Source organism: Frankia nepalensis, from assembly GCF_016786325.1.
GTDB classification, from domain to species: Bacteria; Actinomycetota; Actinomycetes; order Frankiales; family Frankiaceae; genus Pseudofrankia; species Pseudofrankia nepalensis.
Genome location: NZ_JADWYU010000155.1, coordinates 1 through 41,826 on the forward strand (window position 1 = coordinate 1; position 41,826 = coordinate 41,826).

Annotated in this window: 37 protein-coding genes; 11 read left to right on the forward strand and 26 right to left on the reverse strand. The window is 73.4% G+C overall.

Features of this window, described 5'->3' with window-relative positions:
• Nucleotides 1-105: 105 nt before the first annotated feature.
• Both I6A81_RS24310 and I6A81_RS24315 read right to left on the reverse strand, forming a co-directional pair.
• Nucleotides 106-1,401 carry an ABC transporter substrate-binding protein gene (locus tag I6A81_RS24310; protein ID WP_203004361.1) on the reverse strand — a complete coding sequence of 432 codons (1,296 nt, stop codon included), beginning with the start codon at nt 1,399-1,401 and terminating at the stop codon, nt 106-108.
• Nucleotides 1,402-1,626: 225 nt separating this feature from the next.
• Nucleotides 1,627-2,598 (reverse strand): alpha/beta hydrolase, encoded by a 972-nt coding sequence (locus tag I6A81_RS24315; RefSeq protein ID WP_203004359.1) that lies wholly within the window; start codon nt 2,596-2,598, stop codon nt 1,627-1,629.
• Between the two features lie 271 nt (nt 2,599-2,869).
• Here I6A81_RS24315 and I6A81_RS24320 point away from each other — a divergent pair, with 271 nt between their 5' ends.
• Together I6A81_RS24320 and I6A81_RS24325 are read left to right on the forward strand one after the other, a co-directional pair.
• Complete coding sequence (locus tag I6A81_RS24320; RefSeq protein WP_203004357.1) at nt 2,870-4,093, forward strand: PucR family transcriptional regulator; 1,224 nt, start codon at nt 2,870-2,872, stop codon at nt 4,091-4,093.
• Between the two features lie 174 nt (nt 4,094-4,267).
• The gene (locus I6A81_RS24325; protein WP_203004355.1) at nt 4,268-4,849 is read left to right on the forward strand and encodes a YceI family protein; all 582 of its coding nucleotides are present in this window, start codon (nt 4,268-4,270) and stop codon (nt 4,847-4,849) included.
• Between the two features lie 201 nt (nt 4,850-5,050).
• Here the strand turns inward: I6A81_RS24325 and I6A81_RS24330 are convergent, their stop codons facing one another.
• The 15 genes from I6A81_RS24330 to hemE form a co-directional block, all read right to left on the reverse strand.
• Nucleotides 5,051-5,464 (reverse strand): hypothetical protein, encoded by a 414-nt coding sequence (locus tag I6A81_RS24330; protein WP_203004353.1) that lies wholly within the window; start codon nt 5,462-5,464, stop codon nt 5,051-5,053.
• Nucleotides 5,465-5,467: 3 nt separating this feature from the next.
• Complete coding sequence (locus I6A81_RS24335) at nt 5,468-5,779, reverse strand: hypothetical protein (RefSeq protein WP_203004352.1); 312 nt, start codon at nt 5,777-5,779, stop codon at nt 5,468-5,470.
• A gap of 1 nt (nt 5,780) precedes the next feature.
• Nucleotides 5,781-6,059 carry a hypothetical protein gene (locus I6A81_RS24340; RefSeq protein ID WP_203004351.1) on the reverse strand — a complete coding sequence of 93 codons (279 nt, stop codon included), beginning with the start codon at nt 6,057-6,059 and terminating at the stop codon, nt 5,781-5,783.
• 115 nt (nt 6,060-6,174) lie between these two features.
• Complete coding sequence (locus I6A81_RS24345) at nt 6,175-6,402, reverse strand: hypothetical protein (RefSeq protein ID WP_203004350.1); 228 nt, start codon at nt 6,400-6,402, stop codon at nt 6,175-6,177.
• A 33-nt stretch (nt 6,403-6,435) separates the two neighbouring features.
• Nucleotides 6,436-6,690, reverse strand: a complete 255-nt coding sequence (locus tag I6A81_RS24350; RefSeq protein ID WP_203004349.1) for a hypothetical protein — start codon at nt 6,688-6,690, stop codon at nt 6,436-6,438.
• A gap of 73 nt (nt 6,691-6,763) precedes the next feature.
• Nucleotides 6,764-7,351 carry an SRPBCC family protein gene (locus I6A81_RS24355; protein ID WP_407661359.1) on the reverse strand — a complete coding sequence of 196 codons (588 nt, stop codon included), beginning with the start codon at nt 7,349-7,351 and terminating at the stop codon, nt 6,764-6,766.
• Nucleotides 7,351-8,406 (reverse strand): XdhC family protein, encoded by a 1,056-nt coding sequence (locus I6A81_RS24360; RefSeq protein ID WP_203004347.1) that lies wholly within the window; start codon nt 8,404-8,406, stop codon nt 7,351-7,353. Before I6A81_RS24360 ends, I6A81_RS24355 begins: the two co-directional genes overlap by 1 nt.
• Nucleotides 8,406-10,790: an aerobic carbon-monoxide dehydrogenase large subunit gene (locus I6A81_RS24365; protein WP_203004346.1), complete on the reverse strand. Its 2,385-nt coding sequence runs from the start codon at nt 10,788-10,790 to the stop codon at nt 8,406-8,408. Before I6A81_RS24365 ends, I6A81_RS24360 begins: the two co-directional genes overlap by 1 nt.
• A 133-nt stretch (nt 10,791-10,923) precedes the next feature.
• Nucleotides 10,924-11,472 carry a (2Fe-2S)-binding protein gene (locus I6A81_RS24370; protein WP_203004345.1) on the reverse strand — a complete coding sequence of 183 codons (549 nt, stop codon included), beginning with the start codon at nt 11,470-11,472 and terminating at the stop codon, nt 10,924-10,926.
• Between the two features lie 3 nt (nt 11,473-11,475).
• Nucleotides 11,476-12,351, reverse strand: a complete 876-nt coding sequence (locus I6A81_RS24375) for an FAD binding domain-containing protein (RefSeq protein ID WP_203004344.1) — start codon at nt 12,349-12,351, stop codon at nt 11,476-11,478.
• A 1-nt stretch (nt 12,352) separates the two neighbouring features.
• Nucleotides 12,353-12,682, reverse strand: a complete 330-nt coding sequence (locus I6A81_RS24380; RefSeq protein ID WP_203004343.1) for a hypothetical protein — start codon at nt 12,680-12,682, stop codon at nt 12,353-12,355.
• A 295-nt stretch (nt 12,683-12,977) separates the two neighbouring features.
• On the reverse strand, nt 12,978-14,681 hold the full coding sequence (locus I6A81_RS24385) for a sugar transferase (protein ID WP_238438336.1): 1,704 nt from the start codon (nt 14,679-14,681) through the stop codon (nt 12,978-12,980).
• A 723-nt stretch (nt 14,682-15,404) separates the two neighbouring features.
• A complete protein-coding gene (gene hemQ / locus I6A81_RS24390; protein ID WP_238430652.1) occupies nt 15,405-16,160 on the reverse strand; it encodes a hydrogen peroxide-dependent heme synthase in 756 nt (251 codons plus the stop codon).
• Nucleotides 16,161-16,164: 4 nt separating this feature from the next.
• Nucleotides 16,165-17,652: a protoporphyrinogen oxidase gene (gene hemG, locus I6A81_RS24395; RefSeq protein WP_203006620.1), complete on the reverse strand. Its 1,488-nt coding sequence runs from the start codon at nt 17,650-17,652 to the stop codon at nt 16,165-16,167.
• A gap of 106 nt (nt 17,653-17,758) precedes the next feature.
• Nucleotides 17,759-18,892, reverse strand: coding sequence for a uroporphyrinogen decarboxylase (gene hemE / locus I6A81_RS24400; RefSeq protein ID WP_203006619.1), 1,134 nt, complete (start codon nt 18,890-18,892; stop codon nt 17,759-17,761).
• 637 nt (nt 18,893-19,529) lie between these two features.
• On the opposite strand from hemE, the gene I6A81_RS24405 reads away from it, so the two are divergent.
• The 5 genes from I6A81_RS24405 (at nt 19,530) to I6A81_RS24425 (ending at nt 23,675) form a co-directional block, all read left to right on the forward strand.
• Nucleotides 19,530-19,886 carry a hypothetical protein gene (locus I6A81_RS24405; protein WP_203006618.1) on the forward strand — a complete coding sequence of 119 codons (357 nt, stop codon included), beginning with the start codon at nt 19,530-19,532 and terminating at the stop codon, nt 19,884-19,886.
• Nucleotides 19,887-20,047: 161 nt separating this feature from the next.
• The gene (locus tag I6A81_RS24410) at nt 20,048-20,737 is read left to right on the forward strand and encodes a DUF3000 domain-containing protein (protein WP_203006617.1); all 690 of its coding nucleotides are present in this window, start codon (nt 20,048-20,050) and stop codon (nt 20,735-20,737) included.
• Between the two features lie 268 nt (nt 20,738-21,005).
• Nucleotides 21,006-22,229 (forward strand): ribonuclease D, encoded by a 1,224-nt coding sequence (locus tag I6A81_RS24415; RefSeq protein ID WP_407661363.1) that lies wholly within the window; start codon nt 21,006-21,008, stop codon nt 22,227-22,229.
• Nucleotides 22,230-22,369: 140 nt separating this feature from the next.
• Entirely contained in the window at nt 22,370-23,383 is a 1,014-nt protein-coding gene (locus tag I6A81_RS24420) for a S1C family serine protease (RefSeq protein WP_238430651.1), read from the forward strand.
• 151 nt (nt 23,384-23,534) lie between these two features.
• Nucleotides 23,535-23,675 (forward strand): hypothetical protein, encoded by a 141-nt coding sequence (locus tag I6A81_RS24425; RefSeq protein WP_203006615.1) that lies wholly within the window; start codon nt 23,535-23,537, stop codon nt 23,673-23,675.
• A gap of 106 nt (nt 23,676-23,781) precedes the next feature.
• Here I6A81_RS24425 and I6A81_RS24430 read toward each other — a convergent pair whose 3' ends face one another.
• From I6A81_RS24430 to I6A81_RS24450, 5 genes are all read right to left on the reverse strand, one after another.
• Complete coding sequence (locus I6A81_RS24430; RefSeq protein WP_203006614.1) at nt 23,782-26,007, reverse strand: 3-hydroxyacyl-CoA dehydrogenase NAD-binding domain-containing protein; 2,226 nt, start codon at nt 26,005-26,007, stop codon at nt 23,782-23,784.
• A 432-nt stretch (nt 26,008-26,439) separates the two neighbouring features.
• Nucleotides 26,440-27,642, reverse strand: a complete 1,203-nt coding sequence (locus tag I6A81_RS24435; protein WP_203006613.1) for a thiolase family protein — start codon at nt 27,640-27,642, stop codon at nt 26,440-26,442.
• Nucleotides 27,643-27,863: 221 nt separating this feature from the next.
• Complete coding sequence (locus tag I6A81_RS24440) at nt 27,864-28,490, reverse strand: hypothetical protein (protein WP_203006612.1); 627 nt, start codon at nt 28,488-28,490, stop codon at nt 27,864-27,866.
• 156 nt (nt 28,491-28,646) lie between these two features.
• Entirely contained in the window at nt 28,647-29,459 is an 813-nt protein-coding gene (locus I6A81_RS24445; RefSeq protein WP_203010314.1) for a hypothetical protein, read from the reverse strand.
• Between the two features lie 395 nt (nt 29,460-29,854).
• Nucleotides 29,855-30,964, reverse strand: coding sequence for a lysylphosphatidylglycerol synthase transmembrane domain-containing protein (locus tag I6A81_RS24450; protein WP_203006873.1), 1,110 nt, complete (start codon nt 30,962-30,964; stop codon nt 29,855-29,857).
• Between the two features lie 214 nt (nt 30,965-31,178).
• On the opposite strand from I6A81_RS24450, the gene I6A81_RS24455 reads away from it, so the two are divergent.
• The gene (locus tag I6A81_RS24455; RefSeq protein WP_203006872.1) at nt 31,179-31,610 is read left to right on the forward strand and encodes an RrF2 family transcriptional regulator; all 432 of its coding nucleotides are present in this window, start codon (nt 31,179-31,181) and stop codon (nt 31,608-31,610) included.
• 196 nt (nt 31,611-31,806) lie between these two features.
• Nucleotides 31,807-33,015, forward strand: a complete 1,209-nt coding sequence (locus tag I6A81_RS24460) for a globin domain-containing protein (protein WP_203006871.1) — start codon at nt 31,807-31,809, stop codon at nt 33,013-33,015.
• Between the two features lie 92 nt (nt 33,016-33,107).
• On the opposite strand, the gene dxs is transcribed toward I6A81_RS24460, so the two are convergent.
• The 3 genes from dxs to I6A81_RS24475 all read right to left on the reverse strand — a co-directional run bounded on the left by dxs (nt 33,108) and on the right by I6A81_RS24475 (nt 39,010).
• Nucleotides 33,108-35,093 carry a 1-deoxy-D-xylulose-5-phosphate synthase gene (dxs, locus tag I6A81_RS24465; RefSeq protein ID WP_203006870.1) on the reverse strand — a complete coding sequence of 662 codons (1,986 nt, stop codon included), beginning with the start codon at nt 35,091-35,093 and terminating at the stop codon, nt 33,108-33,110.
• A gap of 494 nt (nt 35,094-35,587) precedes the next feature.
• The gene (locus I6A81_RS24470) at nt 35,588-36,937 is read right to left on the reverse strand and encodes a class I SAM-dependent RNA methyltransferase (protein ID WP_203006869.1); all 1,350 of its coding nucleotides are present in this window, start codon (nt 36,935-36,937) and stop codon (nt 35,588-35,590) included.
• 6 nt (nt 36,938-36,943) lie between these two features.
• Entirely contained in the window at nt 36,944-39,010 is a 2,067-nt protein-coding gene (locus I6A81_RS24475; RefSeq protein ID WP_203006868.1) for an APC family permease, read from the reverse strand.
• Nucleotides 39,011-39,345: 335 nt separating this feature from the next.
• Here I6A81_RS24475 and I6A81_RS24480 point away from each other — a divergent pair, with 335 nt between their 5' ends.
• Nucleotides 39,346-40,011: a potassium channel family protein gene (locus I6A81_RS24480; protein WP_203006867.1), complete on the forward strand. Its 666-nt coding sequence runs from the start codon at nt 39,346-39,348 to the stop codon at nt 40,009-40,011.
• 18 nt (nt 40,012-40,029) lie between these two features.
• Nucleotides 40,030-40,719 carry a potassium channel family protein gene (locus I6A81_RS24485; protein ID WP_203006866.1) on the forward strand — a complete coding sequence of 230 codons (690 nt, stop codon included), beginning with the start codon at nt 40,030-40,032 and terminating at the stop codon, nt 40,717-40,719.
• A 106-nt stretch (nt 40,720-40,825) separates the two neighbouring features.
• Here I6A81_RS24485 and I6A81_RS24490 read toward each other — a convergent pair whose 3' ends face one another.
• On the reverse strand, nt 40,826-41,596 hold the full coding sequence (locus tag I6A81_RS24490) for a DUF3159 domain-containing protein (RefSeq protein WP_203006865.1): 771 nt from the start codon (nt 41,594-41,596) through the stop codon (nt 40,826-40,828).
• Nucleotides 41,597-41,826 lie beyond the last annotated feature (230 nt).

Here is a 41,826-nt window from a genome sequence, read left to right on the forward strand (position 1 = left end):
CCGGGTGCGACCGCGGCGGGTGCGCCGGGGTGGGGGCGCTCGACCCGCGGACGCGGGCGGCTGGCCCGAGGACCTGGCCAGCCGCCGGGTCGGTCGTGGACTCGTTCAGTCCCCGATCGGGGTGGAGCCCAGCACCTCGAACTCCGTGGGCTGGCCCTTGTCGTCCAGTGTCGCCGACAGGCCGCCCCGCACGCAGACCGCGGGATTCTCCGGGTCGGCCTTACCGTTGCACCGGAACTTCATACCGGCGGCGCCCGGCAGCTCCTTTTCCGGCATCGCCTTGATGGTCGCGATGATGGTCTCCGGAGTGATGTCCCCGGAAATATCCTCGAGGGCCGCCGCTAGGCCGGCGAGTGTCATGTACATGCCCCTGCCGATGACCGCGCCAGCGGCGTCGATACCGTCGCTGTAGGTTTCGAGCACCGCGTCGTAGAGCACCGTGGACGGATCGGTCCCGCCGTTCGGCACGGTGGCCGCGACGACCATCCCGTCGAGCACCTCGGCGGGCACGGCGGTACGGGTCGAGTCGGTGACGCACTGGGAGATCGCGCTGATCGCGCCGTCATACCCGACGGCGTTCAGCCCGTTGAACGCGCTGATGCAGAAGGAGTCGTTGCCGAGGACGAACACGAGCCCGGGGTCCCCGTTGACGACGTTCTGCATCTGCGGCGCCATGTCCGCGGTGCCCGGGGGCACGGTCACGAGCTGGTAGTCGAGGCCAGCCTCGGCGAACGCCCCGGGCGCGACCTCCTGGGCGTTGTGCAGCGCGGCGGGCACGTCGATCACCACCGAGGTCACCTTGGTGACGCCCAGCTTCTTGGCGAGGCTGATCGGCAGCTGGAGCGTGGAGTACGTCGGGTCTCCGAGGGTGAACGTCGACTCGCTGTCGGTGAGAATCGCCGGGCTGCCGGCACCGTAGAACATCGCCGGCAGATTCGCGTCCGCCAACGGCTGCCACACGCTGTCCGCGACCCCCGACTCGCCGATGACGACCGCGGCGACACCGGCCTGGACCATCTGGTTCCCGCAGTCGGCACCCTTCGATGGGTCCGCCTGCGTCTCACATGTGACCAGCTCGATCGGGCGGCCGCCGATCCCGGAACGCCGCTCGTTGAGATATGCGGTGGTGGCGGCGGCGACGTCGAACTGGACGGAGGCGTCGAAGGCGGCGGTCGCGCCGTCCGAGATGACTCCGACCTTCACGGGATCTCCGGCCGCCGCCGCCACCGGACCGAGCACGCCGGCGTTCGCCGTGGTGCCCGCCGGCTCGGGGGCGTCGTCGTCCGACCCGCACGCCGCCCCGAACACCACCAGGGCCAGCGACGCGGCTAACAGCGCCCCCAGTGGGCGTCCTGGCCGAACACTCGCCAGTCGCCCGGGCGAACCCACCATTTTCCGCATGTCCACGCTCCTTGTGGTCGTCACGCCTCATGGCGCAGGCAGCCGGTCGGGCCGCCGATCGTCGAGGAAGGAGCAGAAAGCATCGTCATACGTCCATCAGACGGTGCCCCGCTCACAATGGCTGGAAATAGGCGACCTGTTCGCCGCCGCTCGGGACAGTCCGCGAACAACGGCGCCCGTACCGCTCCCCGGCGGCCTTCACCCTGCCCTGTGGCAGTGACAGGGTCAGCCGGCGGTTTCAGAAGAAATGCCGAACGCGGCGGCGAGCACCGCGGTCGCCTCCCGGTTCTCCCGCCGGCTGACGGCCGCCTGCGCCGCGATTCCCGAGCCGTGGAAGGTTCCGGGGAACAGGTGCAGCTCGACCGGCACCTCGGCGGCGAGCAGTGCCTGGGCGTAGGCGATTCCCTCGTCGCGCAGCGGGTCGAACTCCATCACCGAGATGTAGGCGGGCGGCAGGCCGGCCAGGTCGGTCGCCCGGGCCGGCGCCGCGTAGGGCGAGACGTCCGGCGTGCCGGGGACACCCTCGCCGAGGTAGTAGTTCCAGCTGAGGACCGCGTTGGGACGGTTCCACATCGGGGTGTCGACGAACCGGCGCATGCTTGGGGTGTCCAGCCGGTCGTCGATCTCGGGGACGCCGAGGAACTGGAAGCAGAGCGGCGGGCCACCGCGGTCGCGGGCGAGCAGCGCCAGCCCGGCCGCGAGGCCGGCGCCGGCGCTGATCCCGCGGACCGCGACCCGGGTCGGGTCGACGCCCAGGTCGGCGGTGTTCTTCGCCAGCCATTCCAGGGCGGCGTAGCAGTCCTCCAGTGGGGCTGGAAACGGGTGTTCCGGGGCCAGCCGGTAGTCGACCGACACCACGACCACGCCGAGGGCACGCACCAGGTCCAGGCAGACCCCCTCGTCGATACTGACATCGCCGATCACGAAGCCTCCGCCATGGAGGTTGAGCAGGGCGGCGGTGGGCTCGGTCGGTGTCCCCTGGTCCGGATGCGCCGGCCGGTAGACCCGGACGGGGACCTCCGGAGCGCCCGGCGGCCCGGGAACACACACGTCCCGCGCATCGACCCCGGTGGTGTCGAACTGCATGCTCTTCTTGAACTCGGCCAGCAAGGCGCGAAACGAGGCCAGGTCGGCGAAGTCCGGCACGGGCAGCATCTGGATCACGGCTGCCAGCTCGGGATCGAATCGGTAGGTCATCGCGGGTCTCCTCAGCTGTGGCTGGAAGTACTCTTCCGAACGCCCATGTTTCGGTCACCCGCCAGTCGTCGGACGTTCACGGGCCAGCGCCCGCCATCTGGCGACGGGACCCGCGCATGGGTCCCGCCTGTCCGCCGGTCGGCACGCGCGGCGACGTCGGGGCGGCCTGCCGCCCCGGTGCCGCCATCGTCCGGGTGTGGCGGCGGCACCGGGAGACGCCGTAACCTCCTGGTGTGCGAGCGGCTGCCGGGGCGAGCGGCGGCGGGACGCGATGAAGGGCTTGCTGCTGCGGCTGTCCGCGCTCGACGCGGACGCGGAGAGCGCGGTTCGGGTGATCGCGTACTTCGACGCGCTGGTGGCCGCTCGGGCGGACGCGGCCTCCCTGGTCCGCGCTACCGCGGCGCTCGCCGAGTGCGGCGCCGGGCTGGCGACACCGGACACCGGCCGGGTGCGGTACAGCGAGGACGGTATGCCCCGCTCGGCGGACGGATCCACCGAGCCCAAGCACGTATCCGGGTGGATGAGCCTGGGCGGCGGCGGCCGGGTGTGGCTGGAGCGGCCCGGCCCGCCTCGCCCGTTGGACGAGCTCGTTCTGGAACGCATGGCGATCGCCGCGCAGGCCATCAATACGAGGGCTCGCCCGTCGCTGCACATCGCCGACCCGGCTCTGGTGGAACTGGTCCTCTCGGACCGGGAGTCGGCCGAGGACCGGGCGCGCGCGCTGCGTCTGCTGGGACTGCTGCCCGACGTGACGGTGCGGGCGATGGCGATCTCCCTGCCGGCCGGGATGGACGTCGGGGTTCAGGCGGTCGCCCTGATGGCCCGGGGCCGGCTCGGGCGACGTACCGTCCGGGTAGCGGTCCTGGGCCGGATGGCGGCGGTGCTCCTCCAGGACCGGACCGCGGCGGCGAGCCCGTCCGGCGACCTGCGCGTCGCGCTCGCCGAACGCCTGTCCGGGCGGACGAGCACGACCGCGGACGACCAGCCGGCCGAGACCTCGGCCGGCGGACAGCAGGTGAGCGCGGGCTTCGACTGGTCGACCGGTCCCTGGGACGGCGCCGCGCAGCCGCGGGTCGGAATCGGCGGGCCGGTCGACGGGCTCGACGCCCGGCATTCCTGGCGGCAGGCGTGCCTCGCGCTGCGGTTCGCCGCCCCGGGCTCCGCCGACTCGCTGGTCGTCGACTACTCGGAACTCGGCTCGGTCGCGCTGCTCGCCGACGTCCCAGTCGACCGGCTGCGGTCCAATCCGGACGTCCGCGCGCTCGACGGTCTCGCCCAGGCGCCGTCCGGCGCCGCCGACATCGCCGTCCTCGAGGCTTACTGCCAGGCGAACTCGTTACGGCAGGCGGCCGCCGTGCTGCACCTGCATCACAGTTCCGTCGCCGCCAGGGTGGCGCATCTGGAGGACGTCCTCGGATGGCGCCTCGATGAACCCGAGGGGCGCTTCCGCGCCCGCCTGGCACTCCTGGCTCGCCGCCTCGCGACCGCGCTCTAGGGCGACCTGAAAAACCGCTTCGGCCGGAAACCGGATCGGCCTGAGCGACGGTCTCCGGTTGGCTACGATCACTCTGCGACCTGCGGGGGTGGTCTCTTTCTGTCGGTGGACCGGCCGGGATCCCGCGCAGTCTGGTGATCCCACCTAGTCGCCCGTCACCGCCCCGGAGTCCTGATGACCGTCCCCTCGCCCGCCGCGCCCGCCGTCGATTCCCTCCCTCTCGCGCCCGGTTCCTGGAAGCTGGACCCGAAGTCCTCCAGCGTCACCTTCCAGGTTCGTTATCTCGGCGTCAGCAACTTCCGTGGCCGGTTCGACGAGTTCGACGCGGCGCTGGCGGTCGGCGCGACGTTGGACTCGGTGTCCGTCACGGCGTCGATCGAGATGACGTCGATCAACACCGCTTTCGCCGACCGCGACGCCCACCTCCATCACGCCGACTTCCTCAACGCGGTGGGCGAGCCGCGGATCATCTTCGTCTCGACGTCGGTGACCGAGGGGCCGGAGGGTTACGAGGCCACCGGCGACCTGACGATGAACGGGGTTACCAGGCCGGTGGTGCTGGCCGTCGAGTACTTCGGCTCCGAGACGCACCCGATGGACGGCAGCCTCCGCGCGGGCTTCGCGGCCAGCGCCGTGATCCTGCGCAGCGAGTTCGGAATCGGCTTCAACATTCCGATCGGCGTCGACAAGCTTGCCCTCGCGGACAAGGTGAAGGTGGAGCTCGACCTGCAGTTCGTGGCTCCCACCGCTTCCTGAACCGCTCGCGCCGCGCCAGGAGGGGCCCCGCAAGTACCTCAGCCAACGGACAGCCGGCCTCCGGGCCGGACGCCGCGATGCTGGCGGTGTTCCGCGTAGTGGTGACGCTCGCCGCGACCGGGACGGCTGCCGTTCCGTCGGGTTCCGCCGGCCGCGGAGGAGACCTGCCGCGTGCTTGGCCGCCGGACTCAGTGGTCGGACTCAGCCGTCGGACGCGGCGGGCTGGGTGGGCGCGGCCGGCTGGGGACCGTTGGCACCCGTGGTGCCGGGCGGGACGTAGCCGACGCCGGCGAGCAGCCTCGAGCGGCGGCGGCCCTGGGCCGGCCGCGCGGGGCGGCGGTCGACCGGCGCCGGCTCCCGTGGTGTCACACCGGCCACGATGCCCTCGGCCATGCCGTACAGCAGCGGCAGCGCGCCCGCGACCACCCCGCCGGTGCGGTTGATGTGGTCGAGGCCTGGATCGATCAGTTTGGCGTTGGTGAGGACCTTGACCGCGAGGTCGCGGCATTCCTCCAGGTTGGAGGCGATGCGGGTCAGCTGCCCGCCGACGACGAACAGGTAGCCCGCCAGCACGCCGATGAGCAGGACGATGACGATCACCGAGAGGGCGACCATGGCTCAGCTCCTCACCTTCGCCAGGACCCGTCCGAGGAACAGGTGGTGCTCCAGGCCCTCGGCGAGCACCGCCTCGACCTGCTCGGCCGTCCGCTCGATCAGCGCGGTGTCCGCCGTGTTCGCGGCGGCCGCCTCGAGATGACCCTTGATCGAGACCACGCGCCGGTCGATCACGCGCACCAGCAGCACGAGGATCGTGAGCAGGGCCGCGACCACGAGGACGATCGCGAAACCGCCGATGATCGCTCCCCACCACAGGCCCCGCTGCGTCGAGGTGAGCGCCAGCACCGTTGTGCCCACGTCAGCTGTGTCCACGTCAGCCTCCCAGCCGTTCGCGCCCGCGCTTCAGGCCGGCGACGATGACCTGCGCGTGGTCGATCGTCGTGTTCAGCTGGCCGAGCGCCGCCGTGTTCTCGGCGGCCTTCGCCAGCGACTCGTCGATCCGCGCGGCCTCGGCACCGATGCGGCGCGCCAGCACCAGGATCGGGACGACCAGGGCGACCACGACCAGCACGACAACGCCCGTGATCACATAGCCGGTCACCCAGCCGGCGATGCCGGTGTCCACGGCCTCCACCGCGAGCACGCTGTTCACGCCTTCACCGCCTTATCTGCCGAGTCGGGCGGGTGAGCTCGTACATCCGCATGCTCCCTCTGTCGCCGGCGCGGCCGAGGGCGCGAAGAAATCTCACGTCCGCGCCTCCCATTGGCTAGATCTGTTCGCAGAAGTCGCGGACGGGCTTGAGACTGGCGTTCACGGACGGCACCACGGTCGGGACCGGGCTGGTCCGGTCGGCCACGACCCGCACGCCGAGCGCCACCGACCCGAGGGTCCGCCGGATCGCCTTCAGGTGGAAGGCGACCCGGAACAGTCCCAGGGCGGCGGCGACGACGATCAGCGCGGTGATCGCGAGGGTCATCCAGGCGACGGCTGGCACCTTCTCCTCCTCCTGTTCGTCAGCCGCGCGGCCTCAGCCGAGCAGCTTCGCGACCGACCCGCCGTAGCGGGCCGCGCCGACCGCGATGTCGTGGACGGTTTGGTCGGTCGTCGCCAGCGACGACGGGGTGCGCTCCAGCGTGGCGGCGAGCGCGCCACCGCCGGCGAGAATGTCGTCCGAGGCGGCGCGGATCCGCTCCAGCGCGGCGAGTACCCGGTTCAGGAGCGCCACGAGTACCGGGACGACCACCACAAGCAGCACGATGTTGCCAATCCACCACAGCGTCACGGCGATCGGTCCTCCTACCGTTTTCTCGGGGGGCAACGGGGCGCGAAAGACGATTCCGCGTTCCCTTTGGCCCTCAGCCTGCGTTCGGCGCGGTGTACGGGACGAAAAAGCGGCGAAACACGCGGGTCAGCGCCATGCGCAGCGCGCGCAGGCCGATCGCCAGACCGCTCGCCGGTTTCACCCCGGCGACCGCGCTGAGGTCAAGACCTCGTTCGATGGCGTCGACGCGGCCCCGCATGTTGGTCGCGAAGTCACGCAGGAGCACGGCGGTCACGTCGGCGACCATGCCGCGGCCGTACTGCGCGGCGGCACCGGACAGCTGCAGGTCCATGTCCACGTCGACTTTGGTTCCGGCGCCCAGCGGGGCGAGCCTGGCGGTCATCCGCATCGCGGCGTTGCCGCGGCCCTTCTCGTCCGCGCCGGCCGCGTCGACGACCATCCGCCGCCCGGCCGCGTCGCGCTCCAGGATCGAGGCGGTGCCGGCGAAACTCAGCCGCACCGGGCCCATCCGGATCAGCACGTTGCCGGCGTACCTGTCGTCCCCGAGGTCCTGGGTGAGTTCCGCGCCCGGCAGGCAGGCCGCGACGCCCGGGACATCCTGGAAGAACGCCCAGATCCTGTCGAGCGGCTCGGAGACCTCGAAATCCTGCTTGATCAACACTATGCCTCCCTGTGCGCCCCGCGGGCGCCGGCCGCCGCGTCGACGGGCAGGTACGCGGACGGGTCCTTCTCGAACCTCGAGCGGCAGCCGGCGCAGCAGAAGTAGTAGGTGGTGCCCGCGTGCTCGAACGGATGGCCGCTCGCGGCCGCGGCCACCGTCATCCCGCAGACCGGGTCGACCACCTCCACGGCACCGGCCATCGGCAGGAGGGCTCGCCCCCGCGGGTGCCCCTCCGGCCGTGGGAGAGCCAGCTCGCCGGCGGCGCGCCGCCGGACGAGCTCGGCGAGCACCGAGACCGCGATCTCGCGGTGCGTGGTGTGGCCGAGGTCGAGGCCGACCGGGACGTGCACCGCCTCGAGCAGGTCGCGCGCCACTCCCCGCTCGGCGAGGTAGCCGAGCACCGACGCGCCCCGGCGGCGGGAGGCCACCAGCCCGACGTACGCGGGGGCCGCGGCGACCGCGGTCGCGAGTGCCTCCTCGTCCCCGTGCCCCTGGGTGGCGACGATGACGACGCCGCGCCGGTCGACGTCGGCCGAGGTGAAGTGCTCCACCGCCACCAGCTCGGCGCGCCAGCCCAGCGCCTTGCCGAGATCGACGAGGGTCCTGGCCATCGGGGACCGGCCGACGACGACCAGGCTGGGCACCGGGATGACCGGCTCGATGTAGATCTCCAGGGCGCCCTCGCTCTGGCAGGCGATCGGCGTGACCTCGATGCCGTCAGGGATGGCCCCGCCGAACTGCTCCGGGCCGCCCAGCAGCAGCAGTCTCGGCGCGCCCTCGGCGATCACGTCCCGGGCCGCGCGGATCACGGCCGGCTCGGCGCAGGCGCCGCCGATCCAGCCGGACAGCTGGCCGTCGGCCGTGATGATGGCCCGCGAGCCCTGCTGCCCCGAGGAGGGCGCGTGGCGCCAGACGACGGTGGCCAGCGCGAACTGTTCGCCGCGCGCCGCCAGCTCGCCGGCGCGGCCGAGGACCTCCCAGCCCTCGACCACCGCGTCGGGGACGCGGGTGTCCGCTGGCCCAGGCTCGGGCTGGTGCCCGTCCCCGGACATCATCAGTCGACCTTCACCGGAGGAGCCCCGGAGACGTCGTGACGCTGGCTGATCGCCTCGTACACCCGGTCCGGCAGCAACGGCATGTCCACGTTGCGCACGCCATACGGCTTGATCGCGTCCATGACGGCGTTGACGAAGGCGGCCGGGCCGCCGACGGTGGCGCACTCGCCGACGCCCTTGGCGCCGAGCGGGTGGTGCGGGCAGGGCGTGACGACCTCGTGCAGCTCGAAGCCGGGGGTCTCCCAGGCGGTCGGCAGCAGGTAGTCCAGGTAGTTCGAGCCGATGCAGTTGCCCGCGGCGTCGAAGGTGATGAACTGCACGCAGGCCATGGCGTAGGCCTCGGTGAGGCCGCCCATGATCTGCCCCTCGACGACCATCGGGTTGATGCGCACGCCGCAGTCGTCCACGCCGACCACGTTCAGCACGTCCCAGACGCCGGTCTCGGGGTCGACCTCGACGGTGACGACGTAGCAGGCGAACGGCCAGGTGAGGTTCGGCGGATCGTAGTAGGCACTGGCCTCGAGGCCCGGCTCCAGGCCGTCGGGCATGTTGGCGTAGGCGGCCATCGCGCATTCCTGGATGGTGGCGCCGCGGTCCGGGGCGCTTCGGACGTAGAAGCGCCCGAGCTCCCACTCGACGTCCTCCTCGGAGACCTCCAGCAGGTGCGCCGCCAGCTTGCGGGCCTTGGCGCGTACCTTGCGGGCGGCCATGGAGACCGCGGCGCCGGCCACCGGGGTCGAGCGCGAGGCGTAGGTGCCCATCCCGAACGGGGCGGTGTCGGTGTCACCCTCCTCGACCACGACGTCGTCGGCGGGGATGCCGAGCTCGTGGGCGACGATCTGCGCCCAGGTCGTCTCGTGCCCCTGGCCCTGGGTCCTGGCGCCGGTGCGCAGGATCGCGCGGCCGGTGAGGTGAACCCGCAGCTCGGCCGAGTCGAACATCTTGATGCCGAGGATGTCGTACTCGCGGCTGTTGCCGGCGCCGAGCGGCTCGGTCATCGTCGAGATGCCAAGCCCCAGCAGCCGGCCCTGTTCGCGGGCCTCTTCCTGCTGCTTTCGGAAGTCGGCGTACCCGATCGCCTCCAGCGCGACGTCCAGGCACCTGCCGTACTGCCCGGAGTCGGTGAGGAAGCCGAACGCGGTGCGGTGTGGGAAGTCCTCGTCCCGGACGAGGTTGACGCGGCGGAACTCGGCCTGGTCCATGCCGAGGTCGTCGGCCGCCGCCTGGATCATCCGCTCCTGGAAGTACATCGCCTCGGTGACCCGGAACGAGCACCGGTAGGCGACGCCGCCGGGCGCCTTGTTCGTGTAGACGCCGGTCGCGGTCAGGTGCGCGTGGGGGACGTCGTAGCAGGCGAACGCCGAGTGCATCAGGCCGATCTTGAACTTGGACGGCTGCGCGTCGCCGAAGAAGGCGCCGTGGTCGGAGGTGGTGTGCATCCGGACGGCGAGGATCCTGCCGTCTCGCCGCAGCGCCAGCTCGCCGTCGAGGTAGACGTCGCGGCCGAAGCCGGTCGAGATGAGGTTGCCGGTCTTGTCCTCGATCCACTTCACCGGCCGCTCGGTGAGGATCGAGGCCAGGATGGACATCACGTAGCCGGGGTAGATCGGCACCTTGTTGCCGAAGCCGCCGCCGATGTCCGGGCTGATGATCCGGATCATGTGCTCGGGCAGCTCGGCGACCATCGCCACCGCCGCGCGGACGATGTGCGGCGCCTGGCTGGTCATGTAGACGGTGAGCTTGCCGGTGGCCCGGTCGAAGTCGGCGATCGAGCCGCAGCACTCGATGGGCGACGGGTGCGAGCGCGGATAGTGCATCGAGATCCTGGAGACGACGTCCGCCTCGGCGAAGGCCCGCTCGGTGCTCGCCTTGTCGCCCACCTGCCAGTGGAAGGCGACGTTGTCGACCTGGTTCTCCTTGTCATCCCGGATCAGCGGCGCGTCGGGGGCCATGGCCTGCTCCGGATTGACGATCACCGGCAACGGCTCGTAGTCGACCACGATCGCCTCGCAGGCGTCCTTGGCGACGTACGGGTCGTCGGCCACCACACAGGCGACCTCCTGGCCCTGGAAGCGCACCTTGTCGGTGGCCAGCACCGCCTGCGTGTCATAGGACAGCGTCGGCATCCACGCCAGGTTTCGGGTGGCCATCATCTCGCCGGTGAGTACCAGCCGGACGCCGGGGATGTTCCAGGCCTTGGAGGTGTCGATCGCCCTGATCCGCGCGTGGGCGACCGGGCTACGCAAGATCTCCATATGCAGCATGCCGGGCAGCGTGATGTCGTCGATGTAGTTGCCCTTGCCGCGAATGAAGCGGTTGTCCTCGACCCGACGGCGGCTCGCGCCCAGGCCGCCGATCTTGATCTCGTCGAGCGCCTGCGTCATGGCCGGCCCTCCTTCTGGGAGGCGCTCGCGGACGGCGAGCCTTCCCCTTTGTCACGCCGAAGGCCGCGCGGCGTCCGGTCGCTGGAAGTGAGCGGGAAGAGGATCACCGAGTGGCGAACCACCCGGGGGCGCATCAGGCGGCCCCGTCGTGGGTCGGCTCCTCACCGCGCAGCTTCGCGGCGGCCCAGAGCACGGCCTTGACGATGTTCTGGTAACCGGTGCAGCGGCACAGGTTGCCCGACAGCGCCCACCGGATGTCCTCCTCCGTGGGGTTCGGGTTCGCCTTCAGCAGGGCCGTGGCCGCCATCATCATTCCGGGCGTGCAGAACCCGCACTGCAGCCCGTGCTCGTCCTTGAAGCCCTCCTGCACGGGGGAGAGCTCGCTCATCGACGACAGGCCCTCCACTGTGGTCACCTCGTGGCCGTCGGCCTGCACGGCGAGCATCGTGCAGCTCTTGATTGGCTCTCCGTCGAACAGCACCGTGCACGCGCCACAGTTGGTGGTGTCACAGCCCGTGTGTGTGCCGGTGAGCCGCAGGCCCTGCCGGAGCAGGTGCGCCAGCAGCAGCCGCGGCTCCACCTCGGCGACGCGACGCTGACCGTTGACCGTGATCGCCACCCGCCGGGTCGGGACCTCGGCCGCCGCGGGATCCTCGACGATCTCCTCGAACAGTGGGCTCATCCTTCAGGCCGCCCTCTCCGCCGCGCCGGCGATGTCCCGCAGGATCCGGACCACGAAGGTGCGGATCACGTGCCGCTTGTACTCGACGCTGCCCCGGTGGTCGCGGCGCGGCTGCGCGGCCTGGGCGGCGAGGTCACCCGCCCGCTCGATCGCCGCGGCGGTCAGTGCCTGCCCGGCCAACGCCTGCTCGGCGTCGAGGGCCGCGATCGTGGACGGGCCGACCCCGCACAGCGCGATGCCGGCCCTGGTGACGAGCCCACCCGACAGCTCCACGGCGACCGCGACGCCGGCCGTCGCGAAGTCGCCGACGCGCCGCTCCAGCTTCAGGTAGCCGCCCGCCGGCGTCCCCTTCGGCGCCGGAATGACCGCCTCGAGGGCGATCTCGTCGTACCTCAGGGCGTTCTCGAACGGGCCCGTGGCGAACTGGCGGATCGGGATCTCCCGAACGCCGTCCGGCCCCGCCGCGACCACCCGGCCGTCGAGCGCGGTGACCGCGGCGGCCCAGTCGCCCTGCGGGTCCGCGTGGCACAGCGAACCGACCAGCGTCCCCCGGTTGCGCACCAGCGGGTCGGCGATCAGCGGTGCCGCGGCGGCCATCGTCGGCTGCCGCTGGGCGAGGCTTCCGGAGCGCTCGAGCGTGGCGTGGCGACACAGCGCGCCGACCCGGATCGTGCCGTCCGGCTCGACTCGGTGGTAGTCGAGGCCTGGCAGGTTGTTGATGTCCACGAGCAGTTCCGGCGCGGCGAAGCGCAGCTTCAGCAGAGGCACCAGGCTCTGCCCGCCGGCGAGCACCTTGGCCTCGCCCTGCCCCTCGTGCAGCAACTTGATCGCCTCGGTCAACTCACGCGGCGCCTCGTAGCGGAATCGAGAGGGATACACGTCATCGCTCCCGGGAGGACGCGCGGCCCGCGTCATCGCTGGCCGGGGCCGGGCCGGCGTCCCCGGTGACCGAGGGCGGGCCGGGGACGGCGAGCGGGTCCGGGACGGCGACCGGCAGCGCCTCGTGGTCGGGGTTCGGGCGGGGGTGCTGGTGCGGCGGCCACGGGCCCTGCACCGGCTGCCCGGAAACCTTCAGGAAGTCCACGAGTTCGGGCCAGGCCCGGACGGTGGGGCTCTTGCCCGGCTGGTTGTGCCCGACGTCCGGCTGGCTCTCGAACAACTCGTACATCCGGGGGTTGCCTCGGCTGTGCCCGCTCGACTCGACGGCCATGTGGCATGCCCTTCTCCGCGGCGACCGCGGCGACCGCTCCCCCACGCCAACGTGAAAACGTCTGATTTAGTAGTGGCTTATATCTCATTGATGGCCACACTGTCGCGCACGGTCGCGGCCCGTTGACGTAATCCGGGGACATCCGTGTCGCGCCGAGACCCTCAGTAGCGCCGCGGACCGGCCTGGGCCGCTATCACTACGAACGCCGGGCGGCGGGAACATCCCATGGCCAGCCCACGTCTCACGCCCTCACGAGGCGCCGCGCGCCGCCGTCAGGCGGCGCCGGCGGGCGGTACTAGTAGGCGCCCTCTCGGCGCAGGACGGCGAAGGCCGTGCGCCAGAGGATGATGAAGTCCATCGCCAGGTTCCAGTTCTCGACGTAGCGCAGGTCGAGGCGGACGGACTCGTCCCATTCCAGATCCGAGCGGCCGCTGATCTGCCACAGGCCGGTCAGGCCCGGCTTGACCATCAGCCGACGGTGGACGTCGCCCTTGTACTGGGCCACCTCGCGGGGCAGCGGCGGGCGCGGGCCGACCAGCGACATCGTCCCGTTGAGCACGTTGAACAGCTGCGGCAACTCGTCGAGCGACCACTTGCGCAGGAACTTGCCGGCCCGGGTCACCCGCGGGTCGTCACGCATCTTGAACAGCAGGCCGCTGCCCTCGTTCTGGGCCGCGAGATCGGCCACCCGGGCGTCCGCGTCGAGGTACATCGAGCGGAACTTGAACATCGTGAACTCTTTGCCGCCCTGCCCGACCCGGGTCTGCTTGAAGATGGCCGGACCGCGGCTGGTGAACCGGATCGCGAGCGCGAGCCCCACGAACAGCGGCATGAGCAGCAGGACGCCGACCAACGCGGTCGTCCGGTCGAACAGTGTCTTGAGCAGCCGCCGGGAGCCGGTCAGCTCCGGTTCCCGGATGTGCAGCAGGGGCAGCCCCGCCACCGGGCGGATCGAGATCCGCGGGCCGACGACGTCGGTGAGCGCGGACGAGACCAGCACGTCGACGTCCGTGCCCTCCAGGTTCCACAGCACCCGTTGCAGGGTCTCGCCGTCCATCTGCGGGCTGATCGCGACCGTGGTGGCCCGCGTCGCCCGGATCGCGGTGTGCAGGGTCTCGGAGGTGCCCACGATCGGCACTCCGAGCAGGTCGAAGCCGCTGCGCTCCGGCCGGTCGCGGCTGTGCCGGCCAGGCAGGCGGTCGAGCACGACGCCGACCACCGACCAGCCAGCCGTCGGGTCGCGCTGCGCGAGCCGCACCAGGGTCGCCGCCGACTCCCCGGCGCCGACGACCAGTACCCGGTGCATGCAGCGGCCCTGCCGGCGCATCCGGTGCAGGATGCCGCGGCCGCCGATCCGGCCCGCCACGGACAGCACGATCGCCAGCGGGAAGACGATCAACACGTAGGCGCGGGCGATCTCCGCCTTGGTCGCGTAGGACACGGTGCCGACGGTGGCGACCACCCGCACGGCGGCGTTGACCACCCGGCGGAACTCCTCCGAGCCGCCGCCGAGGAACCGCGGCTCGTAGGCCCGGTTCAGCGCCATCGCCACCACCCAGACGATCGGCAGCGCCACCATCGACAGCAGGTACCACCGCGGCGACACGGTCGAGACGTCGAAGCTCAGGAAGTCCAGGAAGCCGAAGCCGCCGAACCGGATGAGGTAGGCACCGCCGGCCGCGACCACGCAGGCCGCCACGTCGAACGCGATGAGTACCCGGACGTAGCGGCGTTCCCAGCGCAGGCTCGCCCGGTAGTCACCGCCGGGTGGCTGGGCGCCGCCGCGGCGCGCTCCCGCGGCCGTCGGATCGGCGCCCCGGTAGGGCGCGCGCGGCGCGGGCCGCCCCCCGGAGCCCGCCCCGGGGTCGCCGCCATCGCCCCGGCGTCGCTCCGCCGGTGGGGCGGAGGGCCGGCCGTCGGCCCGGCCGTCCCGAGGATCGCGCGGCGCCAGACCCGGCCGGGCGGCCGGGCCCCGGCCGCCGGGCATCGTCGCCGTCAACGCGCGCCGCCCGCGGGCCGGTCAGCGGCGAGTCCCCGCAACGTCCGCAACGTCCCCTCCGCGGTGGGCAGCTCCACCGGTATCCCCCCGAGTGCCTGGTGGCCGCGCGCCGGAACAGTCGCGCGCGACCTCGCCGCCTCGGCGCGCCCCCCGCGCACCCCGTTCCCACGTCCGGCGTGGCCTGGCCACGTGGAGTCGCGGAACCGTCACGACCGTGCTCCCGCCGGTCGCGATCCTCGCCCGACCCCAACACTCCGGGCGTTGACCGACATGCCGACCATTGGGGGCAACTTACCTGCTCCCGGCACTCGACCGATCAGCGCCCCTTGGTAACAGACCACGCCAACCGACCGAGCCCGGGCATCGACGACGATCCGGAGGCTAACGCTCCACGATTACGTTCTGTTAAAAACTCGCCATCTCTGGTTCAGATTCGACCATTGCCATCTTCGGGAACCCGCCAATGAACACGCGGCGTGCCCAGCGCCTGGCGAATGAGTTACACAACCGATCGGAAGTGCTACTGTCCGCGAAGCCCGGGCGGCGGCCCGGGAGCGGTCGGCGTCCGCACGACGGGTGGGGGCGCCTGCGCGGGCGCCGACCGTACCCAGCCGCCTGGCTCGACGTCACACACATCACGCGACCGCCGACGACGAAGGGGCCGGGCACGAAGCCCGACCCCTCGGTGGTCGTGGAGCGCCGGCCGGCACGGCCGGGTGACGGCTACGGCAGGGCGGCGACGATGTCGGTGACCGCCTTGCGGGCGCCGGTGTAGAAGGGGGTCTCCAGCCGGGTGTGCCGGCGGGCGGCGCTGGCGCGCAGGTGGCGGATGCAGTCGACGATCCGGTGCAGCTGGTCCGCCTCGAAGGCGAGCAGCCACTCGTAGTCGCCGAGGCCGAACGCGGACACCGTGTTGGCCCGCACGTCCTCGTACTCCCGGCCCATGATCCCGTGCTCGGCGAGCATCCCGCGCCGCTCGTAGTCCGGCAGCAGGTACCACTCCAGCGACCGGTTGAACGGGTAGACGCAGACGTAGGGACGCGGGTCCTCACGCCGGACGTAGGCCGGGATGTGGCTGCGGTTGAACTCGGCCGGCCGGTGCAGGCCGACGGCCGACCAGACCGGCTCGAGGTGCGCGCCGAGGGTGGTCTGCCGGAAGCGCTGGTAGGTCTCCTGCAGCAGGTCCGGGTCGGGGGAGGTCCACCAGATCATCACGTCGGCGTCCGCGCGGTAGCCGGAGATCTCGTAGACGCCGCGGGTGTAGACGTCCTTGGCGAGCGCGCCGTCGAGCAGGGCGTCGACCTCGGCCGCCACGGCGGAGCGGTCGGCGGGCAGCGGGCGGCGCGCGGCGAACACCGACCAGCTGGTGTAAAGCAGCTCCGCGTTCAGGTCACGGGCGGACTTCGCCTCGGCCGCCGCCGCGGGGCGTGCCGCCTCCGGCTCCGGCTGGGTCGCGGGCACAGGCTGGGACTCGGACATAGGTCTATTCTTCCTCGCGACTCGCGTGCTGCTGGCTGAGCTCTTCCCGGGGTCCCCGCCGGGCGGCGACCGAACCCACGACCGCGTCGTCGACCGCCCCCAGCACCGCCTCCGCGGCCGCCTCGCCGGAGCGGATGCAGGCCGGGATGCCGACGCCGTCGTAGCCGGCGCCGGCGAGCGCCAGGCCCGGCGGCAGCGCCCGGCGCACCATGGCGACCCGCTCCAGGTGCCCGGGCAGGTACTGCGGCAGCCCCCCGCCCCACCGGCTGACCCGGCTCGCGACCGGGCGGGCCGACAGCCCGGTGGCGTGCGCGATCTCGGCGGCGACGACACCGGCGAGCTCCACGTCGGAGCGCCGCAGGTCCTGCTCGGCGCCGGCTCGCCCGACGCTCGCGCGCACCACCCGCAACGGGCCGCCGGCGGACACGTGCGGCCACTTGGCCGACAGGTAGGTGGCGGCCTTGATGGTGGCCCGCTCACGCGCGGGCACCAGGAAGCCGCTGCCGGCGGGCAGGTCGACATCCCGGTAGACCAGGGTGACCAGCCCGATGGAGGCGTACGGCACGCCGGCCAGCGGCGCGGCGGCGTGCGGCGCGATCGGGGTGAGCAGGTCCCGGGCGACGCCGGCGGGCACCGCGAGGATCACCGCGTCGGCGTCCAGCGAGGCGTTGCCGCGGGGACCGGTGACAACGGCACCGATGTCGCCAGCCGCGCCGGCCTCGTCGACGTCGACCCGCCAGCCGCCCTCGACCCGGGCGAGCCGCCGGGCGATCATTCCCGTGCGCACGGTGGCGCCGCTGGCCTCGGCGACCCGGGCGGCGAACGTGCCCAGCCCGCCGCGCACGGTGGCGAACACCGGCGACGGCCCTGTCGCGGCGACCGGCGCGGTCCTGGCCCGCACCCGGTGGGCGCCCAGCAGCAGCGAGCGGTCCTCGGCCAGGATCGGCACCAACTGGGGAACGGTGGCCCGCAGCGACAGCGCGTCGGCGCGGCCGGCGTAGACCCCGCCCAGCAGCGGGTCGACGAGCCGGTCGACGATCTGGCGGCCGACCCGGGCGCCGACGTACTCGCCGACCGTCGGGTCGTCGGGCAGCTTCGTGCGCGGCAGCGCCAGATCCGCGGCGGCGCGCAGGAGCCCTCGCGGGGACAGCACCCGGGACCGGACCAGCCCGAGCGCGTCGGTCGGCACCCCGAGCAGCGTGTTCGGCGGGATCGGCCGGAGCCTCCCGTTGATCCACAGCGACGCCGAGGTGGTTGCCGGGTGGACGATGTCGTGCCCGAGGCCGACCTGGCGGGCGAGCCGCTGCCCCTCGGGGACCCGGGCAAGGAACGACTCGGCGCCCTCCTCGAGGTCGAGCCCCTCGAACGGGGTGGTACGCAGCTTGCCGCCGACGCGGGCGCCGGCCTCCAGCACCGTCACCTCGGCCTTGCCAGCCAGCGCGTGCGCCGCGGCGAGCCCCGCGATGCCCCCTCCGACGATCACCACTCGCACGTCGTGTCGCTCCTCCGTGCCGGCGGGGACGGGGCCGGCCTGACCCACGGACCCGCGCGCTCCCGCGGCGGAGTCGTCCTGTCTCGCGGCGGGGCCGCGTTATCCGTCATCCCTCATGGACGAGGTCGACGATGTGGGCGAGCACGCCCGGATCGGTCTCCGGCAGGACGCCGTGGCCGAGGTTGAAGATGTGGCCCTCGGCCTTCGCGCCGCGCTGCAGCACGTCGCTGACCTTGCCGGCGAGCACGTCCGGCGGGGCGAACACCGCGGTCGGGTCCAGGTTGCCCTGCACCGCGCGGCCGGGGCCGATCCGGCGGGCGGCCTCGTCGAGCGCGACCCGCCAGTCGACGCCGACGACGTCCGCGCCGGCCTCCCCCATCGCCGTGAGCAGCTCGCCGGTGTTCACGCCGAAGTGGATCCTCGGCACCCCGGCGCCCTCGAACGCGCCCAGCACCTTGGCGCTGTGCGGCGCGACGTAGCGGCGGTAGTCGGCCTCGTCGAGCGCGCCGGCCCAGGAGTCGAACAGCTGCACCGCGTCCACGCCGGCGTCGACCTGGACCCGCAGGAACCCGATCGTGACGTCCGCGAGGCGGTCGAGCAGCGCGTGCCACAGGTCGGGAGCGGTGTACATGAGCCGCTTGGTCCTGGCGTGCGTGCGGCTCGGCCCACCCTCGACGAGGTAGCTGGCGAGCGTGAACGGCGCGCCGGCGAAGCCGATCAGCGGGACGTCGCCGAGCTCGGCGAGCAGCAGCCGCACCGCGTCGTGGATGTAGGGCACGTCGTCCGGCGCGAGCGGGCGCAGCGCCGAGAGCCCCTCGGCGTCGCGGATCGGCTGGGCGACCACCGGGCCGGTGCCGGCGACGATGTCGATGTCCATGCCGATCGCGACCAGCGGCACGACGATGTCGGAGAAGAAGATCGCCGCGTCCGTCCCGAACCGGCGCACCGGCTGCAGCGTGATCTCGGTGATGAGCGCGGCGTCCTTGCAGGAGTCGAGCATCGGGACGCCGGCACGCAGGGCCCGGTACTCGGGCAACGCCCTCCCGGCCTGGCGCATGAACCACACCGGCGCGACGTCGGTCGGCTCCCGGCGAGCGGCGCGCAGCAGCCGCGCGCGCTCGGCCAGCCCCGGCCGGCGCGGACCGGCGGTGGTCACCGGGCCGGCGGCCGCGGCGCCGCCGGTCACCGTGTCGGCCGCGGCGCCCACACGGCCGCGGCCCTGCTCCGTTCGCTCGCTCATCGCTCCCCCGCCATCGGCCAGCGACGCCCGGGAACCCTCGCTCGCGCTCACGCCCATGCTCCGATCGTGACACGCGCGGGCGACCGGCGTCGCGTCGCGTCTTCTACGTACCGTAGAAATTACCCCTTCGGCCACCCGGAGGCATGGCGAGGGTCCCTGGAACAGCCCCGCGCGACGAGGGCCGCCCCACCACGCGGGCGGGCGAACGCCCATCAGGTACCCAACGGGTGGAACAGGAACGGTCGCGACATGTGCCGCGGGCGGCGCACACGTGGTCCGGCCGCGACACGCCGGGGGGAATGCGTGGAGATCAGCCCTGGTCGTGGCACCGTCTGTGCCGTCCGAATGGGCGCAGAGGGCGCACGTTGTCCCGCCGGGCCAGGCCGGCCCGCGCGCCGCTTTGGGCAGTTCGTCCCGAACCGCGGCAGTGCCCCGGGGGCTCTCCCCCGCGCCGGGCTCTGACGCCGAGCGCCGCTCGACCAGGGGCCGAGGGAACCGGAGGTGGCCGTTGTCGCGAGCATCTGGCGCGGACAGCGCCTCGCCGCGTGAGACCCCGGACGCGGCGGCGCGACCCGCATCCGTCAAAGTTCGCGGAAGTGCCGATCGGCATCCACAGCCGGCCATAGGAGGTGCGGTCATGCTCCGCGTGCGCGAGCTTGATCAGACCGTTCGTCTGTATTGCCCCGAGTGCGCGGACGAGCGGCCGTTCGAGCAGCCGGAGTGCCTGGACGGCCACGGCGCCGACTGCCCCGAGCGAGCGTGCGTCGAGTGCGGCGCCGCCGTCCTGGTCGCCCCCCTGACCCAGCTGGACACCGGCCGTGACGCCCGCGGTGCCCACGCGCCGGACCCGGCCGGCCAGCCGGCGGCGCGGTTGGTCCGCCCGTCGGCCGGGAGCCCGAGCCCGACGGCGGGCCGGTCGCCCGCCGCGGCCGACGCCCAGCCCGAGCCGCGGCGGAGGGTCGGGGCGGGGCAGGCCCGGCGGTCGCTGGCGTGAGCCTGCGCAGCCCGGCGCCGGAGCCCTACCCCTCCGGCGTCGTCCTCGGATCCGGCGGGCAACGTCGGGTCGTTCCCCACCGAACCCACCCATCGGGAGCGAAACAGCACGCTCCGGCGTCCGGGCAGCGGGATCTCCGCGTACGCCCTAACGTGGCCGCCATGGGCGCCCCGCTGTCACCCGACGCCGGGGCCGCGACAGCGGCGAAGGCCGCGCCGCTGGCGGCGGGCCCGGCCGTCTTCGCCACGGCGACGGCGGCGCTGCGCGACGCGCTCACGGCCGTGCGTCCCGAGGTGACCGTCCACGAGACGACCCCGCCGAGCCGGGTCGCCCCCTACGCGTTCGCGCTGGCCGCCGGCCTGACGAACGACGCCGACGACCTCGCCTCCGGCCGGTTCGTCCTGCTGTTCGATCCCGCCGGGCACGCCGCCTGGGAGGGCACCGCCCGGATGGTCTGCTACGCGCGGGCCGCCGTGGAGCCGGAGGTGGCCACCGACCCGATGCTGCCCGAGGTGGCCTGGTCGTGGCTGGTCGAGGCGCTGGCGGCGCACGGCGCCGACGCGCGCGCCCTCGGCGGCACGGTCACCACCACCACGTCACGCCGCTTCGGCCTGCTCGCCGACGACGGTGACAGCTTCGACGTCGAGGTGCGCTGCTCCTGGTCGCCGGACTGGGCCGAGACGGCTGGCCGCCGCGACGGCCAGCCGCGTCCCGACGAGGGGGCGGGCACGCCCTGGTCCGCCCAGGGGACCGCGGCCCACCTGCACGCCTTCGCCGATCTGCTGGCCGCGATGGCTGGGCTGCCGCCCCGCCTCGCCGGAGTGGTCCCCCTGCCAGGGCGACGCTTCTGACGCTCGGCGAGACCCCGACGGCACCGCCCGGGACCCACGGTGGCAGCCCGGCCAGGTCGGGCGAGCCGCGCACATACTCGCCCGACGCCGGTCACGGTCGCGGGTTGCCTCACTACGAAGCGTATAAACGGTACGATTGATCCGCCGAGCGGCCTGCCAACAGCGGCTTTCACACGTACCATCGCCGATCGTGACGTCGACGGTTCCGAACTCAACACAGCAGCTCAGCGGGGGTGGCAGACCAGACGTGACCGATGCGGCAGAGCCGGTGTCGCCCGCCGTCACCCCCCTGCTGGAACCGGTCGAGGGCGTACCACCCGTCATCACCGATGCCAAGGCCCTGGCCGAGATCGCCGAGCGACTCGCCGTCGGCGAGGGGCCGGTGGCGTTCGACGCCGAGCGGGCCTCCGGCTACCGCTACAGCCAGCGCGCCTACCTGGTGCAGATCCGGCGGCGCGGCACCGGCACGGCGCTCATCGACCCGGTCGCGCTGCCGGATCTCAGCGTCATCCAGGAGAAGGTCAGCTCGGTCGAGTGGGTGCTGCACGCCGCGAGCCAGGATCTGCCCTGCCTGGCCGAGCTGGGGCTGCGCCCGACCACGCTGTTCGACACCGAGCTCGCCGGCCGGCTGCTCGGCTACGAGCGGGTCGGCCTCGGGATGATGGTCGAACGGGTCCTGGGGTTCGGACTGGAGAAGGGGCACTCGGCGGCCGACTGGTCGACCAGGCCGCTGCCGGAGCCGTGGCTGCGCTACGCGGCGCTCGACGTGGAGCTGCTCGTCGAGCTGCGCGACGCGCTGACGGAGCAGCTCGCCGAGGCGGACAAGCTGGAGTTCGCCCTGCAGGAGTTCGCGGCGATCGTCGCGGCCCCGCCCCGTGAGCCCCGGGCCGAGCCATGGCGGCGCACCAGCGGCATCCACCGGGCCCGCAGCCGCCGCCAGCTGGCCGCGGTGCGCTCGATGTGGAACGCCCGGGACAAGATCGCTCGGGCTCGCGACATCGCGCCCGGCCGGGTGCTGCCGGACAGCGCGATCATCGACGCGGTGCTCAACGCTCCCGCGGACGCCGGCGAGCTGGTGAAGCTGCCGGTGTTCTCCGGGCCGCGGCTACGCCGCACCGCGAACGTGTGGATGGGGGCGCTGGCCGAGGCGACGGCGCTGCCCGACGCCGAGCTGCCGTCGGCGACGGCGTCCGCCAGCGGCGACGGGCTGCCACCCCCCAACCGGTGGGCCGAGCGCGATCCGGTCGCCGCGGCCCGGCTCACCCGGGTCCGCGCCGGCCTGAACGCGATCGCGGCCAGGCACACCATGCCGGTGGAGAACCTGATCGAGCCGGCCCTGACCCGGAGGGTGGCCTGGTCGCCGCCGAGCGAGCCGACGGCGGCGAACGTGGCGGAGCTGCTGCGCGCCGGTGGCGCCCGCCCCTGGCAGGTCGCCCTCACCGCCACCGTGATCGCCGGTGCCCTGCCGGATCCGGCTGCCACCGCCGGCTAGCGCCGGGACGGCGTGGTCGCGCCGGCCGACGTCGCCGCCGCCGGGCGGCCTGGCGCCCGCGGCGCGTCCCGGCTTGGTCCGAGATGTCCGCCGTGCGCGAACCCGGGCACGATCCATGGGCGCCGCTGGTTGGTCGCGGCATGAGCGATGATGTCGTGTCCGGCGGCGCGCCAGAGGACGCGGCCGCGCACGAGGCGGCCGCGGAGCAGGAGGCCGCGGCCGAGCACGAGGCCGCCGAGCACGAGGCTCTCGACGCCTACTCGGCGGCCGTCGTCCACGTCGCCCGCACGGTGCTGCCCAGCGTCGCGAGCCTGCGCGTGCGCGGCCGGCGGGGGCAGGGGGCCGGCAGCGCGAGCGTGCTGACCGCCGACGGGTTCCTGTTGACCAGCGCGCACGTCGTCGAGGGCGCCGACCAGGCCGAGGCCACCTTCACCGACGGCGCCGACGTCACCGCCGACGTCATCGGCCGCGACCCGCTGTCCGACCTGGCGGTGCTGCGGGCGCGCGGCGCGGTGCCGCCACCGGTGACACTCGGCGACGCCGGCCGGCTGAAGGTCGGCCAACTGGTCGTCGCGCTGGGCAACCCGCTCGGCCTGGCCGGCAGCGTCACCGCCGGCATCGTCTCCGCCCTGGGACGGTCGCTGCCGACCAAGGCGGGCCGGGTCGTCGACGAGGTGATCCAGACCGACGCCGCGCTCAACCCGGGCAACAGCGGCGGCGTGCTCGCCGACAGCCGAGGCCGGATGGTCGGCGTCAACACGGCGGTGGCCGGGGTCGGCCTCGGCCTCGCCGTCCCGATCAACGAAACCACCCGCGGGCTGATCGCCACCCTGATGCGCCACGGCCGGGTGCGTCGCGCCTGGCTCGGCATCGCGGGCGGCCAGGCGCCGCTGCCGCCGGCGCTCGCCGCCAAGGTGGGCCGGCGCAGCGGCCTGCGCGTGGCCCAGGTCGTCGAGGGCAGCCCGGCCGAACGCGCCGGCCTGCGTCGCGGCGACGTCGTCCTGTCCGTCGACGGGCAGCGGATCGACACCAGCACCGCGATCCAGCGCCTCATGGTCGAGCACGCCATCGGCCGCCGCCTGGAGGTCACCGTCTGGCGCAACGGCGCCCTGGTCGACGTCGTCGCCGTGCCCCGTGAGCTCACCGACGCCTGACAGACACACCGACACACCGACCCGCCCCCGGGCCGCGGCGCCGGACGCGCGCCGGGCTGGAGGACGCGGAGGCGGGCAGGCCCTGCCGGCCGGCCCGGTCTGGCACGATGCGGTCGGGTCCCGGTCGGCTTTCCCCGAAGGAGAGATCACGATGTGTCAGCCCGTCCGCTGCGCCACCTGCGGCAAGACCACCTGGGCCGGCTGCGGCGACCACGTGGAGCAGGTGCGCGCGAGAGTGCCCGCCGACCAGTGGTGCCCGGGCCACGAGGAGCAGCCGACGACGCCGCGGTAGCGCCACGACGCGCCGCGACACCTCCTGAACGAGGCTCAGCGCGCGCGAGGGGCCCTCGCGCGGTTGGCGAGGACCCCTCCCGTGCCGCTCGGCGCCGTCGAGCCGTTCAGTGGACCGTGGCCACGCCCGGCGGGCTGAAGCGCCGGCCGGCGATCTTCTCGCTGACGCCGGCACGGTCCAGGTACGGCGTGATGCCGCCCAGGTGGAACGGCCAGCCGGCACCGAGGATCATGCAAAGGTCGACGTCGGCGGCCTCGGCGACGACGCCCTCGTCCAGCAGCAGCCGGATCTCCTGGGCGAGCGCCGCGAGGGCCGAGGAACGGACCTCGTCGCCGCTCGGGGCGAGCCCCGACCCCGCGGCCGCGCCGAATCCGGCCGACGAGCCGCGGGCGAGCGCCGCCGCCTCCTCGTCGACGACCTGCGTGCCGTCCGGACCGGTCGTGTAGATGCTCGTCTTGCCGGCGGCGACCACCCGGGCGAGGCCCGCCGGGTCGCGGAACCGGTCAGGGAACGCCTCGTGCAGCGTCTCGGCGACGTGCAGCGCCACCGGCGGGCCGACCAGCGTGAGCAGGGTCAGCGGTGACATCGGCAGGCCCAGCGGATCGAGCGCGGTGTCCGCCTCGGCGACGGGCGTGCCCGCCTCGATCGCGCCCAGCACCTCGCCCAGGAAGCGGGTGAGCAGCCGGTTGACGACGAACGCCGGCGCGTCCTTGACGAGCACCGCGTTCTTGCCGAGGCTCTTGGCCACCGCCAGCGTCGTGGCGACAGACGCGTCGTCGGTCTTCGCGGCCCGCACCACCTCGACGAGCGGCAGCACCGCCACCGGGTTGAAGAAGTGCAGCCCGGCGACCCGCTCCGGATGGGCCAGGCCCGCGGCCATCTCGGACACCGACAGCGCGGACGTGTTCGTGAGCAGCAGCGCGTCCGGCCGGACGACCGCCTCCAACTCGCCCAGCACGGCCTTCTTGACCTTCAGATCCTCGAAGACGGCCTCGATGACGAGATCGGCGTCGGCGAACGCGTCCTTGGTCAGCGACCCGGTGACCAGCGCCCGCAGGCGGTTGGCCTTGTCGGCCGACACCCGCCCGCGCGACCGCAGGTTCTCGATCTCCTGGTGGACGTAGCCGACGCCCCTGTCCAGGCGGGCCTGGTCGAGGTCGGTGAGCACGACCGGCACCTCGAGGCGCTGGGCGAACAGCAGGGCCAGCTGTCCCGCCATCAGCCCGGCGCCGACGACACCGACCTTCGTCACCGGACGGGCCAGCGACCTGTCCGGCCCGCCGACCGGCTTGCGGGCGCGCTTCTGCGTCAGGTCGAAGGCGTAGAGGCTGGCGGCCAGCTCGTCGGAGACCGCCAGGTCCGCCAGCGCCGTCGTCTCGGCGGCGTAGCCGGCCTCGCGGTCGGCCGTCTCGGCCAGGGCCATCAGCTCGAGGGCCCGGTAGGCGGCGGGAGCGGAGCCGTGCAGCCTGGCGTCGGCGAGCGCCTGGCCGCGCGCGAGCGCGTCCGCCCACGCCTGGCCGCGCGCGACGACCGGACGGGCCGCTCGCGGGTCGGCGATGCCGTCTGACAGCCCCCGGCCGCGCGAGGCTTCGCCATCGTCGCGCGCCTGTTCGCCGAGGCCGCGCAGCACCCGGCCGACCCAGGCGAGCGCCTCCTCGAGGAAGTCCGCGGGCTCCAGCAGGATGTCGGCCAGCCCCAGCTTCGCCGCCTGCGGCCCCTTGAGGGTGCGGTTGGTGTTGAGCGGGTTCTCGATCGCCAGCGTGACCGCCGCCTCGGCGCCGACCAGGTTCGGCAGCAGCTGGGTGCCTCCCCAGCCGGGTACCAGTCCGAGGAACACCTCGGGCAGCGCGACGACCGGGATGCCGGCGGAGAACGCCCGGTAGTCGCAGTGCAGCGCGAGCTCCAGGCCACCGCCCATCGCCGCGCCGTTGACCAGCGCGAACGTGGGAACCTTGCGGTTGCCGAGACGGCCCTCGCCGACCCGGCGCAGCGCCCGGTGGCCCAGCTCGCCGAGCGCCTCGATCGCGGGACGGATCTGGTCCGGGTCGGTCAGCGACGACCGGAACGCCAGGTCCGCGCCCACGCAGAAGATGAACGGCTTGCCGGTGACGGCGACCGCGGCGACCGGCGGGGTGTGGGTCTCGATCTCGTCGACCGCCGCGAGCAGCTCGCGCAGCCCGGCCGGGCCGAACGTGTTGGGCCGGGTGTGGTCATGCCCGTTGTCGAGCGTGATCAGGGCCACCGGGCCGTCGACCCCGGGAAGCTGGGCGTAGCGGACGTAGGCGTGCGTGACGACCTCGTCCGGAAAGTCCAGCGCGACTTTCGTGCTCATGCTGTGGCTCCGTATCTCTGGTTCGCTCCGTCCGGGCGCGACGCTCCGGCCCCGTCCTCGCTGCGCTCCGACGGGACCTCCGCGCCGCGTCCTCCTCCGCGAACGTGCGCTCCGGCGACCTCCGCTGCGGCCCCCCTTGCCTCGCTTCGCTCGCAAGGGGGGCCTCCGCGCAGGCACGCCTACGCGCCAGCTCGGTTGCTTAACGTTGTGACGTCGCGGATCGGGGTACTGATGGGGCCCGGCCACCTCGCTTCTCTCGCAAGGGGGCCTCCGCGGAGGCGCGCCTGCGCGCCAGCTCGGTTGCTTAACGTTGTGACGTCGCGGATCGGGGTACTGATGGGGGCCGTCCACCTCGCTTCGCTCGGGGACGGGCCTCCGCGGGCACGTCTCCGCGCCGTTTGGTGAGTTCCAGCGTCGGGCGTGGGTCCGGCATCAGGCGTTGAAGTGCGGGTTCTCCCAGATGGTGGTCGCGCCCATCCCGAAGCCGACGCACATCGCGGTCAGGCCGTAGCGCACCTCGGGGTGCTCCTCGAACTCGCGGGCGAGCTGTGTCATCAGCCGCACTCCGGAGCTCGCCAACGGGTGGCCGAACGCGATCGCGCCCCCGTAGGGGTTGACCCGCGGGTCGTCGTCCGCGAGGCCGAAGTGGTCGAGAAACGCCAGCACCTGCACCGCGAACGCCTCGTTCAGCTCGAACAGGCCGATGTCGTCGATCGTGAGGCCCGTGCGGGCGAGCGCCTTCTCGGTCGACGGGATCGGACCCACGCCCATCACCGCGGGCGACACACCGGCGAAGCCGAAGCCGACGAGCGTCATCTTCTTCGTCAGGCCGAGTTCCTCGACGACGTCCGCGGCGGCCAGGACGCAGCCGGTGGCGCCGTCGTTGATGCCGGCGGAGTTCCCGGCCGTCACCCGGCCGTGCGGGCGGAACGGGGTCTTCAGGCCCGCCAGGCCCTCGACGGTGGTGCCGGGGCGGGGCGGCTCGTCGACCGTCACGTACTCCCAGCCGGTGGTGGCATGGCGGGCCGCGACCGGCACGAGGTCGGGCTGGATCCTGCCGTCGGCGTAGGCCTTCGCGACCTTCTCCTGGGAGGCGGCGGCGTAGGCGTCGGCACGCGCCTTCGTGATGTCCGGGTAGCGGTCGTGCACGTTCTCGGCGGTCATGCCCATGACCAGCGCGGACGGGTCGACCAGCTTCTCGGAGACGAAGCGGGGGTTGGGGTCGACGCCCTCGCCCATCGGGTGACGGCCCATGTGCTCCACGCCGCCGGCGATCGCGACGTCGTAGGCGCCGATCCCGATCGCGGACGCGGTGGTGGTCACCGCGGTCACGGCGCCGGCGCACATCCGGTCGATCGCGTAGCCGGGCACCGTTTCCGGTAGCCCGGACAGGATCCCGGCGACACGCCCGATCGTCAGCCCCTGGTCGCCGATCTGGGTGGTCGCGGCGATCGCGACGTCGTCGACCCGCTCCGGCGGCAGTGACGGGTTTCGGCGCAGCAACTCCCGGATGACCCGGACGACCAGATCGTCGGCGCGGGTCTCTGCGTATACCCCCTTGGCCTTACCAAACGGGGTACGTACCCCGTCGACGAACACGACGTCGCGGATGGCACCGCGGGATGCCTTGAACACAGCGTCCTCCCCGGCGAGAACGATCGGCTGACAGCGCGACGCCCGGTGGTGGCCCGGCGGCGCATCGCCAGCCTACGGCAGAGTTACCGATGAGTAGATAACTTCCGCTACGCCCGTTCCATGCCCGGCGGGGACCGTCATCAGACGACCAGGGGCCCGCTCCGGACGTCCGGAGCGGGCCCCCTCCCGGGAGGTCACCGCGCGACCCACCCGAGTGGCGATCAGATGTTCTGCAGGCAGTCCGTCTCGCCGTCCTTGCCGATCAGGTAGACGAGCTCCTGGGAGTTGGCGCGGGTCACGGTGACCGCCACCGCGCGGGTCGTGCCGAGCGCGGTCTTGGAGACGGAGTACCCGGTGACCTTGTACTTGGCGATGGGGCCTTCGTCCGTGTCCTGCTGGCGCATCGAGGCGGCGTACGCGTCGACCGGGCCACGGTCCCTCACCGACGAGCACAGCCGGTTGTAGGCCTGCTCATAGCGGCCGGCCTTCACGTCGCCCAGGTAGTCGCCGACCAGGGTCTTCGGCCCGGAACCCACCTTGAGCAGCAGGGTGATCCCGGTCGCGCAGCCGCCGAGCAGGAGCACCACGAACAGGACGACGGGCAGGACCCAGCGCCGCCGCTTCTTCGGCGCGGGCCCGCCCGGGGCCGCGCCGGGATAGCCGGGCGCCCCGTAGCCGGGCTGCGCGCCGTAGCCGGGCGCCCCGTAGCCAGGCGCCGCGCCGTACCCAGGAGCGCCGTACCCGGGAGCACCGGGCCCGGGAGTGCTGTGCCCGGGCGCGCCATACCCGGGCTGGCCCGGGTAGCCGGGCTGGCCGGCGTAACCCGCCTGCTGGCCATACTGACTCACAAGATCCTCCGGAAGACGGCGTCCAATGGCCTCCGGCCAGAACGCGGCGCTCTCGTCCTCGCCAGGCGGCGACGATCCGTACTGTGCATTATCAAGAAGAACGGTAAGGAATCGCGTTTTTGTCGTGGTCGCGACGCGGTTTGCCGATCAGCGCCGTCAGACGGTGAGCAGGCAGAAATGGCCGTCCTGGTGGTCGACCCGGTAGACCTGGGGGGCCACCCCGTCCGCCCGCTGGACGAGCACCGTGATGTCACGGGCCGACGCCGGCGCGGGCGCGGCCGCCAGGGCGAAGCCGGTGACCGTGGCCTCGCGGATCGGGCCGCCCTCCCGGGCGTTGCGCGCGAGCACGTCGTCCCAGAACTCACCCACGCCGTACACACCGGCCGGGGTCGCCCGCGCGTCCCGCGCCGTCGGGCACAGCCGCGTGTAGGCGCTCCAGGCACGGGCCTCGCCCACGTCCGTCAGGTAGGCCTCGACCACGTCGCCGGGCTCCTCCGGCGACCCCATGGGCACCACGCCGAAACCGATTCCCGCCGCCGCGGCCAGCAGCGCGACGCCAAGGCCGGCGAGCGTCGCCAGCCCGCCCGGCCGCGCCGCCGCGGCCCGGCTCATGGGGGGCGGGGTGGGTTCGGCGACGGCGCCGTCGGCGCCGTCCGCGGCCGCGTGCGCGCCGACGGCCGGCGGCGCGGCCGCGCCCTCCGGGCCCGCCTGGCTCCCGGCCGCCTCGGGATCGCCGGTCGGGGTGGCGGCATCCGGGGCCGCCGCCACGCCGGCCAGGGGCGCGGGGGCGGCGGTGTCGTCGGCGACGACGCGAGGACCGGCGACCGCGCCAGGACCGGCGACCGCCTTCCCGGTAGGCGCCGGGGTGACAGCGGCGGCCGCCGTGCCCACGGCCCGGACGTGACGGCGACGGCCGGCCCGCGACCGGCGAGACGACGGGTCGGCGACGGCGGCTTCGTTGACGCCCATCACGGCGGTTCCTTTCCTTTCACTGGCCCACGCCAGTGCACCGACATCGCGGTCAGCAACGCCGGAAAAGCGGTGCAGCTCGAAATCGGGTCTCTCGGCCGCGCATTTACCCGGGCCGAAAAGACCGAGGCGGAGAGGCTCGCCGGGCGAGCCTTGTCCGCTATTCTCCGGGCACGATCGGGGCAGAACGGCCCCATCGTCGGCCCGGCGACTGTCGCCCAGCCGCTATCGCCCGGCACCCATCGGACCGCCGGTCGCGGGCGGCCCGGATGCCGGCCAGGCCCTTCGGGCCGCCGAACGCTGTCCTGAGGCGGAGCACGTTCTCGACGCGCGCGAACCGGAAGCCGGCGACGACATCCGCCGCGTCGCCGACCGCGGTGTGGGCACGGGGAAAGTCAGCGGCGGGCCGCGAAACTGTCGGGCCGCGAGGCGTCCGCGGCCGGCGCGGCGCCGTCGAGGGGCGCGCGGGTGGCGCCTCGGGGGCGCAGGGCGACGCCGACGCCGGCCCAGACGAGGTCGGCGATGGTGGCCAGGAGCCGGGACACCACCGCGAGCACGACCGCCGGCTCCCTGGCGAGCGCCGGCGAGAGGACCAGGACCAGCACCGCCTCCCGCACTCCGGCGCCGGCGGGCAGCACCAGCACGAGGAAGCCCGCCGTCCACGCCAGCGCGTAACCGCCGAGAGCGAGCGCGAGCAGCCGTGGGCCGCTGACGCTCGCGCCGAGGTCACGCGCGAGCAGGAAGGTGGCCACGCCATAGCAGGCGAAGCTGACGAGCAGCCAGCCGGCGCCGGCGAGCACCGCGCGCGCCGGGAGCGGCTCGGCCATCGGCGGGCGGCGCAGCAGCCGGAACGCGACGGCGAGCAGCCTACCGAGCACCGGTGGCCACAGCAGCACCATGAACACCGGCACGGCCACGAACGCCCACCAGTAGTGGGTCAGCGCGTCACGGGAGACGAACGGCAACGTCACGGCGGCCGCTAGGCCCCCGCACGGCACGGCGAGGGCCAGCACGATCAGGCTCGCCGCGGCCGAGCGCGGCCGGGGCACCCCGTAGTCGCGCGACAGCTCCATCTGGGCCAGCACCGGCCACACGCTGCCCGGGATGTACTTGCCGACCTGGCCGACGAAGAAGATCCTCGTCGCGGCCCGCACCGGCAGGTTGGCGCCGAGCCCGGCGAGCACCGCCCGCCAGGACAGCACGGTCAGCCCGACAGCGACAACGGTCGCCACCCCCGAGCCAGCCACCCCGAGGGCGCTCAGCGACCGGATCGACGCGCCGACCTCGTGCCACCCGCTGACCAACGCGACCACGAGCAGCCCGAAGGCCACCAGCAACGCGCCGCGCACCAGCCAGGCCCGCGGCCCGCGCCTGCGCCCCGGCGCCCCGGCGGCCGCGGGCTCGTCCGCGACCGGCGTCCGCTCCGGCGCCGGGCTGGCGGCCTCGACCGAGCGGACCTGGCGCCGGCCGGGCGTCGGCGGGTTCGGCCCGTGGTCACCATGCACCGGTCCAGGGTAGTTGCGGCCCTCCGTAGGCCGTCAGCGCGGGCCCATCATGATCCGCGCGTGTCACGACCCAGCCTCCTGTCGCGGCCCAGCCCATCGCGTGCCCCAAGCCACACCCACAAAAAGAGGCATCGTCGACTCCTCTTTTGCTACGGTGGCGGTATCGACTCCTACGAGCCGTAGAAGCAAGGACACGAGACGAGGGGGCACGCCGGTGCAACTGACCCACTCCACCGACCTCGCGCTGCGGGTCCTCATGCTCACGGCCGCCCGGGAGAGCCTCATCACCATCCGGGAACTGGCGGAGACGCTGGAGGTGCCGGCGACCCACATGGCGAAGATCGTCCAGCGGTTGCAGCACCTCGACCTGGTCGTGACCACACGCGGCCGCGCCGGCGGTGTCCACCTCGCGCCGGACACCCGGCCGAGGCGCGTCGGGCAGATCGTGCGCGCGTTGGAGGGACCGGGCGAGGTCATCGACTGCGACGCGCCGCCCTGCCCGCTGCGCGGGGCCTGCCGGCTGCGCGGCGCCCTGCGGCAGGCGCAGGAGAGTTTCCTGGTCTCCCTGGACTCGGTCGCCCTCGCCGACCTCGTCGGCCCGCCCACCGGACCGGCGTTGCTCTCCCTCGGTCCGGCGCGCCACTGACACCGGCGCCCCACTGACACCGGCGCCCCACGCCGGTCATCCCACCACGCGGCCCGGTCCCCTCGGTGCCGTCCCATCGGCTCGCGGCCCACGCCGCGCCATGCCCGGGCCGCCGCATGCCTCCCGTCGGGTGACCGCCCAGCTCCACCCCGTCGGGCGTCCCACCTTCCCGTTCACGCACGTCTGGAGGTTCCACATGTTGTCCCCGCAGTCCGCCGAGATCGTCCGCGCCACGGCCGGCGCCGTGGCCGCCCACGGGGTGGAGATCACCTCGGCCTTCTACGACCGCCTGTTCGCCGCCCACCCGGAGCTGCTGCGCCTGTTCAACCAGGGCAACCAGGCCAACGGCGACCAGCGGCGGGCACTCGCGACCTCCGTCGTCGCGTTCGCCGAGCATCTCCTCGGCGTGAGCGAGACGCCGTTCGCGCCGGTCCTCGAGCGCATCGCGCACAAGCACGTGTCCCTGGGGGTCCGCCCCGAGCAGTACACGATCGTCGGCGAGAACCTGCTCGCCGCCGTCGGCGAGGTGCTCGGCGACGCCGTCACGCCGGCGGTGCGCGCGGCCTGGGAGGAGGTCTACTGGCTGTTCGCGGTGCTGCTCGCCGCCGAGGAGGGCCGCCTCTACGAGCGGGCGGGCGTCGACCCGGCGCGGCCCTGGAGCCGGTGGCGGGTGGCCGCCCGTGTGCCCGACGCGCCGGATGTCGTGTCCTTCGAGCTGGTGCCGGCGGATGGCGGGGCCGTGCCGTACTACCGGCCGGGGCAGTACGTGTCGGTGGCCGTGGACCTGCCGGACGGCGGCCGCCAGCCACGCCAGTACACCCTGTCGGACGCCCCCGGCAACGGCTCGCTGCGCATCACCGTGCGCCGGGTGACCGGCGTCGACGGCGGACCCGACGGCATGGTGTCGACCTTCCTGCACGACACGGTGAAGGAGGGCGACGTGCTGGAGCTGTCCTCCCCGGCCGGCGACGTCACCCTGCCGCCCGGAGAGGACCCGCTGCTGCTGGTCAGCGCCGGCATCGGCGTCACCCCGACCGTGGCGATGCTCGCGCACCTGGCGCGCACCCAGCCCGGCCGGCGGGTCGTCGTGGCCCACGCGGACCGCTCGCCGCTGGCCTTCCCGCTGCGCGCGCGGGTCGAGGAGCTCGGCCGCCAACTCGACGCGTTCGAGGCGCTCTTCTGGTACGAGCGGCCGGACGACGAGCACCGCCTGGCCGGCCACGAGCAGCTCGGCCTGCTGCCGCCCGCCCTGCTGCCGGTGCCACCTGGCGCCCGGGTGCACCTGTGCGGGCCGATCCCGTTCATGCGGGCCGTCCGCGCTGGGCTGCTGGAACGCGGCGTGCCCGCCGAGCGCGTCCAGTACGAGGTCTTCGGCCCCGACCTGTGGGCCGGCACGCCCGGCTGAGGGCCGGCCGGCGCCACGACGACGAAGCCGGCCAGGCGAAGGCCCGGCCGGCTGTCGTTCGTGAAGCCGTCGTTCGTCCCGAGGCGGGACTGTTACTCGCTGGCGCGGCGCTGGCGCGGGGACGCCTTGGCCGCGGCCTTCGGCCCGGTCGGCTCGGTGGGAGTCGGGATCGCGGACGGCTCACCCTCCAGCGCCGGCTGGCGGCGGGCGACCGCCTCGACGACCTTGCGGGCGAGGTCCTGCGGCGCGAGGCCCACCTCGGCGAGCACCTCGTCGCGCTTGCCCTGGTCGAGGAAGCGCTGGGCGATGCCGAAGTCGCGCAGCGGGACGTCGACGTCCGCGTCGCGCAGCGCCTGCGCGATCGCGGCGCCCACGCCACCGACGCGGCCGTTGTCCTCGACCGTGACGACCAGGTCGTGGTCACGGGCCAGCTCGACGAGCTCGGCCGGCACCGGCTTGACCCAGCGCGGGTCGACGACCGTGATGCCGATGCCCTGGCTCGCGACCCGGCGGGCGACCTCCAGGCACGTCGGGGCCATCGCGCCGATCGAGACCAGCAGCACCTCGCGGTGGCGGGCGACCGCCGGCTCGCGGAACAGCACGTCCACGCCGCCGATGGTGTCGACGGCCGGCACCTCGGGGCCGAGGTTGCCCTTCGGGAACCGGATGACGTTGGGCTTCTCGGTCTCGGCCACCGCCTCGCGCAGCAGGGCGCGCAGGGTCGGCTCGTCCCGCGGCGCGGCGATCTCCAGGTCCGGCACGATCTGCATCAGGGACATGTCCCACATGCCGTTGTGGGACGCGCCGTCCTCACCGGTGACGCCGGCGCGGTCGAGCACGAACGTGACCGCCTGGCGGTGCAGGGCCACGTCCATGAGGACCTGGTCGAAGGCCCGGTTCAGGAAGGTCGCGTAGATGCACACGACCGGCTTGAGGCCGCCCATCGCCAGGCCAGCGGCCGAGGTGGTGGCGTGCTGCTCGGCGATGCCGACGTCGAACACCCGGTCGGGGTAGGCCTTGGAGAAGGCGTGCAACCCGACGGGCTGGAGCATGGCGGCCGTCATCGTGACGACGTCGGGCCGCTCGGCCCCGATCCGGACGATCTCGTCGGAGAAGACGCTCGTCCAGGACGTGCCCTTCTTCGCCGAGGTCGGCTTGCCGGTCTTCGGGTCGATGATGCCGACGGCGTGGAACTGGTCGGCCTCGTCCTGCTCGGCGGCCGGGTAGCCGAAGCCCTTGCGGGTGACGGCGTGCACGATGACCGGGCGGTTGTAGTCCTTTGCCCGGCGCAGCGCCTGCTCCATCGCCGCGGCGTCGTGCCCGTCGACCGGGCCGACGTACTTCAGGCCGAGGTCCTCGAACATGCCCTGCGGCTGGACGAAGTCCTTGATGCCCCTCTTGATGCCGTGCAGCGCGTCGAACAGCGGGGCGCCGACCAGCGGAGTGCGGCCCAGGACCTGCTTGACGACGTCGAGGACCTGCTCGTACTCGGGAGCGAGGCGCAGCGCGGCGAGGTGGTCGGCGAGGCCGCCGATGGTCGGCGCGTAGGAGCGGCCGTTGTCGTTGACGATGATGACGACCTTGTGGTCGCCGGCGGCGATGTTGTTGATCGCCTCCCAGCACATGCCGCCGGTGAGCGCTCCGTCGCCGACGACGGCGACGACGTGGCGGTCCTCGCCGCGCAGGGTGTAGGCGCGCGACAGGCCGTCCGCGTAGGACAGCGCCGTGGAGGCGTGCGAGTTCTCGATGATGTCGTGCTCGGACTCGGCCTGGCTCGGGTAGCCGGACAGACCGCCGCGCTGGCGGAGCTTGTCGAAGGCGTCGACGCGGCCGGTCAGAATCTTGTGTACATAGGACTGGTGACCGGTGTCCCACAGGATGCGGTCAAATGGCGAGTCGAATACGCGGTGAATTGCCAACGTGAGCTCGACGGCGCCCAGGTTAGGGCCGAGGTGGCCACCGGTGCGCGCGACCGCGTGGATCAGGAAATCACGGATCTCCGCGGCGAGAGCGGGCAGCTCCTCGGGGTCGAGGCGTTTGACGTCCTGTGGGCTGTTGATCGTCGACAGCAGCGACACGGCGTGCACTCCCTCCCCCGACTGGGGTTCGGTCCCGGGGTCCGGGAAAGCCTAGCCTGACCAGATGTCAGCCAAGGGACCGGCACCCGACATGTGAGATCACCGCGCCTGTGGGTGAATTCGGTCCGTTGGGCGGTAGAATCCACTCCCGCCGCGACGACAATTGGTCCCGGCACCGGTACTGAGCTGAACCTACCGCCGTTCGGCCGCCACGCCATGTCGGTCATCCGACTACCCAGTGGCAGCGGTCACCGCCAAGCCCGCCCGGTGGTCGGGTAGAAGCCCGCCGGCCCGGCCCGGAGCCACCCGAGTCATGACAGCCGCCGACACGGAGCTGTCACAAAGCGGATACCAGCGTCACCCGGCCCGCGCGCCGGGCCGGTCCGGCGTCCCGGCGGATCGCGGCGGACCGGCCGCCGGCGGGCTCCGGTGACTTCTGGCCACCGCCGGCGCGCGCCGCGCCGGCCGGCGCGGGCGGAGCCGCGCGGGGAGCGTCAGGAGCCCGCCGGCACCAGCCGGGCCACGCACTCGACGTGCGCCGTCATCGGGAAGAGATCGAACCCGCGCACCTCGTCGACCAGGTAGCCCGCGCCCTCGGCGACCGCGAGGTCGCGGGCGAGCGCCACCGGATCACAGGCGACGTAGGCGACCGCGCGCGGCCGCAGCGCGAGCAGCGCCGCCAGCACGTCCGGGCCGGCGCCCGTCCGCGGCGGATCCAGCACCGCCACGTCGACCCCGCCGGCGGACCCGACGCAGCCGCGCACCGTCCGGGCGGTGACCCGGACCGGCCGGACCGACACCCAGGGCAGATCGGCCAGGCTCCTGGCCGCCGAGGCGACCGCGGCGGCGTCCGACTCGATCGCGATCACCTCGCCGTCCGGACCGACCGCCTCGGCCAGGAACGCGGCGAACAGGCCGGCGCCCGCGTAGAGGTCGAGCGCCCGATCCCCCGCCCTGGGCGCCAGCGCGGCCAGCACCGCGTCCACCAGGGTGCGCGCCGCGGCCGGGTGCACCTGCCAGAACGCGGCCGCGTCGACCTGGAACTGGCGGCCGTGAACCCGCTCCACCAGCGGGCCCTCCTCGGACGCGCCCGCGTGGCCGTCGGCGACGTCCTGGCCGCCGTCCGGGCGGACCGACACCCGCCCGGAGCGCACGCTCGCCGCGACCTCGACCGCCTCGGCGCCGGGGAAGCGCCGCCCGGCGACGGCGCCGGCGACGAGCGGGTGCGCGATGCGGCAGTCGGGGGTCGCCACGACCCGGTGCGAGCGGTACGCGCGCAGCCCGACCTCGCCGGCGTCGGTCACCGCGAAGCGCATCCGGGTGCGCCAGCCCAGGCCGTCATCGCCGCCCACCCCCGGCAGCGGCTCCACGGACACGGCGAGCCCGGGGGCGTCCTTGTCGTCGCGAGCGGCGTCATAAGCGGCATCGTCGCGCGGGGCCCCGCCGTAAGGGGCGTCGTCGGCGGCGACCCGGGCAGGCAGGCCGCCCTGGCGGCGCAGGGCGTCGACGACCACCTGGGCCTTCAACCGGCGCTGGGCCGGCGGGGAGGCGTGCTGCCAGTCGCAGCCGCCGCACAGGCCCGGCCCCGCATGGGGGCACGGCGGGGCGACCCGGTCGGGCGAGGCCTCGAGGATCTCGACGGCGTCCGCCCGCCAGTAGCGGTCGTGGGAGCGGTCGGTGACCCGGGCACGGACCCGCTCGCCGGGCAGCGCGTGCCGGACGAACACCACCCGGCCGTCGGCGCGCGCCACGCACGAGCCGCCGTGGGCGACCTGGCCGACGGTGAGCTCGACGAGTTCCCCCTCGGTGGGGAGCGAGGCGGGCGGGGGCGGGTCGACGGGCATGGCCGGCTAGCTCCCGGCCCCGCCGGGCTTGCCGGCCGGCAGCGCCGCGGAGTCGGGCGGCGGGGTCGGCTCGGCGCCGACCGCGACCGGGCCGCGTGGCGCCGCCTGCCCGCGCCGGACCGCGCCGGCGGCCGCCCCCTCGTAGCGGCGGTGGGCCCGCGACGACGACTCCAGCTGCCAGGGGACGCTGGTCACCATGACGCCTGGCTGGAACAGCAGCCGGGCCTTGAGCCGCAGCGCGCTCTGGTTGTGCAGCAGGTGCTCCCACCAGTGCCCGACCACGTACTCGGGCACGAACACGGCGACCACGTCGCGCGGGCTCTCCCGGCGGATGTCCGCGACGTACTTGAGCACCGGGCCGGTGATCTCCCGGTAGGGCGAGGCCAGCGTCACCAGGTCGATGGTGATGCCACGTTCGTGCCAATCCTGGGTCAGCCGCTCCGCGTCGGCCTGGTCGACGGCGGCGGTCACCGCGACCAGGCTGTAGGGCCGGGTCGCCTTCGCGTAGGCGAGCGCCCGCAGCGTCGGGGCGTGGATCTTGCTGACCAGCACCACGCCATGCACCCGGGACGGCAGCGTCGGCGGGCCGGACGGCGGGGCCAGCTCGGTCCGGACCCGGTCGTAGTGCCGGCGGATCGACCGCATCAGCAGGAAGAGCACCGGCATCGCGATGCAGACGATGTAGGCGCCGTGAGTGAACTTGGTGACCAGCACCAGAATCAGCACCAGGCCGGTCATGCAGGCGCCGAAGAAGTTGATCGTCTGGGAGCGGCGGACCTTGCGCCGGCCGGCCGGTGTCGCCGCCTGCGCCGCGCCGTCGCGCAGGATCCGCTGCCAGTGCCGGACCATGCCGATCTGGCTGAGGGTGAACGAGACGAACACGCCGACGATGTAGAGCTGGATGATCCGGGTGGTCTCCGCCTTGAAGGCGACCACCAGCAGGATCGCGAAGCCGGCGAGCAGCAGGATGCCGTTCGAGTAGGCCAGCCGGTCGCCGCGGGTGTGCAGCTGGCGGGGCAGGTAGCCGTCGCGGGCGAGGATCGAGCCGAGCACCGGGAATCCGTTGAACGCGGTGTTCGCGGCCAGGATGAGGATCAGCGTGGTGACCGCGGCGACGTAGACGAACAGGAGGTTGTCGCCGAAGACGGCCTTGGCGACCTGGGCGATCACGGTCGCCTGCTCGCCGTGCGCGCCGACGAGGTGCTCGGGGTCCTCGGCGACGTGCACCTTGCTGATCAGCGCGAGCGCGGTGACCCCGATGAACATCGCCGTGGCGAGCAGGCCCATCATCAGCAGCGTGGTCGCCGCGTTGCGGCTCTTCGGCTTACGGAACGCCGGCACACCGTTGCTGATCGCCTCGACGCCGGTGAGCGCCGTGCAACCGGAGGAGAACGCCCGCAGCGCGAGGAAGGCGAGCGCGAGCCCGGTGAAGTGCTCGCCCGACACCACCTCGTAGTCGGCGCTCTCGGCTCGTGGGGTGTCCCCGGCCAGGACCTTCACCAGCCCCACGATGATCATCGTGAAGATGCCGACGATGAACGCGTAGGTCGGGATCGCGAACGCGGTGCCGGACTCGCGCACCCCCCGCAGGTTCACCATCGTCAGCAGGACAATCAACACGACCGCCACGATCACCTTGTGCTCGGCGAGGCCCGTGGCCGCGCTCGCCAGGTTCGCCACCCCGGCGGAGATCGACACGGCGACGGTCAGCACGTAGTCGACCAGCAGCGCGCTCGCGACGGTCAGTCCCGCCTTGTCGCCGAGGTTGACGGTGGCGACCTCGTAGTCGCCGCCGCCGCTCGGGTAGGCGTGCACGTTCTGCCGGTAGGACGCGACGACCGTCATCATCAGCACGACGACCGCGAGCGCGATCCACGGCGAGAAGTGGTAGTACGCCAGCCCGCCGATCGAGAGGACCAGCAGGATCTCCTCGGTCGCGTACGACACCGAGGACAACGCGTCACTGGCGAACACGGGCAGAGCGACCCGCTTCGGCAGCAACGTCTCGCCGAGCCGGTCGCTCCCGAGGGGGCGGCCGACGAAACCGCGCTTCAGCCGGTCCGTGAGCGCCACGCGCAGATGGTATCGAGCTACCCCACCGAGCTGCCCGTCCAACCTGGCCGTAAATGTCCGGTCTTGTCCGCCGATCAGGCCCAGCCCGACAGAGACCCCGTCGGGAATACCACACCGAGCGACCGCCGCACGACCGCCGCACGACCGCCGTGCGACCGCCGTCGGTCCGGTGCCCTTCCGGAGCCGGGCCGCGACACCCCGTCCCCGCTGGCGGGCCCACGGGCGGGAGCGCCCACCCTGCGTTGTGACCCGCGCCATAACCATCCAGAGGCGTGGGCCCGGACCACCGATGCGCCGTCGACCTGGTCACCGGGGCGCGGCTACGCTCTCGCCCCATGCACGTGGTGATCCTCGGCTGCGGCCGGGTCGGCTCGGCGCTGGCGCTCGAAGTGGAACGTTTCGGGCACAGCGTCGCCGTCATCGACCAGGACCCCGCGGCCTTCCACCGGCTGTCGAAGGCATTCGGCGGCCGCAAGGTCACCGGTGTCGGCTTCGACCGGGACACGCTGGTCGAAGCGGGTATCGAGGACGCGGACGCGTTCGCGTCGGTGTCCAGCGGCGACAACTCGAACATCATCTCTGCCCGGGTCGCCCGCGAGATGTTCGGCGTCCAGAACGTGGTCGCCCGGATCTACGACCCGCGCCGCGCCGAGGTCTACGAGCGGCTCGGCATCCCGACGGTCGCCACCGTGCGCTGGACCCGCGACCAGATCCTGTCCCGGCTGCTCCCCGACACCGTCACGCCGGAATGGACCCACCCGTCGGGCCACGTGGTGATCACCCAGCTACAGCCCGGCCGCGGCTGGGTCGGCCGGCCGGTCAAGGAGATCGAGGAGGCCGCCGGCATCCGGGTGGCGTGCGTGACCCGCTTCGGCGACGGCGTCGTCCCGGAGCCGCGCACGCTGGTGCAGGACGGTGACATCCTGCACGCGGCCGTGCCGCGCAAGCGCGCGAGCGAGGCCGAGGCGGTCGTGCGCGCCGATCCCGCCAAGGACGCCTGAGCAGAAGGGACCACCAGCATGGCTCGTCGGGTGGTGACGATCGCCGGCGCCGGCAAGGTAGGCCGATCGATCGCGGCCGAGCTGGCGGACAACGGCACCGAGGTGCTGCTCATCGAGCGGGACGCGGCCAAGATCCGCCCGGAGGCGCTGCCGCGCGCCCGCTGGCTGCAGGCCGACGCCTGCGAGCTGTCGTCGCTGGAGCTCGCCGGGCTGGAGAACTGCGCGGTGATGGTCGCCGCCACCGGCGACGACAAGGTCAATCTGGTCGTCTCGCTGCTCGCCAAGACCGAGTTCGGGGTTCCGCGGGTGGTCGCCCGGGTGAACCATCCGAAGAACGAGTGGCTGTTCACGGACAGCTGGGGCGTCGACGTGGCGGTCTCGGCGCCGCGGATGCTGACCGCGCTCGTGGAGGAGGCGGTCAGCGTCGGCGACCTGGTCCGGCTGATGAAGTTCCGCCAGTCCGACGCCTCACTGGTCGAGCTGACCCTGCCGGCCGACTCGCCGGTGATCGGCAGGTCGCTGAGGGACATCGCGCTGCCGGGCGACTGCGCGCTGGTCGTGATCCTGCGCGGCGGGCAGGCGGTGGTCCCGTCCCCCGACAGCACGCTGGAGCCCGGCGACGAGGTGCTCGCCGTCGCGGTGACCCCCGACGCCGAGACGGAACTCGCGGTCATCCTCGGGGCGTCCTCCGCGCCCGCCGCCCCCTGACCCGGCCGCGCCCTCCCACGCCGGCGCGCGGGCGCCAGGAGGGCGCGGACGGCCTGGCGTCGCGGAGCGGCGCCGTGGGCAGGCCGGGACCCGCCAGGGACGCGCCCTAGTCGTCCGACGCCTTCTCCAGGATCGTGGCGCGGCTCGGCGCCGGATCGGTCGGGCCCTGGCCGTCCGGGGCGTCGTCGGGCGGCGCGAACCGCGCGGCCGGGGCGAGCTTGCGCACGATCGCGAGCGTCGCGACGACGGCGATGCCGAACAGCGGCAGCCCCAGGACGAGGTTCGCCGCCGCCAGCCACCCGTCCTGGCCCGCGAGGTAGAAGATGCCCTGCACGCCGAACCGCAGGATGTATACCACGATCCAGACACCGGTCGCCCAGTTCGCGGCCCGCATCGTGTCGCGGTGGTCGCGCCAGTCGGCATAGCGCTGGTCGAAGGCGGCCATCACGTAACCGGCGAGCGGCCGACGGGCGAGCATCGAGCCGACGCCGATGGCGATCGCCACCGCGTTCTTGAGGATGCTCGGCAGGAAGAAGCCCTTGCTCGACTTCGTCCGAGAAGCGAAGAAGGCCGCGATTCCGACGGCGAACAGCCCGGAGAAGGCCTGTTGCTTCGGCTCGCTCCGCACGAGCCGCAGGATGAAGATCGCGACGCCGACGACGAGAGCGGCGACGATCGCGGCTGTGAGGCCGGCGGCGCTGTTGACGGCGACGAACGCGATCGTCGGCAAGGTGGTGTCGACGACCCCGCGCGGCCCACCGATCGCGTCGGACAGCGAGACCTTGATCTCGGGAGGCTCGTCGGTACCTGGCTTCCGCCCCCCGGGGGTGGGACGAACCTCGGGCGCGTCGTCCCCGTGCGGGGTAAGTCCTGACATCTGGTTGGTTCGTCCACTCTCCGGAGACGAGACGGTTACCGCGTCAGTATGCCTGCCGCGGGCGGCGGGGCCATCCGACCTCTCCGAGACCGCGCGGCGAGACCGCGCGGCGCCCGAGGACCACCCGCGGGAATCACGTCGCGGGAGTGAAGCCTCCCAGGCCGGGAGGTGGAGTTCCTCCGCCAGAAGGTGGGGCGGGCTCGATCCGTGGCCGCGGCCACGGATCGAGC

Excerpts from the sequence above, each read along its gene's own strand:
- I6A81_RS24360 (WP_203004347.1), bottom strand. The coding sequence starts at position 8,406 with ATGATGTCCGGGGACGGGCACCAGCCCGAGCCTGGGCCAGCGGACACC.
- I6A81_RS24425 (WP_203006615.1), top strand. The coding sequence starts at position 23,535 with ATGTGTCAGCCCGTCCGCTGCGCCACCTGCGGCAAGACCACCTGGGCC.
- I6A81_RS24470 (WP_203006869.1), bottom strand. The coding sequence starts at position 36,937 with ATGCCCGTCGACCCGCCCCCGCCCGCCTCGCTCCCCACCGAGGGGGAA.
- I6A81_RS24420 (WP_238430651.1), top strand. The coding sequence starts at position 22,370 with ATGAGCGATGATGTCGTGTCCGGCGGCGCGCCAGAGGACGCGGCCGCG.
- I6A81_RS24485 (WP_203006866.1), top strand. The coding sequence starts at position 40,030 with ATGGCTCGTCGGGTGGTGACGATCGCCGGCGCCGGCAAGGTAGGCCGA.
- I6A81_RS24380 (WP_203004343.1), bottom strand. The coding sequence starts at position 12,682 with ATGGCCGTCGAGTCGAGCGGGCACAGCCGAGGCAACCCCCGGATGTAC.
- I6A81_RS24480 (WP_203006867.1), top strand. The coding sequence starts at position 39,346 with ATGCACGTGGTGATCCTCGGCTGCGGCCGGGTCGGCTCGGCGCTGGCG.
- hemQ (WP_238430652.1), bottom strand. The coding sequence starts at position 16,160 with ATGTCCGAGTCCCAGCCTGTGCCCGCGACCCAGCCGGAGCCGGAGGCG.
- I6A81_RS24410 (WP_203006617.1), top strand. The coding sequence starts at position 20,048 with ATGGGCGCCCCGCTGTCACCCGACGCCGGGGCCGCGACAGCGGCGAAG.
- I6A81_RS24330 (WP_203004353.1), bottom strand. The coding sequence starts at position 5,464 with ATGGTCGCCCTCTCGGTGATCGTCATCGTCCTGCTCATCGGCGTGCTG.
- I6A81_RS24325 (WP_203004355.1), top strand. The coding sequence starts at position 4,268 with ATGACCGTCCCCTCGCCCGCCGCGCCCGCCGTCGATTCCCTCCCTCTC.
- I6A81_RS24460 (WP_203006871.1), top strand. The coding sequence starts at position 31,807 with ATGTTGTCCCCGCAGTCCGCCGAGATCGTCCGCGCCACGGCCGGCGCC.
- I6A81_RS24430 (WP_203006614.1), bottom strand. The coding sequence starts at position 26,007 with ATGAGCACGAAAGTCGCGCTGGACTTTCCGGACGAGGTCGTCACGCAC.
- I6A81_RS24405 (WP_203006618.1), top strand. The coding sequence starts at position 19,530 with ATGCTCCGCGTGCGCGAGCTTGATCAGACCGTTCGTCTGTATTGCCCC.
- I6A81_RS24315 (WP_203004359.1), bottom strand. The coding sequence starts at position 2,598 with ATGACCTACCGATTCGATCCCGAGCTGGCAGCCGTGATCCAGATGCTG.
- I6A81_RS24370 (WP_203004345.1), bottom strand. The coding sequence starts at position 11,472 with ATGAGCCCACTGTTCGAGGAGATCGTCGAGGATCCCGCGGCGGCCGAG.
- I6A81_RS24490 (WP_203006865.1), bottom strand. The coding sequence starts at position 41,596 with ATGTCAGGACTTACCCCGCACGGGGACGACGCGCCCGAGGTTCGTCCC.
- I6A81_RS24310 (WP_203004361.1), bottom strand. The coding sequence starts at position 1,401 with ATGCGGAAAATGGTGGGTTCGCCCGGGCGACTGGCGAGTGTTCGGCCA.
- hemE (WP_203006619.1), bottom strand. The coding sequence starts at position 18,892 with ATGAGCGAGCGAACGGAGCAGGGCCGCGGCCGTGTGGGCGCCGCGGCC.
- I6A81_RS24320 (WP_203004357.1), top strand. The coding sequence starts at position 2,870 with ATGAAGGGCTTGCTGCTGCGGCTGTCCGCGCTCGACGCGGACGCGGAG.
- I6A81_RS24365 (WP_203004346.1), bottom strand. The coding sequence starts at position 10,790 with ATGACGCAGGCGCTCGACGAGATCAAGATCGGCGGCCTGGGCGCGAGC.
- I6A81_RS24445 (WP_203010314.1), bottom strand. The coding sequence starts at position 29,459 with ATGGGCGTCAACGAAGCCGCCGTCGCCGACCCGTCGTCTCGCCGGTCG.